At 68.5% G+C, this 57,671-nt stretch carries 43 protein-coding genes (2 of these 43 only partly in view); 21 read left to right on the forward strand and 22 right to left on the reverse strand.

Going from position 1 to position 57,671, the window contains the following annotated elements; translation table 11 throughout:
• Positions 1-140, forward strand: the 3' end of a protein-coding gene (locus tag Q5H91_RS08755; RefSeq protein WP_305173009.1) for a DsbA family protein. The gene continues 538 nt to the left of window position 1, outside the view; only the last 140 of its 678 coding nucleotides appear in the window; the start codon falls outside the window, past its left edge; its stop codon occupies positions 138-140.
• Positions 141-160: 20 nt separating this feature from the next.
• On the forward strand, positions 161-895 hold the full coding sequence (locus Q5H91_RS08760) for a DsbA family protein (RefSeq protein ID WP_305173010.1): 735 nt from the start codon (positions 161-163) through the stop codon (positions 893-895).
• Between the two features lie 57 nt (positions 896-952).
• Here the strand turns inward: Q5H91_RS08760 and Q5H91_RS08765 are convergent, their stop codons facing one another.
• Positions 953-1,714 (reverse strand): porin family protein, encoded by a 762-nt coding sequence (locus Q5H91_RS08765; protein WP_305173011.1) that lies wholly within the window; start codon positions 1,712-1,714, stop codon positions 953-955.
• A 95-nt stretch (positions 1,715-1,809) separates the two neighbouring features.
• On the opposite strand from Q5H91_RS08765, the gene Q5H91_RS08770 reads away from it, so the two are divergent.
• Both Q5H91_RS08770 and Q5H91_RS08775 read left to right on the forward strand, forming a co-directional pair.
• Complete coding sequence (locus Q5H91_RS08770; protein ID WP_305173012.1) at positions 1,810-3,057, forward strand: putative DNA modification/repair radical SAM protein; 1,248 nt, start codon at positions 1,810-1,812, stop codon at positions 3,055-3,057.
• Positions 3,058-3,160: 103 nt separating this feature from the next.
• Positions 3,161-4,561, forward strand: coding sequence for a UdgX family uracil-DNA binding protein (locus tag Q5H91_RS08775; RefSeq protein WP_305173013.1), 1,401 nt, complete (start codon positions 3,161-3,163; stop codon positions 4,559-4,561).
• 179 nt (positions 4,562-4,740) lie between these two features.
• On the opposite strand, the gene Q5H91_RS08780 is transcribed toward Q5H91_RS08775, so the two are convergent.
• The 3 genes from Q5H91_RS08780 to Q5H91_RS08790 all read right to left on the reverse strand — a co-directional run bounded on the left by Q5H91_RS08780 (position 4,741) and on the right by Q5H91_RS08790 (position 8,908).
• Positions 4,741-6,030, reverse strand: coding sequence for a chymotrypsin family serine protease (locus tag Q5H91_RS08780; protein WP_305173014.1), 1,290 nt, complete (start codon positions 6,028-6,030; stop codon positions 4,741-4,743).
• Positions 6,031-6,191: 161 nt separating this feature from the next.
• Complete coding sequence (locus tag Q5H91_RS08785; RefSeq protein WP_305173015.1) at positions 6,192-7,481, reverse strand: amidohydrolase family protein; 1,290 nt, start codon at positions 7,479-7,481, stop codon at positions 6,192-6,194.
• Positions 7,478-8,908: an amidohydrolase gene (locus Q5H91_RS08790; protein ID WP_370655249.1), complete on the reverse strand. Its 1,431-nt coding sequence runs from the start codon at positions 8,906-8,908 to the stop codon at positions 7,478-7,480. The genes Q5H91_RS08785 and Q5H91_RS08790 overlap by 4 nt, the downstream gene beginning before the upstream one ends.
• A 221-nt stretch (positions 8,909-9,129) precedes the next feature.
• Between Q5H91_RS08790 and Q5H91_RS08795 the strand changes: the two genes are divergently transcribed.
• Entirely contained in the window at positions 9,130-9,909 is a 780-nt protein-coding gene (locus Q5H91_RS08795; RefSeq protein ID WP_305173016.1) for a PEPxxWA-CTERM sorting domain-containing protein, read from the forward strand.
• A gap of 163 nt (positions 9,910-10,072) precedes the next feature.
• On the opposite strand, the gene Q5H91_RS08800 is transcribed toward Q5H91_RS08795, so the two are convergent.
• Positions 10,073-10,858 carry an enoyl-CoA hydratase-related protein gene (locus Q5H91_RS08800; RefSeq protein WP_305173017.1) on the reverse strand — a complete coding sequence of 262 codons (786 nt, stop codon included), beginning with the start codon at positions 10,856-10,858 and terminating at the stop codon, positions 10,073-10,075.
• A gap of 312 nt (positions 10,859-11,170) precedes the next feature.
• On the opposite strand from Q5H91_RS08800, the gene Q5H91_RS08805 reads away from it, so the two are divergent.
• Complete coding sequence (locus Q5H91_RS08805; RefSeq protein ID WP_305173018.1) at positions 11,171-11,605, forward strand: hypothetical protein; 435 nt, start codon at positions 11,171-11,173, stop codon at positions 11,603-11,605.
• An 86-nt stretch (positions 11,606-11,691) separates the two neighbouring features.
• Here Q5H91_RS08805 and Q5H91_RS08810 read toward each other — a convergent pair whose 3' ends face one another.
• From Q5H91_RS08810 to cyoA, 7 genes are read right to left on the reverse strand one after another with little or no spacing between them, the layout of a single operon-like run.
• On the reverse strand, positions 11,692-12,222 hold the full coding sequence (locus Q5H91_RS08810) for a response regulator transcription factor (protein ID WP_305173019.1): 531 nt from the start codon (positions 12,220-12,222) through the stop codon (positions 11,692-11,694).
• Positions 12,219-13,547 carry an ATP-binding protein gene (locus tag Q5H91_RS08815; RefSeq protein WP_305173020.1) on the reverse strand — a complete coding sequence of 443 codons (1,329 nt, stop codon included), beginning with the start codon at positions 13,545-13,547 and terminating at the stop codon, positions 12,219-12,221. The genes Q5H91_RS08810 and Q5H91_RS08815 overlap by 4 nt, the downstream gene beginning before the upstream one ends.
• The gene (locus Q5H91_RS08820) at positions 13,544-14,236 is read right to left on the reverse strand and encodes an SURF1 family protein (protein ID WP_305173021.1); all 693 of its coding nucleotides are present in this window, start codon (positions 14,234-14,236) and stop codon (positions 13,544-13,546) included. The genes Q5H91_RS08815 and Q5H91_RS08820 overlap by 4 nt, the downstream gene beginning before the upstream one ends.
• Positions 14,233-14,574 carry a cytochrome o ubiquinol oxidase subunit IV gene (cyoD, locus tag Q5H91_RS08825; RefSeq protein ID WP_305173022.1) on the reverse strand — a complete coding sequence of 114 codons (342 nt, stop codon included), beginning with the start codon at positions 14,572-14,574 and terminating at the stop codon, positions 14,233-14,235. The genes Q5H91_RS08820 and cyoD overlap by 4 nt, the downstream gene beginning before the upstream one ends.
• Positions 14,571-15,185 (reverse strand): cytochrome o ubiquinol oxidase subunit III, encoded by a 615-nt coding sequence (gene cyoC, locus Q5H91_RS08830; protein WP_305173023.1) that lies wholly within the window; start codon positions 15,183-15,185, stop codon positions 14,571-14,573. Before cyoC ends, cyoD begins: the two co-directional genes overlap by 4 nt.
• A gap of 1 nt (position 15,186) precedes the next feature.
• Entirely contained in the window at positions 15,187-17,178 is a 1,992-nt protein-coding gene (cyoB, locus tag Q5H91_RS08835; RefSeq protein WP_305173024.1) for a cytochrome o ubiquinol oxidase subunit I, read from the reverse strand.
• A 15-nt stretch (positions 17,179-17,193) separates the two neighbouring features.
• Positions 17,194-18,264, reverse strand: a complete 1,071-nt coding sequence (cyoA, locus tag Q5H91_RS08840; RefSeq protein ID WP_305173025.1) for a ubiquinol oxidase subunit II — start codon at positions 18,262-18,264, stop codon at positions 17,194-17,196.
• Between the two features lie 89 nt (positions 18,265-18,353).
• Between cyoA and Q5H91_RS08845 the strand changes: the two genes are divergently transcribed.
• Positions 18,354-19,688 (forward strand): MFS transporter, encoded by a 1,335-nt coding sequence (locus Q5H91_RS08845; RefSeq protein WP_305173026.1) that lies wholly within the window; start codon positions 18,354-18,356, stop codon positions 19,686-19,688.
• Position 19,689: 1 nt separating this feature from the next.
• Here the strand turns inward: Q5H91_RS08845 and Q5H91_RS08850 are convergent, their stop codons facing one another.
• Entirely contained in the window at positions 19,690-21,756 is a 2,067-nt protein-coding gene (locus Q5H91_RS08850; RefSeq protein ID WP_370655253.1) for a TonB-dependent receptor, read from the reverse strand.
• Positions 21,757-21,916: 160 nt separating this feature from the next.
• On the opposite strand from Q5H91_RS08850, the gene Q5H91_RS08855 reads away from it, so the two are divergent.
• Both Q5H91_RS08855 and Q5H91_RS08860 read left to right on the forward strand, forming a co-directional pair.
• Positions 21,917-23,023, forward strand: a complete 1,107-nt coding sequence (locus Q5H91_RS08855) for a Gfo/Idh/MocA family protein (protein ID WP_305173027.1) — start codon at positions 21,917-21,919, stop codon at positions 23,021-23,023.
• Positions 23,020-23,493 (forward strand): cupin domain-containing protein, encoded by a 474-nt coding sequence (locus Q5H91_RS08860; protein ID WP_305173028.1) that lies wholly within the window; start codon positions 23,020-23,022, stop codon positions 23,491-23,493. The genes Q5H91_RS08855 and Q5H91_RS08860 overlap by 4 nt, the downstream gene beginning before the upstream one ends.
• Positions 23,494-23,541: 48 nt before the next feature.
• On the opposite strand, the gene Q5H91_RS08865 is transcribed toward Q5H91_RS08860, so the two are convergent.
• From Q5H91_RS08865 to Q5H91_RS08875, 3 genes are all read right to left on the reverse strand, one after another.
• A complete protein-coding gene (locus tag Q5H91_RS08865; RefSeq protein ID WP_305173029.1) occupies positions 23,542-24,579 on the reverse strand; it encodes an SMP-30/gluconolactonase/LRE family protein in 1,038 nt (345 codons plus the stop codon).
• A gap of 15 nt (positions 24,580-24,594) precedes the next feature.
• Positions 24,595-26,865, reverse strand: a complete 2,271-nt coding sequence (locus Q5H91_RS08870; protein WP_370655250.1) for a glycoside hydrolase family 31 protein — start codon at positions 26,863-26,865, stop codon at positions 24,595-24,597.
• A gap of 129 nt (positions 26,866-26,994) precedes the next feature.
• The gene (locus tag Q5H91_RS08875) at positions 26,995-27,246 is read right to left on the reverse strand and encodes a response regulator transcription factor (protein ID WP_305173031.1); all 252 of its coding nucleotides are present in this window, start codon (positions 27,244-27,246) and stop codon (positions 26,995-26,997) included.
• 288 nt (positions 27,247-27,534) lie between these two features.
• On the opposite strand from Q5H91_RS08875, the gene Q5H91_RS08880 reads away from it, so the two are divergent.
• Both Q5H91_RS08880 and Q5H91_RS08885 read left to right on the forward strand, forming a co-directional pair.
• Positions 27,535-28,884 carry a GntT/GntP/DsdX family permease gene (locus Q5H91_RS08880; RefSeq protein ID WP_305173032.1) on the forward strand — a complete coding sequence of 450 codons (1,350 nt, stop codon included), beginning with the start codon at positions 27,535-27,537 and terminating at the stop codon, positions 28,882-28,884.
• Positions 28,885-28,922: 38 nt separating this feature from the next.
• A complete protein-coding gene (locus Q5H91_RS08885; RefSeq protein WP_305173033.1) occupies positions 28,923-29,600 on the forward strand; it encodes a FadR/GntR family transcriptional regulator in 678 nt (225 codons plus the stop codon).
• A gap of 3 nt (positions 29,601-29,603) precedes the next feature.
• Here Q5H91_RS08885 and Q5H91_RS08890 read toward each other — a convergent pair whose 3' ends face one another.
• Complete coding sequence (locus tag Q5H91_RS08890; protein ID WP_305173142.1) at positions 29,604-30,089, reverse strand: gluconokinase; 486 nt, start codon at positions 30,087-30,089, stop codon at positions 29,604-29,606.
• A gap of 219 nt (positions 30,090-30,308) precedes the next feature.
• On the opposite strand from Q5H91_RS08890, the gene Q5H91_RS08895 reads away from it, so the two are divergent.
• The 4 genes from Q5H91_RS08895 to Q5H91_RS08910 all read left to right on the forward strand — a co-directional run bounded on the left by Q5H91_RS08895 (position 30,309) and on the right by Q5H91_RS08910 (position 40,322).
• The gene (locus Q5H91_RS08895; protein WP_370655251.1) at positions 30,309-33,353 is read left to right on the forward strand and encodes a glycosyl hydrolase family 28-related protein; all 3,045 of its coding nucleotides are present in this window, start codon (positions 30,309-30,311) and stop codon (positions 33,351-33,353) included.
• A 104-nt stretch (positions 33,354-33,457) separates the two neighbouring features.
• The gene (locus tag Q5H91_RS08900; protein ID WP_305173144.1) at positions 33,458-36,403 is read left to right on the forward strand and encodes a TonB-dependent receptor plug domain-containing protein; all 2,946 of its coding nucleotides are present in this window, start codon (positions 33,458-33,460) and stop codon (positions 36,401-36,403) included.
• Positions 36,404-36,495: 92 nt separating this feature from the next.
• On the forward strand, positions 36,496-39,561 hold the full coding sequence (locus tag Q5H91_RS08905; RefSeq protein WP_305173034.1) for a glycosyl hydrolase family 28-related protein: 3,066 nt from the start codon (positions 36,496-36,498) through the stop codon (positions 39,559-39,561).
• Positions 39,558-40,322 (forward strand): ThuA domain-containing protein, encoded by a 765-nt coding sequence (locus Q5H91_RS08910; RefSeq protein WP_305173035.1) that lies wholly within the window; start codon positions 39,558-39,560, stop codon positions 40,320-40,322. Before Q5H91_RS08905 ends, Q5H91_RS08910 begins: the two co-directional genes overlap by 4 nt.
• A gap of 177 nt (positions 40,323-40,499) precedes the next feature.
• Here Q5H91_RS08910 and Q5H91_RS08915 read toward each other — a convergent pair whose 3' ends face one another.
• Entirely contained in the window at positions 40,500-42,947 is a 2,448-nt protein-coding gene (locus Q5H91_RS08915; RefSeq protein WP_305173036.1) for a TonB-dependent receptor plug domain-containing protein, read from the reverse strand.
• 110 nt (positions 42,948-43,057) lie between these two features.
• Entirely contained in the window at positions 43,058-44,782 is a 1,725-nt protein-coding gene (locus tag Q5H91_RS08920) for an alpha-glucosidase (RefSeq protein WP_305173037.1), read from the reverse strand.
• Between the two features lie 224 nt (positions 44,783-45,006).
• Between Q5H91_RS08920 and Q5H91_RS08925 the strand changes: the two genes are divergently transcribed.
• The 4 genes from Q5H91_RS08925 to Q5H91_RS08940 are packed head-to-tail and all read left to right on the forward strand — an operon-like array spanning position 45,007 to position 51,323.
• Positions 45,007-47,919: a TonB-dependent receptor gene (locus Q5H91_RS08925; RefSeq protein ID WP_305173038.1), complete on the forward strand. Its 2,913-nt coding sequence runs from the start codon at positions 45,007-45,009 to the stop codon at positions 47,917-47,919.
• A gap of 53 nt (positions 47,920-47,972) precedes the next feature.
• Positions 47,973-49,487 carry a tryptophan halogenase family protein gene (locus Q5H91_RS08930; RefSeq protein WP_305173039.1) on the forward strand — a complete coding sequence of 505 codons (1,515 nt, stop codon included), beginning with the start codon at positions 47,973-47,975 and terminating at the stop codon, positions 49,485-49,487.
• On the forward strand, positions 49,484-50,986 hold the full coding sequence (locus tag Q5H91_RS08935) for a tryptophan halogenase family protein (protein ID WP_305173040.1): 1,503 nt from the start codon (positions 49,484-49,486) through the stop codon (positions 50,984-50,986). Before Q5H91_RS08930 ends, Q5H91_RS08935 begins: the two co-directional genes overlap by 4 nt.
• Positions 50,976-51,323 carry a DUF1801 domain-containing protein gene (locus Q5H91_RS08940; protein ID WP_305173041.1) on the forward strand — a complete coding sequence of 116 codons (348 nt, stop codon included), beginning with the start codon at positions 50,976-50,978 and terminating at the stop codon, positions 51,321-51,323. The genes Q5H91_RS08935 and Q5H91_RS08940 overlap by 11 nt, the downstream gene beginning before the upstream one ends.
• Positions 51,324-51,470: 147 nt before the next feature.
• Here the strand turns inward: Q5H91_RS08940 and groL are convergent, their stop codons facing one another.
• From groL to Q5H91_RS08955, 3 genes are all read right to left on the reverse strand, one after another.
• Positions 51,471-53,114 carry a chaperonin GroEL gene (groL, locus tag Q5H91_RS08945; RefSeq protein WP_305173042.1) on the reverse strand — a complete coding sequence of 548 codons (1,644 nt, stop codon included), beginning with the start codon at positions 53,112-53,114 and terminating at the stop codon, positions 51,471-51,473.
• 69 nt (positions 53,115-53,183) lie between these two features.
• Positions 53,184-53,471: a co-chaperone GroES gene (gene groES, locus Q5H91_RS08950; protein WP_174191974.1), complete on the reverse strand. Its 288-nt coding sequence runs from the start codon at positions 53,469-53,471 to the stop codon at positions 53,184-53,186.
• 109 nt (positions 53,472-53,580) lie between these two features.
• Positions 53,581-54,987, reverse strand: a complete 1,407-nt coding sequence (locus Q5H91_RS08955) for an MATE family efflux transporter (protein ID WP_305173043.1) — start codon at positions 54,985-54,987, stop codon at positions 53,581-53,583.
• A 380-nt stretch (positions 54,988-55,367) separates the two neighbouring features.
• On the opposite strand from Q5H91_RS08955, the gene sppA reads away from it, so the two are divergent.
• Together sppA and Q5H91_RS08965 are read left to right on the forward strand one after the other, a co-directional pair.
• The gene (gene sppA, locus Q5H91_RS08960) at positions 55,368-57,329 is read left to right on the forward strand and encodes a signal peptide peptidase SppA (RefSeq protein WP_305173044.1); all 1,962 of its coding nucleotides are present in this window, start codon (positions 55,368-55,370) and stop codon (positions 57,327-57,329) included.
• Positions 57,326-57,671, forward strand: partial view of a GNAT family N-acetyltransferase gene (locus tag Q5H91_RS08965; protein ID WP_305173045.1) — the 5' portion only. 215 nt of this gene lie beyond the right edge of the window; only the first 346 of its 561 coding nucleotides appear in the window; the start codon lies at positions 57,326-57,328; the stop codon falls past the right edge of the window. Before sppA ends, Q5H91_RS08965 begins: the two co-directional genes overlap by 4 nt.

A 57,671-nucleotide genomic window follows, 5' to 3' on the forward strand; every position in this document is an offset into this window, starting at 1 on the left:
TCGACAAGCTGCTGGCGCTGAGCGCAACCGTACCGGCAGAGGTCACCGGCACTCCTACCTTCTTCCTCAACGGCAAGTTGCAGCCGCAGGGCACCTGGGCGCAGCTCCAGCCCGCGCTCGCCGCCGCCGGCGCCCGCTGATTCCCTCAGGAGCCATTCGCATGAAGCACGTCCTCCCCCTTTCCGCCGCGATCCTGCTCGCCGCCTGCTCGGGCAGCGGCGATGGCAACAGCAGCAGCCCCGCCGCCCCCGTCGCCGCGGTCCCCGCCCCGGCCGGCCAGAACTGGACCGAGACGGTGACGAAGACCGAAGAGGGCTATCGCATGGGCAACCCCAATGCCGCCATCAAGCTGGTCGAATATGGCTCGCGCACCTGCCCCGTCTGCGGCGCCTTCGCGCGCGAGGGGTTCCAGCCGCTGACCAGCAACTACGTCGCGTCCGGCAAGGTCAGCTTCGAATTCCGCGACTATATGGTCCACGGCGCCCCCGACATCGCGCTGGCGCTGCTCGGCACCTGCGGCGACAATCCCGCCACCTTCTTCCCGATCCTGGAACAGACCTACGCCGTCCAGTCGACCTTCCTCGACAAGCTCCAGGCCCTCGACCCCGCCACCCAGCAGGCGCTCCAGTCGCAGGCGCCGGCCCAGGCGGTGGCGACCCTTGCCGACAAGATCGGCGCGGTCGAGTTCATCAAGCAGCGCGGCATCCCGGAGGCGAAGGCGCGCGCCTGCCTGGCCGACGGCAAGAAGCTGGAGGCGATCACCAAGCCGACCGAAACCGCCACCGCCAATGGCACCGTGACCGGTACCCCCACCTTCATCATCAACGGCGATACCGCGCCCGGCGTCGTCACCTGGCCCCAGCTCGAGACCGCCCTGAAGCGCGCCGGGGCGTAAGCTCGCCTCGCCGCACCGACTTTCCGTTCGGGGGAAGCGGTGCGGCGAGGTCGCGCGTCAGAAGGCGAAGCGTACCCCGCCGACCGCGCTGTGGTTGCGCACGTCCAGGTTGACCCGGATGTCGCCGGTCGTCCCGCTGATGCTGCCGCGGTCGCCGCTCACCGTGCCGCCGATCCGTCCGGCCACCGCGTCGGCCGCCACGCTCGTATAGCGATACTCGCCGAACACCCCGATCGACCGCGTCAGCATCAGCTTGACGCCGCCGCCCACGCGCAGCCCCCAATCGCCGCTCATGTCGCTGTCGGTGATGAGGTAGGCCGGCCCCGCGAACGCATAGGGCTCCAGCCCGTCGCGCGGGATGCGTAGCATCGCCAGCGCCGACAGCGTCGCCGTGGTCGGCACCGTCACGCGCGGAATGTCCACCGATACCAGCCGCCCGGGATCGATCACCACCTCCTCGCCGAACACCCGTTCGTCGAACCGCAGGTTTGCGGTGGCGCGAATGGTCTGGCGCTTCACGTCCGGATCGAGGGTCGCTGCATCGAACGCGACGCCGAACGCGCCGAACCAGTGGCCGACGCGCGCGCCGTAGATGGTGGACCGGGTCGGCTCCAGCCGCTCGACATCGACCCGCAGCTGCGCGGGCACGATCGCCCCGTTCACGCGCGCCTCGTCGGCGATGATCGTCGCGGCGGTGCGCTCGGGAAAGGAGCGCCCGGCGAACAGGTCGACGAAGGTCTGCGCCTCCGCACCCGGCGCCGTCGTCATGCCGCCCGTCATCGCCATGGCGGCGAGTGCCGCCCCCATTCGTAAACCCATGATTTCACGTCCCCGTTGATCCAGGTCACAAGCATCGTCGCTGCCGGACGTTCCCGGCCTTGCTGGCGATGGCACGGGAACGTATATCGAACGGGATGGCGCAACTCGACACTCGCGAGAAGCTGGCGATCCTAGCGGACGCGGCGAAATACGACGCCTCATGCGCCTCGTCGGGCACGCAGAAGCGCAACTCGCGTGACGGCAAGGGGCTGGGCTCGACCGAGGGGATGGGCATCTGCCACGCCTATGCTCCCGACGGCCGCTGCATTTCGCTGCTGAAGATCCTGCTGACGAACAGCTGCATCTTCGATTGCCATTACTGCATCAATCGTAAGAGTTCGAACGTCCGCCGCGCCCGCTTTACCGCGCAGGAGGTGGTGAACCTCACCATCGCCTTCTACAAGCGCAACTATATCGAGGGGCTGTTCCTCTCCTCGGGTATTATCCGCTCGTCGGACTATACGATGGAACAGCTGGTCGAGGTCGCACGCTCCTTGCGCGAGGATCATCATTTCCGCGGCTATATTCACCTCAAGACCATCCCCGATGCCGATCCGGAACTGGTTCGCCTTGCCGGGCTCTACGCCGACCGGATCTCGATCAATGTCGAACTGCCCACCGCCGGCGGCCTGAAGCGCCTCGCCCCCGAAAAGGACGGTACCCGGATCGAGGGCGCCATGGCCGATGTGAAATCCTCGATCGCCGACAATCGCGACGCGACGAAGAAGTACAAGTCCGCCCCTCGCTTCGCTCCCGCAGGCCAGTCGACCCAGATGATCGTCGGCGCCGATGCTGCGACCGACGGCGACATCGTCCGCAAGGCGTCGACCCTCTACGATCGCTTCGGCCTGCGCCGCGTCTACTATTCCGCGTTCAGCCCCATTCCGGACGCCAGCGCCGTCCTGCCGCTGCAACGACCGCCACTGATGCGCGAGCACCGGCTCTACCAGTCGGACTGGCTGATGCGCTTCTACGACTTTCAGCCACACGAAGTCGTCGCCGCCGCCGACGAGGCAACGGGCATGCTGCCGCTCGACATCGATCCCAAGCTCGCCTGGGCGCTGAAGTTTCGTGACCGCTTCCCCGTCGACATCAACCGCGCCCCGCGCGAGATGTTGCTTCGCATTCCGGGACTGGGCGTCAAGGCGGTGGGCGCTATCCTCACCAGCCGCCGCTGGCGTCGCCTGCGCCTCGACGACGTCGCGCGCCTTACCGTGTCGATCGCGAAGCTGCGCCCCTTCATCGTCACCGATGACTGGCGCCCGGTCATGCTGACGGATCGCGCCGAACTGAAACCGCTGGTCGCGCCGAAGAAGGAACAGCTCGAACTGTTCGCGGCCTGACGTCCTGTCGGGCGGGCCCGCCTCGGCATGACGAAGGCGGATCGAACCTGCGGTCCGCCGCACGAAGAAACCAACCACGGTCCCAAACGCTGAAACCCGAGCCATGCGCGTCGTAACCATCCCCCAGCCCGACGATTTCGACGCGTGGCGCGCCGCCGCCCGCGATCTCGCCGCGGCCGAGGTGCCGCCCGAAGACGTGGTGTGGCAGGTCGGCCCCACCCCAACGGACCTGTTCGCCGGAGAGGACAACGCCCACGCGCCGCCGCCTGCCACCGCTGCCTTCTCCGTCCCCCGCGCCTTTATCGACCTCGCCCGCAGCGTCATCCTGTCGCACGAGCCGGAGCGGTTCGCGCTCCTCTACACCGCACTCCACCGCCTTCGTCGCGAGCCGCGGCTGATCGACGACCGGGCCGATCGCCTCGTCCGCCGGCTCGACGAGATGGCCAAACAGGTCCGCCGCGACATCCACAAGATGCGCGCCTTTCTCCGCTTCCGCGAGGTGGACGAGGGCGGCACCCCCCGCTTCGTCGCCTGGTTCGAGCCCGAGCACCACATCGTCCGCGCCAACGCCGCCTTCTTCGTCAACCGCTTCGCATCGATGCGCTGGTCGATCCTGACGCCGGAGGTGTCGCTCCACTGGGACGGGCAGATGCTGTCGGAAGGCCCCGGCGCCAAGAAGGCCGATGCGCCCGAGGGCGATCCCACCGAGGAAGTGTGGAAGACCTATTACGCCAGCATCTTCAACCCCGCCCGCGTCAAGATCGGCGCGATGCTGAAGGAGATGCCGCGCAAATACTGGAAAAACATGCCCGAAACCGCGTTGGTGCCGCAACTGATCGCCGGCGCACAGGCACGGGAGAGCGGCATGATCGAGCAGGCGCGCACCGCCCCCCATGACGGGATCGGCGGCAATATCGAGTTGGCATGGCAGGCCCTGCGCGAGGAGGCCGCCGGCTGCACCCGCTGCCCGCTCTACAAGCCCGCGACCCAGACCGTGTTCGGCGAGGGGCCGGTCGACGCAGCGATGATGTTCGTCGGCGAGCAACCCGGCGATCAGGAGGATCTGGCCGGGCATCCGTTCGTCGGCCCCGCCGGGCAGGTGTTCGATCGGGCCATGGCCGACGCCGCGATCGACCGGTCGCGCGTCTATGTCACCAATGCGGTCAAGCACTTCAAATACGAGCAGCGCGGCAAGCGCCGCATCCACGCCAAGCCGAACGGCGGCGAGATCGACGCCTGTCGCTGGTGGATAGAACAGGAACGGATGCTGGTCCGCCCGCAGGTGACGGTCGCACTGGGCGCCACCGCTGCCCGCTCGCTATTCGGCCGCGTCATGACGATCGGCCGCGAGCGCGGCCGCGCGATCCCGCTGCCCGAGGGCGGCGCGGCGTGGATCACCGTCCACCCCAGCTACCTCCTTCGCCTGCCCGACAAGGTACAGGCGGAGGAGGAATATGCCCGCTTCGTCGAGGACCTGAAACTGGCCCACGCTTCGCTGGGGTGATGCTCGCCACGCCCTATGGGTGTTCCCGCGAAGGCGGGGACCCAGTGCATTCGAGGAGCCACGACTCCAGCCAAAAAGAGCACTAGGCTCCCGCCTCTGCGGGAGCACGGGGGGAGGGAAGCACCGCCCTAATCCACTCTGTCATCCCGGCGAAAGCCGGGACCCATGGTCACGCAGAGCTACCGTACCGCGCCGACGCCAGCCTTACCGCGTCCCTGGGTGCCGGCGTCCGGCGGGATGCCGATAGAGCGCTTCTCCACGGGTACCCCCGTCAGCACCGACCACCCGACCGGCAGGTAATCCGCCGCCATGTAGAAATAGAACACGCAAGTTCCGTCCGCGCGGTAGCTGCCGCCCTTCACGATCCCCAGCGCCGTCGTCCCCAGGAACACCGGCGCGCCGCTGTCGCCCGCCTGACAGGTCGGCCCCGCCACCGTCACCCAACTGGGCGTACACGGCCCGCCGCACAGGTCGCCTGCCGGCGCGAAATCGACCAGCTCGACTGTCGCGCAGCTATATCCGGTCCGCTCCCCCCGGTGGCACACCACATCGCCTGCGCGCGTACTGTCGCGCCGTTCGACCGCCAGCACCGGCCGCGCCACCGTCTTGGCGGTGTCGGCATAGATCAGGGGCGCCACCGCCGCGGTGGTCGTGTGCAACTGCACGTCCTGATAACCCCAGCCCCACTGCCCCTCGAACGTCAGCGGCACATCCCCCGCCGCCGGATCGACATAGCGCAACTCGTCCGGGCAGTGCGCCGCCGTCACCACGCCGTTCCGCACTCCATCGGTCACCGCGAAGCCGGTGGTGCAGGCATATCGTTTCCCATCCGCCGGGCTGACCCCGATCACCCGCGCGCCGCCGATCACCTCGCCTGCCATGTTCTGCTCCGGCTCCAGGTCGGGCCGCCCGATCACGCGGATGCGTACCGGCACCCCGGCGATCGCCGCCATCCGGTCGGCCAGCGCCACCGCGTCCTCGGCGACAAGATCGGCGGGGGAGGCCATCACGACCAGCTGTCCGCTCCGCGGATCCACCCCGATGCCCGGCGGCCGACGCAGCGCCGCGCGGATCTCCGCCTGATGGGTGGCGATCGCCGCGACCAGCTGGGCGCGCGTGGCCAGCGCGCCGGTGCGAAAGATCACCGGCACCGTCATGCCGCCAGCCGGCACGATCCGCGGCGCCACCGGATCGATGCCGGTCAGGAGCACGACGATGCGGTACGGCTCCTGCTCGATCGCAATTCCCGCCAGCCGGTCGCGGAACTCTGCCGCGAGCGCATCGGTCGCCGCCACGCTCTCCTGCTGCGCACGCAGCCGCCGCAGCGCCTCGTCCAGCGGCAGCGAGCGCAGGGCGGCATAGGCGGCGGCATCCTGCGCCAGCGCATCCCCGGGCGTCTGGATCACGGGCGCCGCCGCGGCAGGCGCGGCGAACAGCAGCAGGGCGGCAAGCATCAGGCGGCGGAACACCGGCACCCTATCGCCCCGCTCGCGTATATGCGCGCTGAACGAGCCCTTCCACCCCCAACATCGTGCTCCCGCGAAGGCGGAGACCCAGTGCCTTTGCCCTAAGCGCACAAGGTCACTGGGTCCCCGCCTCCCCGGGGACACATACCAGGGGGTGGGTGGCGCTATCGGCTATACGCCTTGGGCAGCGCCCCCTCGTCCGGCGTCAGATACCGATCGCGCAGCCGGTTCTGGCGCGAGCGGGTCGGCTGCGGCTTGCCGTCGATCCACACCGCGACCGGCAGCGACGACAGTTCCAGCGGATCGCCGTCCCACAGCACCACGTCCGCGCGTCGCCCGGCGGTCAGCGAGCCGATCTCGCCATCCACGCCCATCACGCGCGCAGGCCCAGAGGTGATCGTCGCGAACGCCTGGCCCCAGCTCAGCCCCGCCGCACCCGGTATCTTGCCGATCGCCACCAGATTGCCGGCGAACTGGGCCAGCCCATGCTCGCCGCCGCTGCCGTCGAACAGCACGCCCACGGTCACGCCCGCGCGCTGGAGCCGCCCGACATTGCTCTCTGTCGCGGCCAGTTGCTCGAACGACGCCGGCAGGTCGGCGATCGCGGAGGCCATCACCGGCACCCGCGCCGCTGCGATCTCGGGCGCGACCATCCAGCCCTCGGCCGCGCCGGCCAGGATCAGCTTCAGCCTGGGGAAGCGTTTCGGCAGGGTCAGTACCTGGCGGATATCGCTCGCCCGCTCGACATGGACGACCAGCGGCATCCGCCCGTCCAGCACCGGCAGCAGCGCCTCCGCATCCGCCCGCTTCAGCAGCGCGTCGCGGCTGCGCCCGTCGAATCCCTTGGGATCCCGCCGGAAATCCTCCGCCTGCGCGAAGGCGTCGAACAGCATCGCATAGGCCGCCGGGCGGCTGCCCCCCGCCCGATCCGCCCCCGTCTCGCCCAGCTCGACGAACTGGAAGGCGCGCGGGCGGGTGACTGGATCGGCATCGTCGCCCAAGTCGATGATCGCCCCCTGCCCGGCGAAGATCGAGCCGCGCGCGTCGGCCGACACGATCGCGCGGGTCACCCCGCCCGCCCGCTCGTTGCCGATGATGACGCTGTTGGGGTTGATCGCGGTCGCGACGTCGAGCGCCGCCGAGAAGGGCGAGTTGCGCGCGCCCGAGTCGTTGCTCTCCTGCACGCCGCCGACATCGACCAGCCCCAGGCTGCCGATCCCCGCGACAATCCCGGGCGTCACCCACTTGCCCGTAGCATCGACCGTCTCGGCCCCCGCCGGCACCGCTACGCCGCGCCCGGCCGCGACCACGCGCCCGTCGCGGATCACCACCGTGCCGCCCGGGATCGGCGCCGACCCGTCGCCGATCGCGACCGTGCCGCCGGTGATCGCGATCGTCTGCGCCGCCACGGGTGCCGCCACCAGAGCGGCGGAGAGAAGCATGAGCGCCTTCACTTCACGTCTCCTTCGCCCGGCTGGCCCAGCTCGAAATCGCTCACCGGCCGTCGCCGCGGGTCGAGCGCGTCGTAGAGCATCGCGCCGTCCACCCACACCTTCTCGGGCCGCGAATAGACGCTCAGGGGGTTGCCGTTCCACAGCACCACGTCGGCCATCTTGCCCGGCTTCAGGCTGCCGGTCCGATCGGCGATCCCCAAGGCCCTGGCCGGATTGTACGACAGCCAGCGCCATGCCGCGGCATCCGACACGTCGACGCCCGCGCGCCGTCCGGAGGCGAGCGCCTTGGCCACCTCCTGGTTCAGCCGCTGGATGCCGTTGGCGTCGTCGGAATGGATCATCGCGCACGCCCCCGCCTTTTCCAGCAGGGCCAGGTTGGCGCTGATCCCGTCGTAACTTTCCATCTTGAACCCGTACCAGTCGGCCCAGACCGCGGCGCAGGTGTCGTTCTGCTTCAGCAGGTCGGCGATCTTGTACGCCTCGACCGCGTGGTGGAACGCGGTCACCTTGTACCCGAATTCCTTGGCCATATCCATGACGATGGCCATCTCGTCGGCGCGGTAGCAGTGGTTCTGCACGCGGATCTCGCCCGACAGCACGCCGCGCAGCGTATCCATCGCGATGTCGCGCTCGGGCGGATCGCCGCCCTCGTCCTCATACTTGTCCCATTTCCGCTTGTAGCTGGCGGCGCGTGCCCAGGTCGCGCGGTCGACCGCGACATTGCCCATCCGCGTCGCGGGCTTGCGCCCCTTGGATCCATAGACGCGCTTCGGATTCTCGCCGCAGGCCATCTTCAGCCCGTATGGCGCGCCCGGAAACTTCATCGCCTGCATCGTGCGGGCATAGACGTTCTTCAGCACCACCGATCGCCCGCCGAACAGGTTCGCGGAGCCGGGCAGGATCTGCAGCGTCGTGACGCCGCCATTGGCCAGCGCCCGGCCGAAGCCGGGATCCTGCGGCCACACGCTATGCTCGGCCCAGACATCTGCGGTGACCGGATCGGTCGCCTCGTTGCCATCAGAATTCGCCTCGACGCCGGGGCTGGGATAGTCGCCCAGATGGCTGTGGATGTCGATGATGCCGGGCGTCACCCACTTGCCCGTCCCGTCGATCACCGTCGCACCGGCCGGCGCCTCTAGCGTCTGCCCAACCGCGACGATCTTGCCATCGGCGAACAGCACCGACCCGCCCTCTATCCGGCCGCCCTCGCCGTCATAGACGGTGACGTTGGTCACCAGCGTCGGCACCCCTGGATAGGCGTGATAGGTCGAGGGGAAGGGATCATGCGCATAGCCCTTGTCGCGACCCAGCGCCGATGCCTTTTCGCCCTTCGACGAAGCCGATTTCGGCCGCTCGCCGCCGCCATCGGCCGCGCACCCCGCCAGCAGGGCGAGCACCGCTGCCGACATCCATAGCCTCACCCTCATGCCGCCCCCTGAAATCTGCTTCTGTCGCCAGCCTATATGCCCCGTTTCGGGGCGTCCACCGCCGCGCAACGATTGCAGGAAGTTAACAAAGACGAGCGTTAAGCATGTTGTGTATCGGCATGGGAAATGGATGAAAAATCTTTAATTGCGACAAATCTACGGTGAAAATAGAACAATTCTCGTCAGCAACGTTAGCCATACAACAATCGGGGACACCAGAAATGACCAGGATTTTCGCGATCACCGCCGCCGCTGCCGCCATTGCCGCCGCAGCACCGGCTTATGCCACCAGCTTTACCGTCAATACCATGAATGGCGGCACGACCACCTCGTCGAATACTTACGGCAACGTGCTTACCTATCAGGCGAAGACCGGTGCCGAGACGCTGGACGTCCGCGCCACCGGCTGGAACGTCGCCGACGGCAAGGTGAGCGCAGCCAAGCTCGTCAGCTACGGCGCCGCCGGCCTCGGCGTCACGTCGACCACCGACAGCGGCAACTACAACACGCACACCGTCGACAACCTGGGCGGGAACGACTTCATCCTGCTGCAGTTCAGCCAGACCGTGAACCTGGTCAGTGCGACGCTGAACTCCTATGCCGTCGGATCGAGCTATTTCGACTATTTCTTCAGCGACGCCGACAACGACTCGACGGTGAAGTGGGGCGCGCTGAACGGCGCCTGGAACCAGGCGCTGTCGCTCAACGGCATCAGCGAGGCGAGCCTTGGCAAAATGTTCGCCGGCACGCTGAACGTGTCGAGCAACGGCAACGCCGCGCAGACCTACACCATCAAGGGTGCGGGCAATCTCTGGATGATCGGCGCGTCGCAGGCCAATCCCGACTGGAACACCGACGGGTTCAAGCTGGCCGCGCTGACCGTGAACTCGGTCGCCGCCGTCCCCGAGCCCGCCACCTGGGCGATGATGCTGGTCGGCTTCGGCATGGTCGCCGCCACCGCCCGCTATCGCCGTCGCGACACCAAGGCAGCCATCGCCTGACACCAAATCGCTTTCCGAGACGCGCCGCCGGGTCCCAAGCCCGGCGGCGCACCCGCGTGGGGACGTTACGCAGACGGTGCTACCTACGTCATGCCGGGCTTGTCCCGGCGTGACAGCAGGGTGCGAAACAAACGTCGTGGCATCGTGCCAGCCCGGCGTTCCCTCACGCCCCCCTGAACACTGGCGCCCGTTTTTCCCCGAACGCCCGCACTGCCTCTGCAAAGTCCTGCGTCCACCCTGCCGCCCGCTGGTTCTCGCGCTCGATCACCAGCGTCTCGTCGAGCGACGCGGTCAGCGCGGCGGCGACCTGCTTGCGGATCAGCGCCACCGCCACCGATGGCCCCGCCGCCAGCCGCGCGGCGAGCGTCTGCGCCTCGGCCAGGCAGGCATCGTCCTCGGCGATGCGGGTTACCAGCCCTGCCGCCAGCGCCGCCTCCGCCGACAATCGCTCGCCGAGCAGCGCCATTTCCAGCGCCCGCGCCCGCCCGACCGCCTGCGCCACCAGCCAGGTCGATCCTGCGTCGGGCACCAGCCCGATATTGACGAAGGCGAGCAGCCCGTAGGCCGATCGCGCCATGACGATGATGTCGCCGAGCAGCGCCAGTCCCAGCCCCGCGCCCACTGCCGGACCGTTGATCGCCGTCACCACCGGAATGTCGAGCCCGGCGATCTTGCGCACGAAGGGGTTGTAGTCGCGGTCCAGCGACTCGCCCAGGTCACGGCCCGGCTGCGGTCCGCCGCCGTCGCCGATCAGGTCCGCGCCGGAGCAGAACGCGCGACCCGCCCCGGTCATGACCAGCGCCCGCGCGCCGTCGGCCACCGCCCGGTCGATCGCGGCGGTCGCCTCGGCGAACAGCGTGGAGGTCAACGCGTTCATCCGGTCGGGTCGGTCGAGCGTCAGCGTGGCGACGCGGTCGGCGATGTCGAGCCTGACGGTGGAATAGGTCACGGGGGCCACTCTCCTGCCGGCGGGTCGAATGCCGGCCGTCCGCGATCTTGTAGGGGGGCCTCTTCCGGCCGGCAACGGCGCTACTGCCATCGAATACGCAGCAGGGTTGCGACGCCATGATCGCGCCGATCGGGACGATGACGCCCGCCACAGCCTCGTATCCGGAACAATCCTTCCTTTATCGCGGGTTAATATAATGTGTCGTAATCGGACGATGCCGCCTTGGATCGTGACTGTCCATGGCGACCCGGCCGGTGCAGGGCACGCTGCCGCCGTCCGCCGCGGATCAGTGTCAAAGGAAACGCGTCCGTCATGCCTACCATCGCCGCTGCTTTCCGCGACCATCAGACGGCGATCCTCGACCGCCTCGAAGAGGCTGGATCGCTGCTGGAGGACAGTGGCAGGCCATCCGGCGACCGCCTCGACGCGAGCCGCAACGGGATCGGCGATGCGCTGACCGCCTATCAGCGGTTCAAGCATTGCGAGGTCTATGATCCGATCATCACTGCCGGCGGTGCCGATGCCCCCGCCGCCGCCGCGCTGAAGGCCGATTGCGAGGCGTTGGCGCGCGACTACCAGGCCTACTGCACCGGCGTCGAGGCGGGTGACGGTGTCCTTGCATCTTACCGCCGCGCAACGCTCGACATGGCGACCCGCGTCAAGCACGCCCTGATCCGCGAGTTCGAGCTGGTCCGCCAGCTCACCGTCTATCCCGACTATGCCACAAGGCCGGTCGGCGGGGCGTAAGCAACAGCTCCTTTCTCACGTCGCCCCGGTCTTGAGCCGGGCTGATGGTCAAGTGCCGCGGGTCGGTGAATGTCGGCCGCCCCCTCTTACTTCACCGGCCGCTTCTCCAGCTTGCGTGCCAGCGTCCGCCGATGCATCCCCAGCCGGCGGGCGGTTTCCGAAATGTTGAAGCCGGTCTCCGCCAGCATCTCGTTGATATGCTCCCATTCCAGCGTCTTGATCGACGTCGTGCGCCCGTCGATCGGCACCTGCGCGTCGCCCCCGGCGCGGCTGAAGGCGGCCTCGATATCGTCGGTGTTCGATGGCTTGGCCAGATAGTGGCACGCACCCAGCTTGATCGCCTCGACCGCAGTGCCGATGCTGGCGAAGCCGGTCAGCACCACGATCAGCATGTCCGGATCATGCGCATGCAGCCGCGCGACGCAGGTCAGGCCCGACGCCGTCCCCAGCTTCAGGTCGACTACGGCGAAGTTGGGCGCGAAGTCCGCCAGCAGCGCCTCCACCTCGCCCGGCCCGCTCGCTACCCGCACGACGTAGCCGCGCCGCTCGAACGAGCGTTGCAGCGTCCGCGCGAACGTCGCGTCGTCCTCGACGATCAGCAGCTGGCGCTCCGTCATCCCCGTTCTCCCCGCCCTGTGACCAGCGGCAGGATTAAGCTGACCGCCGCGCCGCTGCCGTCGCGGTTCGACGCCTCCAGCCGCCCGCCCAGCCGCCGCGCGACGTTGCTGGCCAGGAACAGCCCCAGCCCGTGCCCAGCGCCCTTGCTCGACTGATACGCCTTGCCAATCCCGGCCAGCTGCGCCTCGCCGAACCCGCGCCCGCGGTCGAGCACCGTGATCGCCAGCTCGCCATCCTGCCGCTCGGCGAGCAATTCCACCCAGCCCGGCGAGAACTCCGCCGCGTTGTCGAGCAGGTTCCAGATCGCCTGTCGCAGCGACGCGCCCGCCACCAGCGCCGCGCCGGCCAGATCGCGCGTATAGTCCAGCGGCACTGCCGGCTGCGTCGCCCGCCACTCGGCGACGATCGTGTCGAGGAACGGCCCTGCCGGCACGCTCTCCATCGCCTCGCCCCGCGGCTCGCCGGCGGAATGCAGGATGTCGGAGACGATGCGCTTGCACCGCTCGACCTCGCCCTGCATCTCCTGCACCTCGCCCGCCAGCTCGGGATCGCCGGCGATCCGCGGCATCCGTCGCCAGTCGCTCAGGATCACCGCCAGCGAGGCGAGCGGCGTGCCCAGCTCGTGCGCCGCGCCACTCGCGAACAGGCCCATGCGGACGATCCCGTCCTCCTCGGCGGCATGCTGGCGCAGGTCGGACAGGTAGCGGTCACGCGCGTGCAGGTTGCGCGTGATCCGCCCGATGAACATCACCAGCAGCGTCGCGATCAGCAGGAAGCTGATCCACGCGCCCAGCGTGTAGAGGTCGGCGGTATCGGCCAGCAGTCCGCGCGGATAGACCAGCGGCAGGCTCCTGACGGTCAGCCCGGCATAGCAGAGCCCGGTCGCCGCGATCAGCACCCAGGCGGACCACGGCCTGAGCAGGATCGCCCCCAGCACCACCTGCAACAGGTAGAGCGATACGAACGGGTTGGCCGCCCCGCCGCTCAGGTACAGCTGGACGGTCAGCACGCCCATGTCGACCAGCAGCGCCGCCATGATCTCGCCATTGGTCACCCGGTGGCGCGGCAGCAGCGCCAGGCTGGCCAGGTTCGCGACCGCCAGCGCTGCGACCGCGATCAGCATCGGCGCCAGCGGCAACGGCACGCCCAGCGCGAACCGCACGAGCAGGATCGTCACCAGCTGGCCACCGACCGCCAGCCAGCGCAGCTGCACCAGCTGGCGCATATTGTCCGCCGCCGTCGCCTCGGGCGAAGGACCGTCCGGCGAGGACACGCCGTGCCGGGTCAGGGGGCGGGTCAGCGCGAGCAGCGGCGCGTCCATCATTCCGCCTCTCCTCTCCGCCCGATCAGCATCCACGCCCCGAACAGCGACAGGGCCATCAGCCCGAACCAGGTAATCGCATAGACGAGATGGTTGTTATTGAAGCGGATGACGGTCAGTCCGCCAACCGGCAACCCGCCCGGGTTCGGCGTCGCATCGGCGTCGACGAAGAACGGCGCCACATCCTGCAATCCCCGCGCCCGCGCGATCGCCGCGACGTCGCGCGAGTACCAGCGATCCGCCGCCGGATCGTTCGACCGCAGGAACGCGCCGCCCGGCTCGCTCGTCCGGATAAGGCCGGTAACGGTCACCGGTCCCGCCGGCTGTCCGGCCGATCGCGTCGCCGGATCGCGGCGATCCGCAGGCACGAAGCCGCGGTTGACCAGCACGGTTGGTGACCCGTCGATGCCGCGCAACGGAGTCAGCACCCACCATCCCGGCCCCATCGCCGTGACCGCCTGGACCAGAGTCTCGCGGCCGCAGAATACGCCGGACATGCGAACTCGCCGATACGCAAGGTCGCTGCCCCAATCGCTCCGCGGCGGCAGCGCACCGGGCGCGGCATGGACCCGTGCCTCCACCCGGTCGATCAGCGCCAGCTTCCACGCCCGCCGCTCGACCTGCCAGACGCCGAGCGCGGCGAAACCGGCGGCGAGCAGCAGGCACAGGGCGGCGAACGGGCCTCGCTTCATTGCATGTCGGTCATCGGCATCATGTTGCTGTTCAGGTGGTACATGATCCACAGCGATCCGCTGACCACGATCGCCACGATCACGGCGGTGAAGATCAGCGTCAGCAGCACCCATCCCCCTTCCGACTTCGCGTTGACGTGCAGGAAGAATAGGGTGTGGACCATGATCTGGACGAAGGCGAGCGCGACGATCGCCGCCGCCGTCCCCTGCACGCTGCCCAGCACGCCGGTCATCACCAGCCAGAACGGCACCGCGGTCAGCACCACCGACAGCGCGAAACCGATCAGATAGCCTTTGCGCGAGGCATGGGGCGCGGCTCCGGAATGTCCGTCGCTCATCGCAGCACTCCCAGCAGATAGACAAAGGTGAACACGCCGATCCAGACGACGTCCAGGAGGTGCCAGAACATGCCCAGGCACATGATGCGGCGACGGTTGTCCAGCGTCAGCCCGCGCTGGCCGATCTGGACCAACGTCACGCCGATCCACACCAGCCCGCACAACACGTGCAGCCCGTGCGTGCCGACCAGCGCGAAGAAGCCGGACAGGAAGGCGCTGCGCTGCGGCGTCGCCCCCTCGGCGATCAGCGTGGCAAATTCGTACAGCTCGATCCCAACGAACGCCGCGCCGAACAGCGCCGTCACCGCCAGCCACCCTTGCGTCGCGCGCAGCCGTCCTGCCTCGGTCTCGATCGCCGCCATGCCGAAGGTGATCGACGACAGGAGCAGCATGCCCGTATTGATTGCGACCAGCGGCAGCTCGAAGATCTGGTGCGGCGCCGGTCCGCCGGCATAGCTGGTGCTCAGCACGCCGTACGTCGCGAACAGCGTCGCGAAGATCAGCGCGTCGCTCATCAGGTAGATCCAGAAGCCGAGCGCCGTGCTGGCCCCCGGCCCGTGGTGATGCTCCTCCTCGTCGATCAGGTAGAAGCTGGGTGCTTGGCTGGACATATCAGGCTCCCACCGCCGCGAGGCGCGCGCGCTCGGTGGCGGCGACCTCCTCGGACGGGATGTGGTAATCGCGGTCGTAGTTGAAGCTGTGGCCGATGATGACGACGATCATGCCGGCGAAACTGACCGCCGCCAGCCACCAGATGTACCACACCATCGCGAACCCCAGCGCCAGCGCCAGCCCCGACAGGATCACCCCCGCGCCGGTGTTGCGCGGCATGTGGATCGGCCGCCAGCCGCCCGCCGGATGCTCGTGCCCGCGCGCCTTCATGTCGTACCACGCATCCAGGTCGTGGATGACGGGCGTGAAGGCGAAGTTGTACGCCGGCGGAGGGCTGCTCGTCGCCCATTCCAGCGTGCGGCCGTGCCAGGGGTCGCCGGTGGTGTCGCGCAAGGCTTCGCGGTTGCGGATGCTCACCGCGATCTGGATCAGGAAGGCGGCGATGCCGATGGCGATGATGAGCACGCCGATCATCGCAACGATGAAGAAGGGTTGCAGGCTGGGATCGTCGAAGTGGCGCACGCGCCGGGTCGTCCCCATCAGCCCGACGATGTAGATCGGCGTCCACGCGACCCAGTAGCCGACCACCCAGCCCCAGAAGCTGACCTTCCCCCAGAACGGGTCGAGGCGGAAGCCGAACGCCTTGGGGAACCAGTAGGTCATGCCCGCGAACAGCCCGAACACCACGCCGCCGATGATGACGTTGTGGAAATGCGCGACCAGGAACAGCGAGTTGTGCAGCACGAAGTCGGCCGGCGGCACCGCCAGCAGCACGCCGGTCATCCCGCCCACGGTAAAGGTCAGCAGGAAGGCGACGACCCACATCATCGGCAGCTCGAACCGGATCTGACCGCGATACATCGTGAACAGCCAGTTGAAGATCTTGGCGCCGGTCGGGATCGAGATGACCATGGTCGCGATGCCGAAGAAGCTGTTGACGCTGGCACCCGATCCCATGGTGAAGAAATGGTGCAGCCATACCAGGAACGACAGGATGGTGATGACCACGGTCGCGTAGACCATCGACGAATAGCCGAACAGCCGCTTGCCCGAGAAGGTCGAGGTGATCTCCGAAAAGATGCCGAACACCGGCAGCACCAGCACATAGACTTCCGGATGGCCCCAGATCCATACCAGGTTCCAGTACATCATCGGGTTGCCGCCGAGATCGTTGGTGAAGAAGTTGGTGCCGACGTATCGGTCGAGCATCAGCAGCGCGAACGCCGCGGTCAGGATCGGGAAGATCGCGACCGCGAGCACGTTGCTGCACAGCGCCGTCCAGCAGAACACCGGCATCTTCATCATCGTCATACCGGGGGCGCGCATCTTGATGATGGTCGTCACCATGTTGATCGCCGACAGGGTCGTGCCGACACCCGCGATCTGGAGCGCCCACAGATAATAGTCGGGACCGGTATCGGGCGAATTCTGGAGGTTGGCGACCGGCACATAGTTCAGCCAGCCGGCGCGGCTGAACTCGCCGACGAACAGCGACACCATCACCAGCAGCGCACCCGCGACGGTCAGCCAGAAGCTGAGGTTGTTCAGATACGGAAACGCGACGTCGCGCGCGCCGATCTGGAGCGGCATGATATAGTTGATGAGGCCGACGACCAGCGGAATCGCCACGAAGAAGATCATGATCGTGCCGTGCGCGGTGAAGATCTGATCGTAGTGGTGCGCGTTCAGATATCCTTCGCTGCCGCCGAAGGCGATCGCCTGTTGCAGACGCATCATCACCGCATCGGCGAAGCCGCGCAGCAGCATGATGATCCCCAGGATCATGTACATGATCCCGATCTTCTTGTGGTCGACGGAGGTGAACCACTCGCGCCACAGCCAGCCCCACAGCCGGTACTTCGTCACCGCGCCGACGATGCCCAGGCCGAGCAGCACGACGACCGCGAAGGTGCCGAGCAGGATCGGCTCGTGGACGGGAAAGGACTCCAGGCTCAGCCGCCCGAAGAGGATCTTCAACAGATGGTCGGTCATGATCGCTCCGGCGGCTCAGGACATGTCGCGGTTGCGGGCGCTGTCGGGATCGGTCGATCCCGGTGCGCCGGGGCGGCGCGGCTTGGTGACGTTGGGCGCGGGCGCGATCTGGTCGCTGTCCTTGAACAGCGCGCCCTCCGGCCGCTCACCGGTCGGCGGCGGGGCGTCGCGGCCCTTGGGCATCATGCCGCGGTCGTGCATCATCGTGTCGCTCATGCACGGCGTGCCCGGCCGCACGCAGCGCTCGACGACCTTGTCGAACAGCCCCGGCTGGACCGCGGCGAAGCGCATCGGCGGCACCTTCTCGCTCGGCCGTTCCAGACGCAGGAACGTCTCGGTCGGCAGGGTGCGGCCGCTCGCCCTCGCCTGTCCGACCCAGCGGTCGAAGCCGGCGGCGTTGACGCCGCGCAGGCGGAACTTCATGTCGGAAAAGCCGGCGCCGCTATAGTTGGCCGACATCCCCTGATACTCGCCGGGCTTGTTCAGGACGGCATGCAGCGTGCTGCGCATGCCGGGCATCGCATAGACCATGCCGGCCAGGGTCGGCGCATAGAAGCTGTTCATCATGTTGGTCGAGGTGATGTCGAACCGCACCTGCCGGTCGACCGGCAGGACCAGTTCGTTGACCGTCGCGATGCCCAGATCGGGATAGATGAACAGCCATTTCCAGTCGAGCGCGACGACCTGCACCCGCATCGGCTTGTCCTTCGGGTCCAGCGGCTTGCCCGCCGCGACCCGGCCGAGCGGGCGGAACGGATCGAGCAGGTGGGTGCTCGACCAGGTCAGCGCGCCCAGCGCGATGATGATGAGCAGCGGCGCGGACCAGATCACGAGTTCCAGCGAGGTCGAATGATCGAAGTGCGGGTCGTAGGTCGCCTGTCTATTGCCCTTGCGATAGCGCCACGCGAACAGCACGATCAGCATCATGACGGGCACGATGATGAGCAGCATCAGTGCGGTCGACGCATAGATCAGGTTGCGTTGCTGCAACGCCACGTCGCCGGCGGGATTCAGGACGGCATGTTGACATCCCGCCAGCAAAGGCAGGAGCAGCAGGGCCATCGGGGCAAGCTTGGCTGTTCGCATGACGGCCGGATAGGCGCCGGGCGGCAGGCGCTACATTGGACATTTTGTCCAATCCTCTGATCCCCGTATCAGCGGCTAGAGGACAAGGCATGACGGACACGACCGCATCCCCCGCGAACTCCACCGCCCTCGAGCGCGACGCGCGTGTCGTCAACGCGCGCGAGCACCGCATCGCGCCGGGGGAGATCGCGATCGGCGTCATCGTCGGCCGCACCTCGGAATTCTTCGACTTCTTCGTCTATGCGATCGCGTCGGTGCTGGTGTTTCCGCGCGTCGTCTTCCCTTATGTCGACGCGGTTACCGGCACGCTCTATTCCTTTGCGGTATTCGCGCTCGCCTTCGTCGCGCGGCCGTTCGGGACGCTGTTGTTCATGGAGCTGGACCGCCGCTATGGCCGCGGCGTCAAGCTGACGCTGGCGCTGTTCCTGCTCGGCGGGTCGACCATGGCGATCTCGCTGCTGCCTGGCTACTCGCAGATCGGCGCGCTGTCGGCGGTGCTGCTCGGCCTCGCCCGCTTCGCGCAGGGGATGGCGCTCGGCGGCGCATGGGACGGGCTGCCCTCGCTCCTGTCGCTCAACGCGCCGAAGGACAAGCGCGGCTGGTACGCGATGATCCCGCAGCTGGGCGCGCCGCTCGGCCTGCTCGTGGCGCTGGCGCTGTTCACCTATCTGCTCGGGGTGCTGAGCCCGGCCGACTTCCTGTCCTGGGGCTGGCGTTATCCCTTCTTCGTGGTGCTGGCGATCAATGTCGTGGCGCTGTTCGCCCGCCTCCGCCTGGTCGCCACGCCGGAGTTCGCGCAGCTGTTCGAGAGCCGCGAGCTTCAGCCCTCGCCCGCTTTCGCCACCCTGTTCGTCGAGTGGCGGACGATCGTGCTGGGCGCCTTTGCCCCGCTCGCCAGCTTCGCGATGTTCCACCTCGTCACCGTCTTTCCGCTGTCGTGGGTGACGCTGTCGGCGAGCGAGGACCCGGCGCGCTTCCTGATGATCGAGGCGGTCGGCGCGGTCGTCGGCGTGCTCGCCATCCTCGCCTCCGGCCTGATCGCCGACCGGGTCGGGCGGCGCGCGGTGCTGGGCGTGTCGGCGGTGCTGATCGGCGCCTATTCGGGCTTCGCGCCGCAGCTGCTGGGCGCGGGCGGCTGGGGCGAGGCGGTGTACATGATCGGCGGCTTCGCGCTGCTCGGTCTGGCGTTCGGCCAGTCGTCGGGGCTGGTCAACGACCGCTTCCCCTCGCAGCATCGCTACACCGGCGCGGCGATCGTCGCCAATTCGGCGTGGCTGATCGGCGCCGGCTTCGCGCCGCTGGTCGCGCTGTTCCTGGCGACCGAATTCGGGCTGTGGGCGGTCGGCGCGTACCTGCTGTCGGGCGCCGCCTGCACGCTGGCGGCCTTGGGGCTGAACAAGGATTGGGGCCGCGGCGCGGCCTGAGTCAGCGCAGGCGCAGTCCAATCCACAGCGTGCGCGGCGTCGCCCGCTCGACGACATCGGCGCCGCTGATCCCCGCCTCGACCCGGGTGTCGAAGACATTTTCCGCCCGGAACTCCACGGCTACCCGCCGGGTCACGGGCAACGCGACATAGCCGTCGAGTGTCGTCGCGGGCGCTAGGCTGCGGCTATTCTGGTCGTCCTCGAACTGGCGCGCGCCGTGGCGCAGCGTCGTCGACACCGCCGCCCCGCGCCGGCGCCAGCCGATCGTGGCCGAGACCAGGTCGCGCGGCGTCTGCGCCGGGCGCAGGCCGTCGAGCGCCGCCGCCGCGCCGCTCGCCTCGACCCGCGGATCGGTGTGGCTCCACGATGCCTGGGCGAATAGCGGCCCGTGCGCCCAGCGCGCGTCCAGTTCCAGCCCGGTCGAGCGGATCGCGTCGAGGTTCTGCCGCACCCGGTACACGCCCGCCGCGCCGACGAAGCCGACGCCCGCGAACGTGCCCGGGCCGCGCCCGGCGGTGACGTTGGCGATGGCGTCCGCCAGCCGGTTCCAGAACAGCGTCGCCGCCAGCGTGACGCCCCGCACGGGGGTCAGGGTGACGCCGCCGTCGACCCCGCTCAGTCGCTCGGGCGACAGCGCGGCATTGGCGGCGGTCGCGTCGGCGCCGACGCGGAACGGGCGGTACAGCTCGTTCAGAGTCGGCAGGCGCCAGCCGCGATAGGCGGCGGCGCGCAGCGTCACCGGCGTGACGGGGGACCAGGCGGCGCCGGCGCGGCCGGTCCACTCGGTGCCGGTCCGGTCGGCATAGGCGGTGTCGGTCAGGCTCGCACCGGTCGCCAGCACCCGCTCGCGCAGGCTGCCCTCGTAGAGGCGCCAGCGGTCGACCCGCCCACCCAGGGTCAGCGTAACGTCGCCGGCCTCGACACTGGCATCGGCGAACAGCCCCGCGGTCAGCGCCGCGCCGCCCGCCACCCGCCGCCGCGTCGGCAGGCCGGCGACGTAAGTGTATAGCTCCTGCGTGCGCCCCTCGACCCGGCGGAGATCGGCGCCGATGCGCAGGTCGCGGCCCGTGCCGACCGGCGGCACCAGCTCGATCCGCGCGCCGAGGCCGGTTGCGGGAGTATTGTACTGGTCGAGCGTGCGGGTCGCGGCAGTACGGCCCGCATCGACGCTGGCGAACTGCGAGGCGAAGGCCCGCGTCTGGAGATAGGCGAGCGCCGAATAGCCCCAGCTGCCCCGCCCGACGAGGCGGACGCTGGCGTCGGCACCCTCGCTGCGGTTGGCGGTGAAGGCGGTGCCCCGCTCCCGCGCGTCGGTGAAGGCGGAGACATTGGCCTGCAACTCGGTATCGACGCCGATCGGCACCACCCCGCGCACCGCGGCGGACGCCTGCTCATAGGGCGCGGGCCGGTCGGCGGCTCCACGCGAAGCGGCGACGGTCGGCACGAAGCCGTCGCCGCGCGCATAGGCGGCGGACACCGTCGCGAAACCGCGCCCGCTCTCCAGCATCCCCGATGCCTGCGCGTCGACCGAGTTCCGGCTGCCATAGGCGATGTCGGCGGCAAGGACAGGCTGGCCGGCGGGGCCGGCGCTCTCGATCTCGACGGTGCCAGCCAGTGCGCCGGGTCCGAAATAGCCGCTGCCCCCGCCGCGGGTCACGCGGATCAGCCCGATCCGGTCGGTCGCATAGGCGGGAAACGGCACCCAGCCGCCGAACGGGTCCGCCTGCGGCACACCGTCGAGCACCAGCAGCGCGCGGCTCGACGCGTTGCCGCCGATGCCGCGCAGCGAGATGCCCTGGCTGGTCGGGTTGGCGGAGCGGCTGTCGGAGCGGCGGAACTGCTGTAGCCCGGCGACGTCGGCCAGCACGCTCTCCAGCCGGTTGCTCGCATTCTCGGCGATGCGCGCCGGGTCGATCGCGACCACGTCGAACGCCTTGTCCCCCGGCCGGACGGCGAGGCCGCTGCCCACCACCACGATATCCGGCGCGTCCGGCGCGGTCTGGGCGAAGGCGGGCATGGCGGTGGTGCCTGCCAGGAGCAGGAGCGTGGCGGAACGGCGGGACGGCATCCCCTGCCCAGAGCCGAAATAGCCACCGAACGCCAGATGCTTGTGGTGCATGTCGTACGAAAGCCCGACGCCGATGTAGGACCATGAGGCGATTGTATTCGCCCGATCCCCGCCTGTACGATCCGACCGAAACTCAGTGCGAAGGACGAGGACGAGGGCGATGGAGATCGAACGACGCGACCTGCTGCTGTCGGCCGCGGCGCTGACGGTGGGCATGGCCGCGCCCACGCTGGCCGCGTCGCCGCGCAAGCTGGGCTATGCGATCATCGGGCTTGGTTACTACGGCCTCGGCGTCATCATTCCGCAGTTCCGCAACTGCGCCCACAGCCGGCTGGCCGCGGTGGTGAGCGGCGATCCCGCCAAGGCGAAGCGGGTAGCGGCGGAGCATGGCCTGCCCGCGCGCTCGGTCTATTCCTACGCCGATTTCGACCGCATCCGCGACAATCCGGACGTCGACATCGTCTATGTCTGCCTGCCCAATGCGATGCACGCCGAGTACACGATCCGCGCCGCGAAGGCGGGCAAGCATGTGCTGTGCGAGAAGCCGATGGCGGTGTCGGTCGCCGAGTGCGAGGCGATGATCGCGGCGTGCAAGACGGCGAACCGCAAGCTGATGATCGGCTATCGCTGCCATTTCGAGCCGTATAACCTCGAGGCGATGCGGCTGGCGCGCACCGGAGCGGCCGGCAAGATCCGCTATGTCCGCAGCGAACATGGCTTCGTCCAGCGCAGCCCCGACGCGTGGCGACTGAAGCGCGCGCTGGCAGGTGGCGGGTCACTGATGGACATGGGCGTCTACAGCCTGCAGGCGGCGCGCTACATGACCGGCGAGGAACCGGTGGCGGTGACTGCGCGCGAATCCACCGACCGCCGCGACCCGCGCTTCACCGAGGTGGAGGACATGATCGACTGGACGCTGGAATTTCCCTCCGGCGCGCTCGGCGGGTGCCAGTCGATGTACAGCGCCAACCAGAACCGCATCCTGCTGATGGGCGACAAGGGCCGGATCGAGCTGGAGCCGGCGACCCGCTATAACGGCAACCGGATGTGGGTCGGCGAGGACGGCCGCGAGAAGGCGATCACCCCGCCCCGCGCATCCGCGCGCAACCAGTTCGTCGGCCAGCTCGACCACATGGCACGCTGCGCTGCCACCGGACACGAGCCGATCGTGTCGGGCGAGGAGGGATTGCGCGACATGCGGATCGTCGAGGCGATCTACCGTTCCGCGCGCGAGGGGCGGACGATCCGCCTGGACGGGCGGGCATGATGCGCCGGCTTGCCCCGCTGCTTGCTGTGCTGGCCGCTCCGGTCGCCGCCGCGCCGACCGCCCCCGCCGACATGGCGAGCGGCACCGAGGTCCGCCGGATCGTCGCCGAGATGGCGGAGACGATGCGCGACGGTCGCGGCTTCCTCTATCGCCCGCTGGTCAGGGACGGCGAGACGGTCGCCGCGCTGGAATACTGGAAAGCCCCCGGTCGCCCCGCCGTCCATCCCGACGAGGCGGAATATGCGATCGTGATCGAGGGCGCGGGAACGCTGGTGTCCGGCGGCACGATGGCGGATGCGAAGACCACCCAGCCCGGCCTGGTCGAGGGCAGCCGCATCGACGGCGGCACGACGCGCACGCTGGGGCCGGGCGACGTGCTGCTGGTGCCCGCCGGCGTGCCGCACTGGTTCGGCATTACCGGCGGCAAGCTGGTGCTGCTGGGCATGAAGCTGCCCCGGCGGGGCGGGTGACCGATCCCTCTCCCTCCCGTCACGAGGAGGGGCTATGACCGCTCTACCCTACCCCTGCCAACCCGCCCGCAGCGGCACGCGCAGGACGCGGTCGGAGGCCGCAATGAAGAGCGAACGCCCGCCCTGGCCAAAGGCGCAGTTGGCCATGGCCTGCCCGTTCTCGATCATGCCCAGCGTCTCGCCCTCGGGCGACAGGAACAGGATGCCACCGGGCGCGGAGCAGACCAGCGTCCCATCGCGCGCCACCTTCATCCCGTCGGGCAGGCCGGGCGCCCCCGCGGCGTGCGACGATGCGGCATCGAGCAGCACCCGCGAGTCCGTCGGCATACCCCTGGCGTCCAGGTCATAGACCATGATCCGCGGCGCCTTGTCGTCCGATACGGACACATAGAGCCGCCGCTCGTCGGGGGAGAGCGCAACGCCGTTGGGGCGGGTCAGCGTGCCGTCGATCAGCACCGGCTCCGTCCCCTGGCGCCAGCGATAGACGCCGTTGTGCGGCTGCTTCTTCAGCGGCGAGCGGTCGTCGTCGACCAGGCCGTACGGCGGATCGGTGAACCAGATCGTGCCATCGCGCGCGACGTGGAGGTCGTTGGGGCTGTTGAACGGCTGTCCGCGATAGCGGTCAACCAGCACCGTGCGCCTGCCCGTGACCAAGTCGACCCGGTCGATGCTGCGTCCGCCGCTGTTGGCGATCAGCAGCGCGCCGTCTCGCGCCAGCGCCAGGCCGTTCGCTCCCGCCTCGCGCACCAGCTTCGGATCGGGATCGGGCAGGCCGGAGGGGGACAGGAAGACACTCGCCGCGCCCCGGCCCGGCTGCCAGCGGCGGATGACGTTGGCGGGCGGATCGGTGAACAGCAGATAGCCGCCCCGCTCCACCCATAACGGCCCTTCCGCCCAGCGGATGCCGGTCGCCACCGTCTCGATCGCCGCGTCGGGCGCGACCATGCGGTCGAGCTTAGGCGACAGCCGCCGGACCCGCGCGACCGGCGCCTCCGCGGCCCAGGCGGGAGTGGCGAGCAGCGCCAGCCCCGCCCCGATCACCCGCCGCCGGTCGGGCGCGAAGCCTGTCATCTGCCGCGGGTCCATCGTCGTCTCCGTAACTCAGCCGCCGATCACCCGGATCAGCGGCGCCAGGGCCTGGCCGGTCGGCAGCTTGCCGTCAGCGGTCAGCTTGCGCGAACGCTCGTCCCACTTCAGCGTGACGCCGCCCGTCGCCTTCTTGTAGGCCTGTGTGCGGCCGTCGTCATCATAGAGCGTGGCGGTGCCGTCGCGGCCCGGAAAGACGCGGACCTCTTCGAGCAGCTGGCGGGTCGCGGTGCTCGGCACCTGTCGGCCGAGCGGCACGATCGATCCGGCGCGGACGAACAGCGGCATGTGCGCGATCGGCGCGGCGGCGTCGATCCAGGTCCCGCCCGCGTGCCTGGCGTTCGTCCACCAGTCGTACCAATCCGTGCCGGCGGGCAGATAGACACGGCGGCTGGTGGCGCCCTGCTCGGTCACCGGCGCGACCAGGAAGGCCGGGCCGAACATATATTCGTCGCCGATCGTCGCCGTCGCCGGATCGTTGGCGAAGTCCATCCACAGCGCCCGCATATAGGGCGCGCCGCTGTCGTAGGTCTGCCGCGCCAGCGGGTAGATGTACGGGATCAGCGCGTAGCGCAGCCGCAGCCAGTCGGCGAGGATCGGCTCGGCCGCCTTGCCATATTCCCAGATCGCCGTCGCCGGGCGCTGGCCGTGGATGCGCAGCGTCGGGGTGAAGGCGTTGTACTGGAACCAACGAACGAACAGCTCGGGATAGTCCGGATAACCGGCGCCCATCGCGGTCGCGCCGGCCGGGTCGACCAGCGGCGCATGGGCCGCCTTGGGACCGTTTGGCCACTGCCAGCCGCCGGTATCGCTGGACCAGTTGGCGATGCCCGATGCGGTCATGTTGAGCCCGGTCGGCACCTGCCGGCGCAGCGCCTCCCATGTCGACTCGACGTCGGAGGACCAGAACAGCGCGCCGTTCGCCTGCGCCCCGGTATAGGCGGCGCGGGCGAGGATCAGGTTGCGCCGGTCGGGCCGATCGCGCGCGGCGCCGTCCGCCACCCCTTGCGTGTGCAGCAGCGGGAAGAGGTTGTGATAGCGGTCGCCAGAGCCGATCGAGTAGAAATAGCCATCCGGCACCAGATCGGGCTCGGTTTCGTCGAGCCACAGATAATCGAAGCCCTGGCTCAGGATATTGTCGCTGATCGTCCGCCAGAACCAGGCGCGGGCATCGGGATTGGTCGAATCGATCAGCGCACCGGCACGATCGGAACGCACGGCCAGGCCGTCGACGGGCTTGCCGTCCTTGTCCTTCAGCAGCCAGCCCTTGTTCGCCAGATAATTGAAGTAGCGGCTTTCCTTCTCGAAGCGCGGCCAGACCGAGATGATCGATTCCATCCCCTGCGCGTGCAGCCGGTCGTTCATCGCCTTGGGATCGGGGAAATAGGTGCGGTCGATGTCGATCTGCCCCATTCGCGTCCAGTAGAACCAGTCGAGTACCATCATGTCGATGGGATAGTTGCGGCTGCGATAGCCGTCGGCGATGCCGGTCAGCTCCTGCTGGCTCTCGTACCGCGCCTTGGACTGGATCAGCCCGAACGCGGCCTTGGGCGGCAGCGGGGTGCGCCCGGTCAGGCGGGCATAGCCGGCGTAGAGGTCGTCCGCCTTGTCGGCAACGACGACGAAGAAGGACACCCGCTCGCCCACTTCCGACTGGAAGTGGGTCTTGCCGTGCAGGCCGGGTGAGACGGTGAGCGCGGACGGGTTGTCCCACAGGATCGCGTACCGCTTGCTGCTGACCAGATAGGGAACGCAGACCTGCTCGCCGGCGGGCGCGTCGTACCAGTGGCGACAGTCGATGGTCCGCCCCTTCAGGTCCAGTATCCCCTCCTGATTCTGGCCGAGGCCGTAGAAATGCTCGTCCTCGTCAGCAGCGAAGGTGGCGCCGGCGCGGAACGTGTGCTCGCCCGCGACGTCGTGCGGCGCCATCTCCCACCCGTTCATCGCTACTTCGCGTCCGTCGGCAGTACGGATGGTCACGGCGACTGGCGGCAGCGAGGGCGCGAAATAGCGCTGCATCTGGGTGGGGGCCTTGGGCCAGGGCTGTGCCGCGACGGTCAGCGTCATCGCCGAAGAGGCGAACACGTCGCCTGTGGCGTCGGTGGTATGGCGCCACCCCGCCGCGTCTGCCTTGGCGGTAACGCCCAACCCCGGCGCACCCGCCGCGTCGTCCTGGTCGAGCGCGATGGTGACGCGAACGATGTTTGGGGCATAGGGCTCTACCGACACCCTGCTGCCGTGCCGGTCCATCGTCGCCATCGGATCCGCAGCGGCGACAAGCGGCATGGCCGACGTTAACGCTAACAAAATTTGCCAAGACTTCATCATTCGCCTCCCCTGTCCGGCGCGACGATCACGACGCTCCGGCTGCTCTTGTTCGTGATCGCCAATGCTATGGAAACTATGGGCGTGCCGTCAACCGGCGAGACGGCGACCATAGCCCATCGACTGCGCCGCGACCGCTACCTGCGTGCGATTGCTGACGTTCAGCTTGCGCATCAGCGCGGTCATGTGCGCCTTCACCGTCTTTTCGGCGATGCCCAGGTCATAGGCGATCTGCTTGTTGAGCAGGCCGGAATGGACTCCCTCCATTACCTTCAGCTGGGTAGGCGTCAGCCGCGCCGCCGCGATCGCCTGTCGTTCACTGTCCTGATGCCCTGTCATCATGCCGCTCCGCCTCCCAACACAGTGCCCAATCGTCTAGGTGGCGTCGCTGCCCCGTCCGGACGTTGAGTCGTTGGTACGAGGCTAGTGGAATTAGTTGGACAGGTTCAAGCGTATTTTTGCTAGTTCTGTCGTGAAACCACGATTTACAGTTGGCACATCGCCGAGGCTGTCATACAGATTTTGCATCAACACGTGGTGCAGTCCCGCTGGATCGGGATGGTTCGACATCATGGGAGGGACAGCGATGACGGCGCAGCGGATCGGGACGACGTGCGTGGACCGGCGCCGATGAGCGCGGCCGATACCCAGCTGATCCTCGCCGCGGTAATTGGTGTAGCGCTGTCGGTCGGCCTGATCGTCAAGGCTCGCTTCCATCCCTTTATCGGGCTGCTCTGCGGAGCTTTCGCCGTCGGGCTGCTCGCCGGACTGCCGACGCTGGAGACGGCAAAGGCGGTGCAGAAGGGCGCCGGCGACATATTGGGCGGCACCGGACTGGTCGTGGCGCTCGGCCTGGCGCTCGGCGCGATGCTACAATTGTCGGACGGGGCGGCAGCGCTGGCGCGCTCCGCGCTGCGGCTGTGCGGACCGGCGGGGGCGCCATGGGCCAGCCTGTTCGTCGCCCTCGTCATCGGCCTGCCGCTGTTCTTCGAGACGGGACTGGTGCTGCTGCTGCCGATCGTCGCCACCGCCGCAGCCGCCCTGCCGGTGCTGACCGGCAGCCGCGACGCCGCCCGGCTGCGGCTGATGCTGTCGGCGGTTGCCGGCTTGTCGGTGGTCCACGCGCTGGTGCCGCCGCATCCCGGTCCGCTGCTGGCGGTCGAGGCGCTCGGCGCCGACCTTGGCCGTACCATCGTCTATGGCCTGATCCTGGCGGTGCCGACCGCGATCGTCGCCGGGCCGCTGCTCGCCCGCTTCACCGCGCGCGGCGTCGTGCTGGGCGAGCCCGCGCTGCCGACCCCGCCGATTGCGCTACCGACCCCGCCGATCTGGCGCGCGGCGCTGGTCGTGATCCTGCCCGTCGCGCTGATCGCCACGGGCCAGGTCGAAGCGCTGCTCCCCGCCGGGATCGCACCGCGCTTCGCCTGGCTGTCGGCGGCGAGCAACCCGGTGCTGGCGCTGCTGATCGCCTGCCTCGCCGCACTGCCGCTGCTGTTCGGGCGCGCCGCGCTTCGCCCGGCCGTCCAGACCGCGATCTGGACCGAGACGATGATTCCCGCCGGCGCGATCCTGCTGGCGATCGGGGCCGGCGGCGCGCTGAAGCAGGTATTGGTTACGGTCGGCCTGTCCGACCTGCTGGTCCGGGCCTCGGCCAGTGCGGCGCTGTCGCCGCTGGTGCTCGCCTGGGGGATCGCGGTGTGCATCCGGCTTGCGACCGGATCGGCGACGGTGGCGACGATCACCACGGCGGGAGTGATGCCGGCGGTGGTGACCGCGACCGGTGCGTCGCCGGAATGGACGGTTCTGGCGATCGGTGCCGGATCGGTCTTCTTCAGCCACGTCAACGATCCCGGATTCTGGTTGGTAAAATCCTATCTCGGCACCGACACGCCCGGCACGTTCCGCACCTGGTCGGTGCTGGAAACGGTCATATCGGTGATGGGTCTGGTATTGGTCTTGCTGGCCAGTCGCATATTCTGACATTGGGCATACCAAACCGCCGTTCGAAGGGAGAAGCTATGGCGCAGGAACGGCTGGCAGACCGGGCGTATACGGGTATAGTCGACATGATAAACGGCGACGACATGGCCGTCGGCGACCGCCTGCCTTCCGAATCACGGCTGGCGGTGCGGTTCGGCATGTCCCGCACCATCGTGCGCGAGGCGCTGGCGCGGCTGGCGTCCGATGGCATTACCGAGGCGCGGCGCGGCGCGGGATCGTTCGTGAAGAGCCGGCCATCCGACCGGATGCTCGCCTACATGCCGACCGCCGGCCTGTCGGCGACGCTCGGCACCTACGAGGTGCGCTTCGTGCTGGAATCGGAGACGGCCCGGCTCGCTGCGCAGCGCCGGTCGTCGGACGAGATGGCGCAGATCGAGGAGGCGCTGGTGATGCTGCGCACCGCGCTCCTCTCCAGCGCGCCCGCACATGACGAGGACATGCTGCTCCACCGCCGCATCGTGCTGGCCACCGCCAATCCCGCCTTCCTGGCCGCGTTCGAAGCGCTGTTCCCCGAGGTCGAGCGGATCATGCGCGCCGGCGTCGACATCTCGCGCTCGCGCCCGCCCGAGGTGATCGGGGCGATGATGCGCGAGCACGAGATGGTGGTCGATGCGATCCGCGCGCAGGACGGCGACGCCGCCGCGCTGGCAATGCGCTGGCACCTGTCGGAGGGCCGCAAGCGCCTGATGCCTTAGGGTTCAGTCGTTCGCCAGCCAGGTCACGGCGGCGTTGCACAGCCAGTCGGGCGGCGCATTGGAATCGAGGATCAGCGCCGGCTCGTCGGCGCCGGGGCGCTCCAGTGTCGCCAGCTGGCTATCGAGGAGGCTGGCCGGCATATAATGGTCCGGCCGATCGGCGAGCCGGCGCGCCAGCACGTCGCGATCGTTGTCAAGCAAGACGAAGCGCGTCGCCCCGCCCACCGCCGCCTCCAGCCGCTCGCGATAGACGCGTCGCAGCGCCGAGCAGGCGGCAACCGCGCGACCGTGCTCCGCCGCCGCTGCGGCCAGCGCGTGACCCAGCCGGTCGAGCCATGGCCAGCGATCCTCGTCGGTCAGCGGGTGACCCGCGCGCATCTTGTCGACCGCCGCGACGGCGTGGAAGTCGTCGCCCTCCAGGAACGGGCAGTCATAGGCATGGGCCAGCCGCGCACCCAGCGTCGACTTGCCGCTGCCGCTGACCCCCATGACGATGATCGCCATCGGGATGGCCGGCCACTCTGCCACTGATCGGTTCACGCCGGCATTCCGCTCGTTCCTAGAGTCTTCACTTCCCACTAGATTTCCTGTCGCCTTGCCGACACCGGGACCATGGTCGCGGATGCTCGTCCTCTTGTTAGCGCCTACAACGCTGCCGAGAGGGCGACGCAGCGCCACGGCCATGAAGACCATGAGGAAGGGACTGGCATGCGCGCAGGCGCTCTGATGGCCGCGACGATGTTGGCGACACCCCTGCTGGCCGCGATGCCGGCAGCGGCGGCGATCCAGCGCGGCTCGGTCCTGACCGTGCGACCGAACGACCCTGCCGCGGTCGTCGTGCAGGGCGCCGGCGACGGCCGTACCGACGACACCGCCGCGATCCAGCACGCGCTCGACACCGCCAAGGATCATGCTGGCGGCAAAGGAGACGGACACGGCATCGTCTTCCTGCCATCCGGCCGCTATCGCCTGACCCGTACGATCGTCGTGCCGATCGGCGTGCGCGTGTTCGGCACCGGGCGCACCCGCCCGGTGCTGGTGCTGGGCGACGATACGCCGGGGTTCCAGCAGGGCGTGTCGACGCTGATCGTCTTTTCCGGCGGCGACCAGTACAATGTCGGCGACGTACCCGTGCCGGTGCCGGCCGTGGTGCCGCGCGACAAGGTGGTGCGCGACGCCAACTCGGCGACCTTCTACTCGTCGATGAGCAATGTCGATGTCGAGATCGGGCGCGGCAACCCCGCCGCCGCCGCGGTCCGCTTTCGCGTCGCCCAGCACGGCTTCCTCAGCCACATGAACTTCCGCCTGGGTTCCGCCTTTGCCGGCATCTACCAGGCCGGCAACGTCATGGAGGACGTGCATTTCCAGGGCGGCCGCTACGGCATCGTCACCGAGAAGACCTCGCCCGCCTGGCAGTTCACCATCGTCGATTCCACCTTCGACGGCCAGCGCGACGCCGCGATCCGCGAGCATGAGGTCGGGCTGACCATGGTCAACGTCGCAATCCGCAACACGCCGGTCGCGGTGCAGATCGACGAGGGGTATGGCGACTCCTTCTGGGCCAAGGGGCTGCGGCTGGAGAACATCTCCAAAGCCGCGCTGTCGATCGGCAACGAGAAGAGCGTCTTCACCCAGGTCGGACTGGACGACGCGGTGGCGCAGGACGTGCCGACGCTGGTCCGCTTCGCCGAGAGCGGCCGGACGATCGCCGGCAAGGGCCGTGCCTATCGCGTCGCGTCCTTCTCACACGGGATCAAGGTCGACGGACTGAACAGCGTCGGCGCGACCGCGACCGACGTCGCGATTACGCCGCTGTCGCGCCTGCCCGCCGTCCCCGCCCCGGCGATCCGCGCACTGCCGCCGGTCGCGCAGTGGGTCGACGTGAAGACGCTGGGCGTGAAGGGGGATGGCCGCACCGACGACACCGCTGCGATCCAGCGCGCGATCGACAGCCGGCGGGTGCTCTATTTCCCGACCGGCTTCTACCTGGTCACCGATACGTTGAAACTGCGGGCCGACACGGTGCTGCTCGGGCTGCACCCGGCGATGACCCAGTTCGTCATCCCCGACAACAATGCCCGCCACGCCGGCATCGGCACGGTGGTGCCGATCGTCGAGACGCCGCTGAAGGGTCGCAACATCGTGTCCGGCCTGGGGCTGTTCACCGGCCGGATCAATCCGCGCGCCGCGGCCCTGCTATGGCGCAGCGGCGCCGACAGCCTGCTGAACGACGTCAAGATCATGGGCGGCGGCGGCACCCCCACGGTCGACGGCCAGCCGCTCGGCGCGAAGCGCGGCGGCAGCGGCGATCCCGTGGCCGACAATCGCTGGGACGCGCAATATCCCAGCATCTGGGTCGACGGCGGCGGCGGTACCTTCTTCGATATCTGGAGCCCCAACACCTTTGCCAGCGCGGGCTTCACCGTCACCAACACGCGCGTGCCGGGCCGCATCTACGAGATGTCGGTCGAGCATCACGTCCGCAACGAGTTCGTGTTCGACAATGTCGAGAATTGGGAGCTGCTGGCCCCGCAGACCGAGCAGGAGGTCGGCGAGGGGATGGACGCGGTGTCGCTGGAGATCCGCAACTCGCGGAACCTGCTGTTCGCCAACTATCACGCCTATCGCGTCACCCGCACCTTCCACCCCGCCAAAAGCGCGGTGCGAATGTTCAACAGCTCCGACATTCGCTTCCGCAACGTCCATGTGAACGCCGAGAGCGGCTTTGCCACCTGCGACGACAATGGCTGCGGCACCTTCCTGCGCGCGAGCAAATTCCCCTTCGACGATGCGATCACCGACGAGACGCACGGGCTGGCGGTGCGCGAACGCGAGTTCGCGACGCTCGATGTGCCGGCCAGGCCGGTCGCCCCGCCGGTGTCGCGCCTGGGCGGCGAGGTGCGCAAGCTGTCGGACGGCTTCTGGTCGATCGGCGGCGGCGCGGTCGACCCGAGCGGCGCGCTCTATTTCGTCGAGCGGCGTTTCCAGCGCATCCTGCGCTGGACCGCGGCCAGGGGGCTGGAGGTGGTGCGCGACCATGTGTCCGACCCGGTCAACCTGGCGGTCGACGAATCCGGCAAGCTGCTGGTGCTGTCATCCTATGGCGCCGCGGGCACCGTCTTCCAGTTCGATCCGGAGGGACCGGCGACCAACCTGACGCCGCTCGCCGCCGGCCCGGTCGCGCCGCGCGCCGATGCGCGGGTGCTGGTGCCGGTCAACTGGTGGAACAACGGCGAATTCCGCGACCAGTACGACCCCGCCCGCGACCATTTCACCACCCTGTCCGAGATGTTCGTGCGCGACGCCGGCACCGCCAAGACGCGTGAATATGTCTCGACCGACGGCAGCCTGGTTCTACCCGCCTTCCGCACCTTTCAGCAGGGCACGCCCGACCATATCGGCTGGCGCTGGTCCGACGCGCTGAACGCGCACGGCTTCGTGTCGGGCAAGGTCGGCGAGCGGGTGTTCGTGACCAACGCGTCGGAGAACCGCACCTATCGCGGCACGATCGCGACCGGTGGCGCGCTGACCGACCTCACCCCCTTTGCCGAGCGCGGCGGAGAGAGCGTGGCGACCGATGCGCAGGGCCGCGTGTTCGTCGCGAACGGGCAGGTGTTCGTCTATGCGCCCGATGGCAGGGAGCTGGGCCGGATCGACGTGCCCGAGCGCCCCCTCCAGCTGCTGATCGGCGGAGAGGGTGGCCGCACCCTGTTCATCCTCACCCACCACGCGCTCTACGCCGCGCAATTGTAACCATCGTTAGAACAAAAACGTCAGGGAGAGAAAACGCCGTGTCCACCACGCCCCGTCACCCGTCCGCACGCGCCGCACTGCTGCGTGCCAGCCTCGCCCCGCTGATGGCGGCGGCGCTCGCCCTGCCCGGCGTCGCCGCGGCACAGGAGACGCCGCCCGCGACCGAGGCGACGCAGGCGCCCGCAATCGGTGCCGAGATTGCCGAAGCCCAGGAACAGGGCACCGCCGGCAGCGACATCGTCGTCACCGGATCGCGCATCGTGTCGAACGGCTTCAGCGCGCCAACGCCGACGACGGTGATCGGGGCCGAGCAGCTGCAGCTGAACGCCCAGCCCAACGTGTTCAACACCATCGCCCAGTTGCCCTCGCTGCAGGGATCGACCGGCGTCACCACCGGAACCAACAGCACGTCGAGCGGTACGCAGGGGCTCAGCTCCTTCTCGCTGCGCGGGCTCGGCACGATCCGCACGCTGACCCTGCTCGACGGGCAGCGCGTGGTCGGCGCCAACGTGACCGGCGTGCCCGATATCAGCCAGTTTCCGCAGCTGCTGATCGAGCGGGTCGACGTGGTGACCGGCGGCGCATCCGCCTCCTATGGCTCCGACGCGGTCGGCGGTGTCGTCAACTTCATCACCAACAAGCGGTTCAAGGGGATCAAGGGCAACATTCAGGGCGGCATCAGCGATTACGGCGACGACGAGCAGATCCTGGCCCAGCTGGCGGTCGGCACCTCGTTTCTGGACGATCGGCTGCACCTGATCGTCAGCGGCGAATATGCCAATGAGGGCGGCATCGGCCCCGGCGGCTTCGGCGAGGAAGGGCCGGGCGGTCGCGACTGGTACACCACCGCGACGCTGGTCAATCGCGGCATCACCAACGACGGCGCACCGCAGTTCAACTATCGCGAGCACGCGCAGGCGTATCAGTACACCAAATTCGGCCTCATCAACGCCGGCCCGCTCCAGGGCATCGCCTTCGACGCCAGCGGCCAGCCCTTCCAGTTCAACTATGGTTCGAACGGCGTGCCGCGGCGCAACGCCAATGGCGACGTCGCGGGCTGCTACGTCGGGTTCTGCATCGGCGGCGACCTGTCGGGCAATGTCGGCATCGGCACCACGCTGAAGTCGAAGCTGGAGCGGTACAATGGCTATGGCCGGCTGGGCTTCGACATCGACGCCGACAACGAGATCTACGCGACCGTCAACATCTCGCAGGTCGATACCAGCAACCAGCCCAATCCCGGCGCCGCGCAGACCAGCCTGACGATCAGCTGCGCCAACGCCTTCCTGCCCGCATCGGTCGCGGCGCAGTGCGCGCCGAACGGCATCACCAGCTTCCGCTACGGCGTCAGCAACGCGATCCTGCCCAACATCCAGGTCTATCCCTCGCGCAAGCAGTATCGCTTCGTCGGCGGCGCGACCGGCAAGGTCCAGGCATTCGGCAGCGACTGGCGCTACGATGCCTATTACGAGCATGGCGAGAACATCACGGACATCCATGTCCGCAACATGCTGATCCCGCGCCGGTACCTTCAGGCAATCGACGCGGTGACCGAGAATGGCACGATCGTCTGCCGCAGCGCGGTGGCGCGCGCCAATGGCTGCCAGCCGATCAACATCTTCGGCGGGGCGACGCCGTCTGCCGCGGCACTCGCCTATCTCCAGCCGGTCAACGGGCCGTTCCAGCACACCCGCCAGACGCAGGACGTGGCGAGCGCCAACATCTCCGGCGACCCCTTCGCGACCGGGGCGGGCCGCGTATCGGTGGCGGCAGGCGTCGAGTGGCGGCGCGAATTCTACCGCGTCACCTCCGACCCCTATGGCAACGGCATCCTGACCGGCGACACGTCATACAATGCCGATTACCCGGCCGACCCGGTGTTCGATAACGGTGGAGGCAACTGGTATGCGGGCAATTACCGCGCGGGCCGCGGCGCCTTTTCCGTGCTGGAAAGCTATCTCGAGCTGAACGTGCCGCTGCTCAACGACCCCGACGGGCTGGGATCGGCGAACATCAACGCCGCCGGCCGCGCCACCCGCTACAGCACCTCGGGCACCGTCTATACGTGGAAGGTCGGCGGCACCTGGGACACGCCGCTCGACGGGGTGCGTATCCGCGCCGTCACCTCGCGCGACGTGCGGGCGCCCAACCTGTCGGAGCTGTTCGCCGCGCCGATCTCGGTCAACGTGCCGAACTTCACCAACCCCTTCACCAATCCGCCCTCGTCGATCGCCATCTCGCAGAATACGATCGGCAACCGCGACCTGGTGCCGGAATCGGCGCGCAACACCGAGGCGGGGATCGTCCTGTCGCGGCCCAGCTGGCTGCCCGGACTCAGCGTCTCGGTCGATTACTACAACATCAAGATCAAGGACGTGATCTCGGCCCTCGGCGCACAGCAGCTGGTAAATTACTGCCAGCAGGGGGTGACCCAGCTGTGCGGCGCCTTCTTCCTCGACGGGCCAGGCGGGCTTGGCAATTTCGTCAACGTCCAGCCGTTTAACCTCGCCTCGATCAAGACCGAGGGCTTCGATTTCGAGGCGAGCTATCAGTATCGTCAGCCACTGGGCCTGCCCGGCACCTTCACGCTGCGTGGCCTGGCGACCCATGTCCGCGAGTTCGTGACCGACCTGGGCCTGCCGCGCACCGTGCCGATCGACAGCGCTGGCGCCAATTCGGGCAACGTGCCGTCGTGGAAGTGGCTGCTGACCCAGACCTACAGCCAGGACCGGTTCTCGCTGCTGGTGCAGGAGCGCTGGTTCTCCGACGGAGTTTTCGGCAACCAGTATGTCGTCTGCCAGACCGCCTGCCCGACCTCGACCGCCGACGCGCCGACGATCGACTACAACACGATGAAGGGTGCCTTCTATGTCGACATCGGCGGCACCTATAACTTCGGCAAGAGCGTCAGCGCCTATTTCAAGGTCGACAACCTCCTGAACCGCGACCCGACCCCGTCGCCGCAGACCAACACCGGTGTCGACGTGAACCCGTTCCTCTACGACATCATTGGCCGCGTGTACCGCGTCGGCGTGCGGTTCAACTTCTGATACCTGGCCCCCGGCAACGGGGGCCTCACCCTCCCCCCTCTGTCCCGGCCCCCGCGCCGGGACCTTTTTACCACTTCCGGAGACCCGCCGTCATGCTGTCACGCCTCGCGCTCGCCGCCGCCCTGATCGCGACCGGCGGCACCGCGGCGGCGCAGGGCGCGCCCTCTGCCCTCATCGTCGCGCCGAAGGACGCGCGCGCCACCACCGTGCGCGGCAAGGGGGACGGGCGCGCCGACGACGGCGCCGCGATCCAGCGCGCGATCGACGCGGCGGCCGATCAAGGGGGCGGCGGCATCGTCTTCCTGCCCGCCGGCACCTATCGCATCACCCGCACCCTGTTCCTGTGGCCGGGCGTGCGCCTGTTCGGGACCGGCGCCACCCGCCCGCGCATCGTGCTGGGCGACCGCACGCCCGGCTTCCAGCGCGGGCTGGCCAACATGATCGTCTTCGCCGGCGCGCGCCGCAGCGGAGAGGGCGTGCGCAGCGACGACGGTCGCGCCGCGACCCGCGCGAAGGTACCCTTTCCGGTCCAGGGCAGCGTGCCGTTCGACCCCGCCATCGCCGATGCCAATCCCGGCACCTTCTATTCCGCGATCAGCAACGTCGACATCGTGATCGGCGCGGGCAATCCGGCCGCCGCGGCGATCCGGTTCCACGCGGCGCAGCACGCGTTCGTCAGCCACATGGATTTCGACATCGGCTCCGGGCTCGCCGGGCTCTACCAGGTCGGCAATATCGGGCAGGACCTGCATTTCCGCGGCGGGCGGTACGGCATCCTGACCGAGAAGCCCTCCCCCGCCTGGCCCTTCGCGCTGATCGACGCGACGTTCGAGGGCCAGCGCGAGGCGGCGATCCGCGAGCACGAGGCGGGGCTGACCATGGTCAACGTCGCGATCCGCGACACGCCGGTTGGGATCGACATCGACAAGGGTTATGGCGACTGGCTGTTCGGGAAGGACGTGCGGTTCGAGAACGTGTCACGCGCCGGCATCGTCATCTCGAACGAGAACAACGCCTATACCCAGATCGCGTTCGAGAATGCGGTGGCGGCCAACACGCCGGTCTTTGCCCATTTCCGCGACAGCGGCCGGACCAGCCGGGGTCTGGCCGGCGCATACCGCGTTGCGAGCTTCAACTACGGGCTTGCCGTACCCGGCCTCGGCCGGATGGGCGACTATGCGACGGTGATGAAGGCGCAGCCGCTCGCTGCCCTGCCCGCGCGGCGCGCGCCGGCGCTGCGCGCGCTGCCGGCGGCGGACAGCTGGTTCAACGTCCGCGACGGCGGCGCCAAAGGCGACGACCGCACCGACGACACCGCCGCGATCCAGCGCGCGATCGACACGCACCGAACCGTCTACCTGCCTGCCGGCCGCTACATCGTCACCGATACCCTGCGGCTGAAGCCCGACAGCGTGCTGGTCGCGCTCCACCCCAACCTGACCCAGATCATCCTGCCCGACCGCACCCCAGGCTTTCAGGGCGTCGGCGCGCCTCGGGCGCTGGTCGAGACGGCGGCGGGCGGCGATGCGATCGTGGCGGGCGTCGGCCTGTTCACCGGCGGCATCAACCCGCGCGCCACCGCCCTGCTGTGGAAGGCAGGCGCGGACTCGCTGGTCGACGACGTGAAGTTCCAGGGCGGCCATGGCACCGACCTGGCCGGGGGCGAGCGCTTCATCCCCTACAACGCCAACGCGACCGGCGACGCCGATCCGGCCAAACGCTGGGACGCGCAATATCCCAGCCTGTGGGTGACCGCGGGCGGCGGCGGCACGTTCAACAATATCTGGACGCCCAATACCTATGCGCAGGCCGGGCTCTATGTCTCCGACACCGACACGCCGGGCCATGTCTACCAGATGTCCGCCGAGCATCATGGCCGGGTCGAGATCGCGCTGAACCGCGTCGCCAACTGGGAGCTGATCGCTCCCCAGACCGAAGAAGAGGGCGGCGAGAGCCGCGACGCCGTGGCGCTGGAGATCCGCGATTCGCGCGACATCCTGGTCGCCAACCTCCACGCCTACCGCGTGACCCGCACCGCCAAGGCGAAGCCCGCCGCGGTCACCCTCTACAATGCGTCGGGCATCCGCTTCCGCAACGTCCATGTGAATGCCGAGAGCGGCCTTGGCACCTGCGACGAGAATGGCTGCGCCACCTTCCTGCGCGCCAACAAATTCCCGTACGAGAATGCGATCGTCGACATGAGCCGCGGTGGCGAGGTCCGCGAGCGCGAGTTCGCGACGCTCGACATCCCCATGGGCCGCGCACCCGACGCCCCCTCGCCCGCGACGCTCGGCACCGCGCGGGTCGAGAAGCTGGCGGACGGGTTCGACGCGGCGGGCGGTGGCGCGGTAACGCCGGACGGCACGCTCTACCTCGTCGACCGGACGCAGCAGCGCATCTATCGCTGGGCGGAGGCCGCCGGGCTAGGGATTGAGCGCGACACCACGCTCGATCCCGTCAACCTGGCCGCCGATGCCGCGGGCAACCTGATGGTCCTGTCGTCGGCCGGGCGTGACGGCACCGTCTACAGCTTCCGGCCCGGTACGCCCGAGCTGGCGCTGACCGTCATTCCGGCCACGCCCGCCGTGCCGCATCCCGGCGCCTCCACTGCACTCCCCGGCAATTGGTGGAACAATGGCGAGTTCCGCGACCAGCTCGACCTCGGCACCTATCGCTTCACGACCTTGGCCGAGATGTTCGCGCGCGATGTCGCGGTGCCACGCGGCCTTGAATATGTGTCGCCGGACGGCAGCGTGGTGCTGCCCGCCTATCGCACCTTCCAGCAGGGACCGGCGGACTTTCGCGGGCGGCGCTTCTCCGACGCGCTCGACACCTATGGCTTCGTGCAGGCGCGGCCGGGCACGCGCGTCCAGGTCAGCAACGCGTCGGAGGGAAAGACCTATAGCGCGCTGGTCGGATCCGGCGGGGCGCTGACCGACCTGAAGCCGTTCGCGGATCGCGCCGGCGAGAGCGTGGCGACCGACGCGAAGGGCCGGGTGTTCATCGCCAACGGCCAGATCTTCGTCCACGACGCCGCCGGCCGCGCGCTTGGCCGGATCGACGTGCCGGAACGGCCGCTGCAGCTGCTGTTCGGCGGCAAGGACGGGCGCACGCTGTTCGTCATCACCCACCACGCGCTCTACCGGGTACGGCCATGAACCGATCGCTCCTGCCGCTCGCCGTCATCGCGCTGGCCCTGCCCGCCGCCGCGCAGGCGCAGGCCCAGTACAAGCTGCTCGTCCTCGCCCGGCCCAGCACCTACCACTACGAATATATTCCGATCGCGCGCGACAGCCTGGAGCGGCTGGCCAAGCTGCACGCGTTCGAACTGGTTTTCACCAACAAGACGAATGTGTTCGAGGGTGATCTGAGCCAGTACGCGGCGATCATGTTCCTGAACACCGCCGGCAGCGAGCTGAACGCGGCGCAGCGCCGCCGGTTCGAGGCGTATATGCGCGCCGGCGGCAACGCGATGATCGTCCACCGTGCCGCGATCATGCCGGCGAACGACTGGCCCTGGTACGAGAAGCTGGTCGGGCGCACCGTCGGGGTCCACCCGATGCTTCAGACCGGGGTGGTGACCATCGTCGATCGCGGCTTCCCCGCGACCTATGGCCTGCCCGAGCGCTGGCTGTGGAGCGACGAGTTCTACGTCACCAGCAACCCTTACCGTATCACCATCGACCCGGTGCTGAACGTCGACGAGAGCAGCTACGACCCGCGCAAGATCTGGCCGGGCCAGATGTCGCACCCGATGGGCCGCGATCATCCGATCGCCTGGCACCACCGATTCGAGCAGGGTCGCGTCTTCGTCACCACGCTGGGCCACAACGGCGAGATGTACCGCGACCCGCAGTACCTCGCGCATCTGATGGGCGGCATCCACTGGACCGCCACCGGGCGCGGCCAGCGTCCGTGACGGCCATCGCCGCCACGGACGTGCGGCCTTGGTTGAAAACGTGCCGAGGGCACGTTTGCGGTACCGGCCCGCTCCCCCACCCGACCGCCCACAGAGTATCCTTGATGGGAGGTCGGGTGGGGGAGCGGGCCGGTACCGCCTCAAAACTCGCTCTTCCGCGAGGTTTCGAATGGACTCTTACCAGCTGAGGTTCAGGCGCCCGTAGATCTGCCGGCCGTTGAACCCGAACGGCGAGTAATAGGGGAACGCCGTCACGCCGTTGTTGTTGAGCGCGGCCGGCGTCGTCATGGGGTAGACGTCGAAGAGATTATCCGCCCCGATCGCCAGCGCGACGCTGTCGTTGAAGCGATAGCGCGCCTCCAGGTCGACCAGCGTGTGGCGACCGGTGTTCACGTCGTTGGCCGCCACGGTGCCGGGCTGGAGCACGTTGCCGTAGTGCACCGCGCGCAGCGTCGCACCGAACCCGTCCAGCTTCCAGTCGATCGAGCCGACCAGCTTGGTAGCAGGCGTGCCGTCCTCGATCGTCAGGATGCGGTTGCGGCCGAACAGGCTGGGCGCCGGGTTCAGCGTCGCGGTGGAAGTTGGGATGCGGTTGACCTTGATGTCGTTCAGGTTCGCCGCCGCCGACAGGTTGAAGCTGCCGAGCGTGTCGGTGCGCAGCGTATAGGCGGCGACCACATCCAGACCCTTGGTCGTGGTGGTGATGCCGTTGACGAAGAAGCGCGCCGCCTGGACGCGGAACGGTGCGAGCAGCGCCGCCACCGCCGGGCTGGCACTGGACTGGATATTCTCCGACAGGGCGATCTGGTCGCGGATGCGGATGCGATAGGCGTCGACCGTCAGGCTGAACCCGCCCGCCCGGATCACCGTGCCGAGCGAGTAGTTGCGCGACTTTTCCGGATCGAGCGGCAACGCGCCGAGCGCGCGGGCGATGTCGCTCGACACGGGATAGAGGCCGGTTTCGAGGATCTGGCCGCCGGTCACCAGCGACTGGGTCGAGGTATAATATTGCTGCTGGAGCGACGGCGCGCGGAAGCCGGTCGAGATCGACCCGCGGAACGCCAGCCAGCGTGCCACGTCGTAGCGCGCCGAGACCTTGCCGGTCGCCGTCTCGCCGAAGTCGGAATAGCTCTCGCCCCGCGCCGCGACGCCGATGGTCAGCCGGTCCCACAGCTTCGCCTCGACATCGGCATAGAGGCTGCCATTGTCGCGGTGGACATCGACCTGATTGGCCGGCTGGAAGCCCAGGAAACCTTGCGCGCCCGAACCCAAATTGTTCGCCGCGCCGGTCGCGCGGTTGTAGCTTTCGGGCTGGCCGGCGCCGATCTTGAACCCCTCGCGCCGATATTCGGCACCGGCGGCGACGTTCACCACCGCCGCGCCGAAGCTGTACTCGCGCGCCACGTCCAGCCCGGTGACCAGCTGGTCATAGGTCAGGCGACCGGAATCGAAGTCGGTCAGCGAGGCATTGCCATAGGTCGCGTTGGCCGAGTTGCGCGTCGCGAAGTCGATCGTGTTGCGGCCATAGCTGACGGTCAGGTCGGCGTTCCACCCAGCCAGCTCGCCGCGGATGCCGCCGGTCGCGTTATAGTCGCGCGAGCGGGTGCCGATCAGCGGCAGGAAGCCGTCCGGATAGAGGCCGGTCAGCGCGTTGGCATTGGCGTTCGCGGCCGACCCGGTGGCGTTCGGCACGCGCGGGAAGGCCGCGCTCTCGCTGTCGCGCTGCTGGAACCCGCCATTGGCATAGGCGGTCCAGCCATTGTCGCCGAGCGGTACGGCGGCGTTGACGTAGACGGTGCCCTGCTCGACCTCCGGATCGCCGAAGCGGGCGCGGATGCGCAGCGGCGTAATGCCGCGCGGGTCGAGATCGGCACGGTTGGTCGGCTGGCGCGTCACATATTCGCCCGACACGGTCAGGAAACCGTCGGCGCCCAGGCCGAAGCCCTGCCAGCCGCTGACCGTCAGCGCCTCTCCGTCGCGTGCCGAGCGCGAGGTGCGCGCCGCGTCATATTCGGTGACGTACCGGCCGAAGGTGACCGCCGCGCCGCCGCCCGAGCGCGCCTCGCGCAGGCGGAGGTTGACGACGCCGGCGATCGCGTCCGAGCCGTATTGCGCCGAGGCGCCGTCGCGCAGCACCTCGACCCGGTCGAGCGCGACGGTGGGGATGGTGTTCAGGTCGACCGCCGCCGCGCCGCGCCCGACCGAGCCGTTGATGTTGAGCAGCGCCGAGGCATGGGCGCGGGTGCCGTTGATGAGGACCAGCGTCTGGTCGGGCGACAGACCACGCAGCGTCGCCGGACGGATCGCGTCGGTGCCGTCAACCGCCGCCTGGCGCGGGAAGTCGATCGAGGGGGCGACGGTGGCGAGCGCGTCGGCCAGCTCGGTGGTGCCCTGCGCGCGCAGCGCGTCGCCGCCGAGCACGTCGACCGGCGACACGCTGTCGAGCCGGCTGCGCCCCGGCGCACGGGTGCCGGTAACGACGATGTCGTCGGCCGGAGCCGGGTCGGTGGCCGGCTCCGCATCGGCGGCTGCGGGTGCGGGTGCGCTCTGGGCACTCACCGGCGCGGCGAGGCCGGCGACCAGCAGCGAGGCGCCCGCGAGGAGCGGATATCGGGCGAAGATCACGGCAAAACCCCCTGAAGGAATGGCAAGCTTGTCAGATGCTTCCATTCTCCAGCATTTCACAGGGGTTTTGGCGCAATCCTTCCTTGCCGGCGCCTAAGCGGAGCTTCCCGCTATCCTGCCTTATGATAGCGGATGATGCAGGTGTCGTACGGCGCCACGGTCATGCCCGTACCCGCCTGCCCCGATGCGCAGGTCCGCGTTCCGAACACTGGCGTCGCGCCGACCCAGCCGGTGGGTGCAGCCACCCGCGCGGTCGCACCCGTATTGGCAAGCACCAGCGCGCCCGTTCCGTCCGCAGCGACGCGCCCGAAGGCGAAGATCGCCGAATCGCCGCTCTCCAGCGGAACATAGGCGCCGTCGCGGAACGCCGGGTCGGTCCGGCGCAGCTTTACCAGAGCGCGATACCAATTGAGCAGCGATGCGGGGTTGACGTTCTCGGCGGCGACGTTGCGGGTCCGGTAGTTCGGGTCGAGCGGCAGCCAAGGCGTGCCGGTGGTGAAGCCCGCGCGTGCCGCGTCGCTCCACTGCATCGGCGTGCGTGCGCGGTCGCGCTCGTCGGCGCGCGGCCGGTTGGGGCCGAGCGGCGTGGTGGCGAGCACCGCCTTGTCGACGTCGCCCATGCCGATCTCCTCGCCGTAATACAGGAGCGCGGTGCCGGGATTGAGCAGTGTCAGCGCCGCCGACATCTTGCCGATCAGGTCGTTGTGCACGCCGTCGCCGAACTCGCTCCACTGGCGCGACTGGTCGTGGTTGCTGAAGAATTCGACCGGGGTCAGTCCGTCGAGTTTCGTCGCCGCCTCGTCGTAGCGGCGCTTGAACTCGGCGGCGTCCAGCTTGGTGATGTTGCCGACCAGGAAGTTCATCGGCAGGTGGATCTCGTCCTTGTTCTTGCCGTACACCGCCCGCAGCTGATCGATCGAGCGGGTCGAGGATTCGCCGAGCAGCACCGGGTTGCCGGGATAGCCATCGACGACCTTGCGCATCTCGCGCAGCACCTGGTTGGTGCCCGGCAGCTGCGAGTTATAGGGCTTCAGCCAGACCGGATCAGCGTCGGGGTTCGGGTCTTGCGGCCAGTTCGTATCCTCGAACAGGTAGGGCGTGGCATCCAGGCGGAAGCCGGCAGCGCCATGATCGAGCCAGAAGCGGACGACGTCGAACATCGCCTTGCGCAGGCCGGGGCTCGCCCAGTTCAGGTCCGGCTGCTGTGGCAGAAAGATGTGGTAATACCACTGCTTGCGGGTCTTGTCCCAGGTCCAGGTCGGGCCGCCGAAGATCGACTTCCAGTTGGTCGGCGGGGTGTCGGGCGTACCGTCGTGCCAGACGTACCAGTCCGCCTTGGGATTGGTGCGCGAACTGCGCGATTCCTTGAACCACGCATTCTCGGACGAACTGTGGTTGACGACCAGATCGACCATCACGCGGATGCCGCGCTTCTTGGCCTCGGCGACCAGCGTGTCCCAGTCGGCCATGGTGCCGTATTGCGGATCGATCGCGGTATAGTCGGACACGTCATAGCCGAAATCGGCGTTTGGCGACTTGAAGAAGGGCGTGATCCAGATCGCATCGAGCCCCAGCGACTGGAGATAGTCGAGCCGCGAGGTGATGCCGCGTAAATCGCCGACGCCGTCGCCGTTGCTGTCCTGGAAGCTGCGCGGATAGATCTCGTAGATCACCGCGTGCTGCCACCACGGCTTGGACGTCGCGGGAACGACGGCGATGCCGCGGTCGACGGTCGGAGGTGTGGCCGCGGTGCCGTTCGCCTGCGCGACAGCCGCACCGGCCGGCAGCATCGCCGCAGCGGCCATCAGCGCGGCCTTGTTCAAGATCTTGCGCATGGGTTTGTCCCTCTCCTCTTTATCGCGGCATAGTCGATGCAATCGTTTGTCGCAAGCGTGGGACGCCTGCTGATGCAGATCGGCCACAGTCGCCAAACAGAATGGCGGCGGACATCGGCAAGGCGATTGCAAACGATTGCTTGCAGCCATAGACCATGATGACAGGATGAATCGGCGGGGTTCAGGGCCCGCCCAACAACAATCCTTCAGGAGGGGATTCGTCGATGAACACGAAGATCAAGCTGGCTTGTTCGACCGCGGTGCTGACGCTGCTGTGCGCGGCGCCGGCCTTCGCCCAGACCGCCGATCCGGCGGCCGATCAGGGCGCCACCAACACGGTCGTGCCGCCGGTCGATCCCGCTGCCGACGCCACGCCGACCGCGCCCACCGACACGACCGCGACCGCCGCCGATCCCGCGGCCGATCAGGACATCGTCGTCACCGGTCTGCGCGCCAGCCTGGAGCGTGCACAGGCGCTGAAGCGCAACAACAGCTCGGTCATCGAAGCGGTTTCGGCCGAGGACATCGGCAAGCTGCCCCAGTCGAGCGTCGCCGACTCGCTCGGCCGCCTGGCGGGTCTGGCCGGCGAGCGTCGCTCGGGCCGGATCAGCGGCATCTCGGTCCGCGGCTTCCGCGAGGATTTCGTCGGCACCACGCTGAACGGGCGCGAGCTGATCGGCATCGGCGACAATCGCGGCGTCGAGTATGATCTCTACCCGGCCGAGATCGTCGGGGCCGCCGTCGTCTACAAGACGCCTGACGCCGGCCTGACCGCGATGGGCGTCGGCGGCACCGTCGACATCCGCACCGTGCGTCCGCTGGAGCGCAAGCCCGCGCTGATCGCCAATGCGACGTTCGAGCAGAACGGGATGAAGTCGAAGAACCCCGACTTCAAGGACAATGGCCACCGCTTCGCCCTGTCCTATACCGACAAGCTCGCCGACGACACGATCGGCATCGCGCTGACCGCCGCGACCACCTCGTCGCCCGTGCAGGACAATTATTTCAGCGTCTGGGGTTACGACAAGAACGCGATCACCTCGGGTCCGAACGCCGGTAAGTATGTGCCGACCGGTATCGACATCTCGTCGCGGTCGCGCGTGCTGAAGCGCGACACGCTGGCCGGCGTGTTGCAGTACCAGCCGACCGACCAGTTCACCGCGACCTTCGATGCGCTCTACATCAAGTTCAAGGACCAGGGCATCTCGCGCGGGTTCATCGAGGCGCTGCCGGTCGCGGCCAACGGCAGCACCGTCATCAGCTCGAACGACACCACCGTCACCTCGGCGCGCACCACCGGCTTCAACTCGGTGATCCGTTCCGACCCCCTCGACAAGCGCGGCGACCTGAAGGTCTTCGGCGGCAACATCGTCTACAAGGCGACGTCGAACCTCGACCTGACGCTCGACGTGTCGCGGTCGGAGAGCAACAAGCGCGACACCCGCGCCGAGAGCTATGCCGGCCTCGGCCGCGCCGGCCTGGCGAGCCAGGGTCCGAACAATCTGCGCACCTGGACCTATTCCCCGGACGGCCTGATGTTCTCGAACAACAGCCAGACCTTCGACGATTACTCGATGGTCAAGCTGGCGGGTCCGCAGTCCTGGGGCGGCAGCTTGGCGCCGATCACCCAGCTGAACACCGCGGCGGCACGCGCCGCCGGCATCGGCTTCGCACAGGCGCAGGACGGCTTCGTCAACACCGCCCGGTTCGACGAGTATCTGAATGCGGTCCGGCTGGAGGCGAACTACCGGTTCGACGACAGCTTCCTGAAGTCGGTCAGCCTTGCCGTCCGCTATTCGAACCACAAGAAGTCCAAGGAGAACGAGGGCTTCTTCCTGACGGCCAACACCTATCCGTCCGACGGCCCGGTGCCTGAAGACGCACGCCGCGGGGTCGCCGACCTCGGCTGGGTCGGGCTGGGCGACGTCGTCGCCTATGACGCGCTCGGCCTCATCAACAGCAACTTCTACCAGCGCTGGGACGCGGGCGCGCTGGAGCCGGACCGGCTGGGCGACACCTATTCGATCCACGAGAAGGTGTGGCAGCCGTCGATCAAGGCGGACTTCGAATCGAACCTGGGCAGCATCCGCATGTTCGGCAATGTCGGCGTGCAGGGCCTGTTCACCGATCAGCGCGCCAGCGGCTTCAACGCTCTGGTCGTCTCGACGCTGCGCGTGCAGGCGACACCGATCACCGACGGCGCCAAGTACACGCGCGTCCTGCCAAGCCTGAACATGAACTTCGACCTGGGCGGCGGCCACACGGTTCGCTTCGCGCTGGCCAAGGTCGTCAGCCGGCCGCGCATCGATTACCTGAACCCGGGCTCGTCGGTGAAGTTCTCGAACAACGTCTCGAACGTCACCAACTCCAATCCCGAGCTGGGCCCGTGGACGTCGCGGTCGGGCAATGCCCGCCTGCGTCCGTACGAGGCGAACCAGGCCGACCTGTCGTACGAATATTACTTCGCCAGCGACGGCTTCGTCTCCGCCTCGGCCTTCTACAAGGACCTGCGCAACTGGAACGTGCAGACCACGACGCTGCGGGACTTCACCCAGTTCTACATCCCCGGCTATCACCAGGCGGTCAGCAGCGACGGCACGACGATCTACACGCCCGCGACGTTCCAGGGCGTCAACACCACCTTCACCGGCGGGTTGAAGGGCCGGGTGAAGGGTATCGAGCTGCAGGGATCGCTGCCCTTCCGCCGCTTCATCGGTGCACTCGACGGCTTCGGCGTGACCGGTGGCGCAGCGTTCACCGACGGCAAGCTGGACGACGGATCGCGCATCCCCGGCCTGTCGTCGCGCGTGTTCCAGGGCACGGCCTATTTCGAGAAATACGGCTTCTCGGCCCGCATCTCGGCCAATAACCGGTCGAAGTGGGTGTCGGAGGATCGCGGCGGCAGCAACAGCATCGCCAACGTCAACCGCTCGGGCCAGACGCTGGTCGACGCCCAGATCGGCTATGACTTCGCCGGAATCGGCGTGAACTATCTCGACCGGCTGCGCGTCTCGATCCAGGCGCAGAACCTGACCAACGAGAAGGACACCTACACCGACTCGGCGAGTGGCCTGACCACCCGTCAGGAGACGTTCGGCCGCAACTTCCTGCTCAACCTGACCTACGCCCTCTTCTGAGTATTGCCGGAAACACCCTCGCCGATCATGGTCGGCGGGGGTATCTGGCTTTGATGCAGAGAGAGGCAGCGGTGACGCCGGCAATCAGGAAGGTCGTCATCGTCGGCGGCGGCACGGCGGGCTGGATGGCCGCCGCGTTGATCGCCAAGGTCATCGGCGCCCAGGTATCGATCGAGCTGGTCGAGTCCGACGAGATCGGCATCATCGGCGTCGGCGAGGCGACGATCCCGCCGATCCAGCACGTCAACGCGGTGCTGGGGATCGATGAGGCAGAGTTCCTGCGTGAGACGCGGGCGACGATCAAGCTCGCGATCCGCTTCGAGAATTGGGGCCGGATCGGCGAGTCCTATTACCACAGCTTCGGCACGCCGGGGCGGAACCTGGCCTTCTGCTCGTTCCATCATTTCTGGAACCGCGCGCGACGGGCGGGGATGGATGTCGACTATTGGGACTTCGACCTCAACACGCTGTGCGCGCGCGAGGGCAAGTTCGCCAAGATCCAGGGCGGCGATCCCACTTGGGACCTGCCCTATGCCTATCACTTCGATTCCGGCCTCTATGGTCAGTATCTCCGCCGCTACAGCGAGGCGCGCGGCGTCGTCCGGACCGAGGGGCTGGTCGAGCAGGTGCGGCGCGACGGCGAGAGCGGCGCGGTCACCGCGCTGACCCTGCGCGACGGCACGGAGATCGCCGGCGACCTGTTCATCGACTGCTCGGGAGCGCGCGGGCTGCTGATCCAGCGGGAGCTGAACGTCGGGTACGAGGATTGGGGCCACTGGCTGCCCTGCGACCGCGCGATGGCGGTGCCCTCCGCCCGGTTCGCCGCGACCGCACCCTATACCCGTGCGATCGCGCACACGGCCGGGTGGCAGTGGCGCATTCCGCTGCAACACCGCAACGGCAACGGGCTGGTCTATAGTAGCCGCCACCTGAGCGACGACGCGGCGGCGGCGACGCTGCTGGGCAATCTCGACGGCGAGCCGCTGGACCAGCCGCGGATCATCCCCTTTCGTACCGGGCGGGCGCGGCGGCAATGGGACCGCAACGTCGTCGCGGTCGGCCTGTCGAGCGGGTTCCTGGAGCCGCTGGAATCGACCAGCATCTACCTGATCCAGTCGGCGATCGTGCGGCTGCTGCACCTGTTCCCGCACGCCGGCATCGATCCGCGCGCGGTGGCCGAATATAACCGCCAGTCGCAGATCGAATATGAGACGGTGCGCGACTTCATCATCCTCCACTATCACGCCACCGCGCGCGACGATTCCGGCTTCTGGCGCGACCTGCGCGGAATGGCCGTGCCCGAGCGGCTCGCCGCCAAGATCGCGCTGTTCCGCGCCAACGGCTATCTGTCGCAGGACCCGCTCGACATCTTCATGGAGCCGTCCTGGGTGCAGGTGCTGATGGGTCAGGGCATCGTGCCGGCCGACCATCACCCGCTCGCCGACGGCACGGTCGACGCCGAACTGGCGGCACAGCTGCGCGAACTGGCGGCGCTGAAGCGAGAACCGGTGCCCGGCATGCCGCTGCACGACGCATTCCTGAAGGCGTTCGGCGGGCTGGCCGCATGAAGCCGCCCGGCCGTGTCGTCATCCTGGGCGGTGGCTCCGCCGGCTGGATCGCGGCCAACCTGCTCGCCGTCGCCTGGGGCCGCCACGGCACGGCGGTCACGCTGGTCGAGGCGCCCGACATCGCCACGATCGGCGTCGGCGAGGGTTCGACCCCGTCGCTGAAGCGCTTCTTCGCCGACATTGGCATCGCCGAGCGCGACTGGATGCCGCGCTGCCAGGCGACGTGGAAGGTCGGCATCCGCTTCGCCGGATGGAGCCCGGCGGCGCCCTGGCCCGATTACAGCCACCCATTCACCACCCAGGTCGATGTGCATACCGAGGACGCGTTCATCCTCAACTGCCGCAATCGCCGGCTGGGCCATGACGTGCCGGTGCAGCCGGGCGACTTCCTGCTGAACGGCCGGCTGGCGGCCGACGGCAAGGCGCCGATGACGCCGCCCAATTTTCCGTTCCGCATGGAATATGGCTATCACTTCGACGCCGGGCTGCTCGGCGACTATCTGCGCGAGGTCGCGGTCGGGCGCGGGGTGATCCACCGGCAGGCGCGCGTGACCGCGGTGACGCGCGCCGACAATGGCGACATCGCCGCCCTCGCCACCGATCGTGGCGAGGCGATCGAGGGCGACGTCTTCGTCGATTGCAGCGGCTTTGCCGGGCTGCTGATCGAGCGGACGTTGGGCGTGCCGTTCCGCAGCTTCGGCGACAATCTGTTCAACGATGCCGCAGTGGTTATGCCGACGCCGATGGACCGCGCTCCGCCGGTCGAGACGGTGGCGACTGCGCTGTCGAACGGCTGGTGCTGGACGATCCCACTCCAGAACCGGTTCGGTAACGGCTATGTCTATAGCAGTGCCTTTACTGGCGCAGACGCGGCGGAGGCGGAGCTGCGCGGCGTGCTGGGCGTCGGCGACGACCAACCGGCGCGGCACCTGACGTTCAGGGTCGGGCAGCTGGCGCGGCACTGGGAGCGGAACTGCGTCGCGGTCGGCTTGTCGCAGGGGTTCATCGAGCCGCTGGAGGCGACCGCGCTCCATCTGGTGCTGAACACGGTCGAGCTGTTCGTCCGCCACTATGAGCAGGGTGAGTTCTCCGCCCGGCACCGTGATGCATTCAACGCGACGATCTCGGCGCGGATCGAGGGGGTGCGCGACTATATCGTGGCGCACTACAAGCTGAACACGCGGACCGACACGGATTACTGGCGCGCCAACGCCGCGAACATGGCGCTATCGGAGCCGTTGCGCCGCGTGCTCGACCTGTGGTTCCGCCGCGGCGACCTGGCCGAGGAGTTGCGCCGGCGCAGCGACCAGACCCAGTTCGGCAACGTCTCGTGGCACTGCCTGCTCGCCGGATATGGCGCCTTTCCACCGACCGGCGACGAGCGGCGGGACGATGTCGACTTCTTCGCCGATCGCGGCATCGCGGCGTTTCTGGACGGGTGCAGCCTGAACTTCCCGGCGCAGGCGGCGGCACTGGAGCGGCATCGCCATGGCCGCTGACAGCTGGCGCGACGAGACGCTGGCACGGATGCGCGCGCTGATCCTGGCGACCGACCATGCGATCGTCGAGGAGGTGAAGTGGCGCAAGCCCTCCAACCCCGCCGGCGTCCCCGTCTGGTCGCGCGGCGGCATCATCTGCACCGGCGAGACCTATCGCGACAAGGTGAAGCTGACCTTCGCGCGGGGCGCCGCGCTCGCCGATCCGGCGGGGCTGTTCAATGCAAGCCTGGACGGCAATGCACGCCGGGCGATCGACATCCGCCAGGGGGAGCAGGTCGATGCGGAGGCTTTCCGGGCATTGGTCCGGGCGGCGGTAGCGCTGAACCTCGCCGGCTGAGACCCCGCGATCGGCGAAAGAAAAGGGCCGGCGGAGCGATCCGCCGGCCCTTTGCCGTTTGTCTGACGTCAGGCCGGTCCGGCAGAGCCGGTCGGCTGGCCGTTCCGATCTCTGTCCGGGGCAGGCATCGCCTGCCCCGGTCGAAAATCAGAAGTCCATGCCGCCCATGCCGCCCATGCCGCCGCCGCCGGGCATGGCCGGAGCCTTGTCTTCCGGCAGCTCGGACACGGTGGCTTCCGTGGTGATGAGCAGGCCGGCGACCGACGCCGCGTTCTGCAGCGCGGTGCGGACGACCTTGGTCGGGTCGATCACGCCGGCCGAGACCAGGTTCTCGTAGGTGTCGGTCGAGGCGTTGAAGCCGAACGACGTGTCCGACTGGTCGAGCAGCTTGCCCGACACGACGGCGCCGTCATGGCCGGCATTCTGCGCGATCTGGCGAACCAGCGCAGTCAGCGACTTGCGGACGATATCGACGCCGCGGGTCTGGTCGTCGTTGGCGCCGTTGACGCCGTCGAGCGCCTTGGTCGCGTACAGCAGAGCCGTGCCGCCGCCCGGGACAATGCCCTCTTCGACGGCTGCGCGGGTCGCGTGCAGCGCGTCGTCGACGCGGTCCTTGCGCTCCTTCACCTCGACCTCGGTCGAGCCGCCGACCTTGATGACCGCGACGCCACCGGCGAGCTTCGCCAGACGCTCCTGGAGCTTCTCGCGATCATAGTCGCTGCTGGTGTTCTCGATCTGCGCACGGATCGCCTCGGTGCGGCCCTTGATCGAGTCGGCCTCACCCGCACCGTCGATGATGGTGGTGTTGTCCTTGTCGATCGTGACGCGCTTGGCGGTGCCGAGCATGCCGACGGTGACGTTCTCGAGCTTGATGCCCAGATCCTCGGAGATCATCTCGCCCTTGGTCAGGATCGCGATATCCTCGAGCATCGCCTTGCGACGATCGCCGAAGCCCGGAGCCTTGACGGCCGCGACCTTCAGGCCGCCGCGCAGCTTGTTGACGACGAGCGTGGCCAGAGCCTCGCCCTCGATGTCCTCGGCGATGATGAGCAGCGGACGGCCCGACTGGACGACGGCTTCCAGGATCGGGAGCATCGCCTGCAGGTTCGACAGCTTCTTCTCGTGGATCAGGATGTACGGATCGTTCAGCTCGACCGTCATCTTCTCCGGGTTGGTGATGAAGTAGGGCGACAGATAGCCGCGGTCGAACTGCATGCCCTCGACGACGTCCAGCTCGAACTCGAGGCCCTTGGCCTCCTCGACGGTGATGACGCCTTCCTTGCCGACCTTCTCCATCGCCTCGGCGATCTTCTCGCCGACCTCACGGTCGCCATTGGCCGAGATGATGCCAACCTGCGCGACTTCCTGCGAGCCCGAGACGGGCTTGGAGCGCGACTTGATGTCGTCGACCACCTTGGTCACGGCAATGTCGATGCCGCGCTTCAGGTCCATCGGGTTCATGCCGGCCGCAACCGACTTCATGCCCTCGCGGACGATCGCCTGCGCCAGCACGGTCGCGGTGGTGGTGCCGTCGCCGGCGATGTCGTTGGTCTTCGAGGCCACTTCGCGCACCATCTGCGCGCCCATGTTCTCGAACTTGTCCTTCAGCTCGATCTCCTTGGCGACGGTGACGCCGTCCTTGGTGATGCGCGGTGCGCCGAACGACTTGTCGATCACGACATTGCGGCCCTTCGGCCCCAGCGTGACCTTGACCGCGTCGGCGAGGATGTCGACGCCGCGCAGGATGCGCTCACGCGCGTCGCGGCCGAATTTTACGTCCTTGGCTGCCATGTTGGCTACCCTTTCAGTTGATTTGGAAAGTCACAGAAAGTCACACCCGCTTGGGGTGCGACGCAGAAGTCAGCCGACGATCCCGAGGATGTCGGATTCCTTCATGATGAGCAGGTCTTCGCCGTTCACCTTGACCTCGGTGCCCGACCACTTGCCGAACAGGATCTTGTCGCCGGCCTTGACGTCGAGCGGGGTGATCGTGCCGTTCTCGGCGCGCGCGCCGGTGCCGGCGGCGACGACCTCGCCCTCCTGCGGCTTTTCCTTGGCGGTGTCGGGGATGATGATCCCGCCGGCCGTCTTCTCTTCAGCCTCGACGCGGCGGACGAGAACGCGGTCGTGCAACGGACGAAAGTTCATTGCTGTGCCCTTTTCAAGGTGTGTGACAGATTTCTGGCACTCGAGCCTCCCGAGTGCCAACGCCCGCCATATGCGTAGCCGTCGATGCAGCGTCAACGGGCGGCGGGAACTATTTCAGGTGGGGCGTGCGCGTGGCGAGGCCGAGCCGCTCGCGCCCCGTCCAGCGGCGGACGAGGAGGATCGAGACGACCAGCAGCCCCGCCGCCAGTCCCCACCAGATGCCGGTCGCACCCAGCCCCATACCGAAGCCGAGCCAGACCGCGGTGCCGAAACCGATCGCCCAGTAACCGAACAGCGCCACCAGCATCGGCACGCGTGTGTCCTGCACGCCGCGCAGCACGCCCGCCGCCACCGCCTGCGCCCCGTCGACCAGCTGGAAGATCGCGGCGATGCCGAGCAGCCGGACGGCAAGCGTGGCAACGGGAAGATTGGCAGCCGAGGGATCGAGGTAGATGCCGACCAGCCGCGCCGGCACGCTCCAGATCACCGCCGCGGTCAGCGCCATCACGGCGATGCCGAGCCCCAGGGCGACGTTGCCGGCGCGGCCAATCCACGCATGGTCGCGCGCGCCATAGGCCAGGCCGACGCGGATCGTCGCCGCCTGGGCGATGCCGAACGGCAGTTGGAAGGCGATGGCGGCGATGTTGAGCGCGACCGCGTGCGCCGCAACCTCGGTCACGCCGATCAGGCCCATGAGCAGCCCGGCGCCGCCGAACAGCCCGCCCTCGAACATCCAGGTCAGCGCGATCGGCAGGCCGATGCGGAACACCGAGAGCAGGTGCCGCCGGTCGCTGCGCCACCAGCGGCCGAACAGGCGGAAGCGGCGTAGTCGCCGGTCGGTCATCAGGATGACGGCATACGCCAGCATCATCACCACGCTGGTGACCAGGCTGGCGATCGCCGCCCCTTCCAGCCCCAATGCGGGGAACCCTGCATTGCCGAAGACGAGGCACCAGTTGGCCAAGACCGCCACGCCCAGAGCCAGCACGGTGACCGCGAAGACATAGCCCGGCCGCCCCAGCGCCGCCGCCGTCAGCCGCATCAGCCCCGCAGCAGCCGCCGGTATTACCGCGAGGGCGAGGATGTCGAGAAACCCGCCGGCGCGGGCCGCCACCGCCGGATCCTGCCCGAACAGCCGCAGCAGCGCCTCGCCCTGCAGCAGCAGCGCCACCACCGGTATGGCGGCGAGAACGACGAGCCACAGTCCCGCGCGGAAAGTGCGCCGCACCTCGCGCACCGCGCCGATCCGCGCGCCCAGCGCGGCCGCGATGATCGGCTCCGCCGCACCGGTCAGGCCGATGATCGCGAAGGTCAGGAGGTTGAACAGGAACACGCCCAGCGTCGCGGCAGCGAAGGCGACCGCGCCCAGCCGCGCGACGAACACCACGTCGACCGCGAACACCGCCATCTGCAACAGGTTCGCCGCCACCAGCGGCCCCGCCAGCCGCAGCAGCGCAGCAAATTCCGCCCTGGCCGTTTCGGGCGGCCGGGCCAGGGACGGCGCGGGATGGGACATGAGCAGGTGTTTACTCTGACGCGTGGAGGTTGGGGAAGCGGAGATTGTTCGCGCGCGAAGGCGCCAAGACGCGAAGAGAAGAGGAAGTTTGGTTCACGCGGAGGCGCGGAGACGCGGAGAGTTGCGCTCACGCCGGATCCCGCCGCGTCAGCGGCCTTGATGTCTTTTGCGGCCGTTGGTGCAGCGTCTACCGATCGCGGACCGTCCTCGCGAAAGGCAACTCTCCGCGTCTCCGCGTCTCCGCGCGAACCCATTCTTCTCTTCGCGTCTTAGCGTTTTCGCGCGAAACCACCTCCGACGCCCGCCCGAAACCCGCCGCGTGTTGCCGCCCCCAGACACCCCGTTGCCAGCGCGACGGGCATGCTCTAGCCATCACGGCCATGACCGACACCGCCGCATCCTTTTCGGACCGCCCCGCCCCCTCGTTCACCGATGGCCGGCCGCAGAAATCGCGGAGCGGGTGGCGCATCGTGCGAGCGGTGTGGAAGCTGCTGGTCGCGATCAAGGATCTGCTGGCGCTGGTCCTGCTGCTCCTGTTCTTCGGCCTGTTGTTCGCGGCGCTGAACGCGCGGCCGGGAACGAAGGCGATCGGGGACGGCGCGCTGCTCCTCGACCTGAACGGCTCGATCGTCGAGCAGCCGGAGGAGCCGGCGGCGTTCGCGGCGCTGTCCGGCCAGCCGGTCGCGCAGCAGTTCCGCCTGCGCGATCTGGTCCGCGTAATCGACGCGTCGCGCACCGACGCGCGCGTGAAGGCGGTGGTGCTGGATCTCGACCGCTTCGGCGGCGCCTATCCGGCGGCGCTGGGCGAGGTCGCCGACGCGCTGATCCGGGTCCGCGCATCGGGCAAGCCGGTGCTCGCCTTCGCGACCGCCTATACCGACGGCGCGTACCGGCTGGCAGCGGCGGCGAGCGAGGTGTGGGTCGACCCGATGGGCGGCACGCTGTTCGGCGGGCCGGGCGGGACCCAGCTCTATTACAAGGGGCTGATCGACAAGCTGGGGGTCAACGCCCACGTCTATCGCGTCGGCCGCTACAAGTCGTTCGTCGAGCCCTATACCCGCGCCGACCAGAGCGACGATGCGCGCGCCGCGTCCCAGGCGCTCTACGGCACGCTGCTGGCGCAGTGGCGCGAGGGCGTGGCGCGGGCACGGCCCAAGGCGCAGGTGATGCCGTTCCTGACCGACCCGCAGGCCGCCGTGCTGGCGACGCAGGGTGACGTCGCCAAGGCGAACCTGGCTGCCGGGCTGGTCGACAAGCTGGGCAGCCGCGGCGCGTTCGAGCAGCGGGTGGCGCAGATCGCCGGCGCCGAGGCGGGCAAGCCGATCGGCAGCTTCCGCACGATCAGGTATGATCGCTACGTCGCAGCCAACCCGCTGCCGACCGGCGGCGACGCGATCGGCGTGCTGACCGTCGCGGGTGAGATCGTCGATGGCGAGGGTGGCTCCGGTACGGCAGCGGGCGACACCATCGCCAAGGCGATGCTGAAGGGTCTCGCCGAGAAGAATCTAAAGGCGGTGGTGGTGCGCGTCGACTCGCCGGGTGGGTCGGCGCTGGCATCCGAGCGCATCCGGCTGGCGGTGCTGGAGGCCAAGCAGCGCGGGCTGCCGGTGGTCGTCTCGATGGGCGGGCTGGCGGCGTCGGGCGGTTACTGGGTGTCGACCGCGGGCGACGCGATCTTTGCCGAGCCGGCGACGATCACCGGGTCGATCGGCATCTTCGGCATCCTGCCCACCTTCGAGAACGCACTCGCCAAGATCGGCGTGACCAGCGACGGGGTACGGACCACGCCGCTGACCGGCCAGCCCGACGTGTTCGGCGGAACGACGCCGGTTCTCGATACGATCCTGCAGGCCGGGATCGAGCATGGTTATCGCCAGTTCATCGGCCGCGTCGCCGCCGCCCGGCGGATGACGCCGCAGCGGGTCGACCAGATCGGCCAGGGTCGCGTGTGGGATGGCGGCACCGCGCGCCAGCTGGGGCTGGTCGACAATTTCGGCAACCTGGGCGATGCGGTGGCCGAGGCGGCACGCCGCGCCAAGCTGGACCCGGCCAAGGTCCATGCCGAGTATCTGGAAAAGGAGCCCGGCTGGGCGGCGAAGCTGGCCGCGAGCATCGCGCAGCGCGACGACGAAGACAGCGCCTCGCCGGCCGGCGATGCGTTCGCCCGGCTTGCCGCCGATCGGCGCGCGCTGGTCGGCCGGGCGCTGGGCGACGTGGCGCGACTGACCCGCGGCGGATCGATCCAGGCGCGCTGCCTGGAATGCGGCGGCCTGGGCCCCAACGCCGGTACCGCGTCGGACGCGCGGCTGCTCGACCTGCTGCTGGCACGGTTCGGGCTTTGATCGCGATCCGGGCCGCGGCGCCGCAGGATGCGGCGGCGATCGCCGCGATCTATGCGCCGCACGTCCTGGTCGGCACCGCCTCGTTCGAGGAGCAGGCGCCCGATGGCCGCGCGATGGCGCGGCGGATGGCGGCGAGCGAGGGGCTCTATCCCTGGCTGGTCGCGACGCAGGGGGAGGATGCGGGCGGCGTGATCGCCTATGCCTATGCCTCCGCCTTTCACGCGCGCACCGCCTATCGCTGGACGGTGGAGACGACGGTCTATGTCGCCGACGCCGCGCAGCGCCGGGGCGCAGGGCGGCTGGTATACAAGGCGCTGGTCGACACGCTGAGCACGCAAGGCT

The sequence above is a fragment of the Sphingomonas aurea genome, from assembly GCF_030678875.1.
GTDB lineage: Bacteria > Pseudomonadota > Alphaproteobacteria > Sphingomonadales > Sphingomonadaceae > Sphingomonas > Sphingomonas aurea.

Coding starts and splice junctions, on each gene's coding strand:
- Q5H91_RS08930 (WP_305173039.1), top strand. CDS start 47,973: ATGCAGAGAGAGGCAGCGGTGACGCCGGCAATCAGGAAGGTCGTCATC.
- Q5H91_RS08955 (WP_305173043.1), bottom strand. CDS start 54,987: ATGTCCCATCCCGCGCCGTCCCTGGCCCGGCCGCCCGAAACGGCCAGG.
- Q5H91_RS08885 (WP_305173033.1), top strand. CDS start 28,923: ATGGCGCAGGAACGGCTGGCAGACCGGGCGTATACGGGTATAGTCGAC.
- Q5H91_RS08805 (WP_305173018.1), top strand. CDS start 11,171: ATGCCTACCATCGCCGCTGCTTTCCGCGACCATCAGACGGCGATCCTC.
- Q5H91_RS08935 (WP_305173040.1), top strand. CDS start 49,484: ATGAAGCCGCCCGGCCGTGTCGTCATCCTGGGCGGTGGCTCCGCCGGC.
- Q5H91_RS08790 (WP_370655249.1), bottom strand. CDS start 8,908: ATGAGGGTGAGGCTATGGATGTCGGCAGCGGTGCTCGCCCTGCTGGCG.
- Q5H91_RS08880 (WP_305173032.1), top strand. CDS start 27,535: ATGAGCGCGGCCGATACCCAGCTGATCCTCGCCGCGGTAATTGGTGTA.
- Q5H91_RS08810 (WP_305173019.1), bottom strand. CDS start 12,222: ATGACGGAGCGCCAGCTGCTGATCGTCGAGGACGACGCGACGTTCGCG.
- Q5H91_RS08895 (WP_370655251.1), top strand. CDS start 30,309: ATGCGCGCAGGCGCTCTGATGGCCGCGACGATGTTGGCGACACCCCTG.
- Q5H91_RS08865 (WP_305173029.1), bottom strand. CDS start 24,579: ATGGACCCGCGGCAGATGACAGGCTTCGCGCCCGACCGGCGGCGGGTG.
- cyoD (WP_305173022.1), bottom strand. CDS start 14,574: ATGAGCGACGGACATTCCGGAGCCGCGCCCCATGCCTCGCGCAAAGGC.
- Q5H91_RS08860 (WP_305173028.1), top strand. CDS start 23,020: ATGATGCGCCGGCTTGCCCCGCTGCTTGCTGTGCTGGCCGCTCCGGTC.
- Q5H91_RS08775 (WP_305173013.1), top strand. CDS start 3,161: ATGCGCGTCGTAACCATCCCCCAGCCCGACGATTTCGACGCGTGGCGC.
- Q5H91_RS08770 (WP_305173012.1), top strand. CDS start 1,810: ATGGCGCAACTCGACACTCGCGAGAAGCTGGCGATCCTAGCGGACGCG.
- Q5H91_RS08815 (WP_305173020.1), bottom strand. CDS start 13,547: ATGATGGACGCGCCGCTGCTCGCGCTGACCCGCCCCCTGACCCGGCAC.
- Q5H91_RS08925 (WP_305173038.1), top strand. CDS start 45,007: ATGAACACGAAGATCAAGCTGGCTTGTTCGACCGCGGTGCTGACGCTG.
- Q5H91_RS08920 (WP_305173037.1), bottom strand. CDS start 44,782: ATGCGCAAGATCTTGAACAAGGCCGCGCTGATGGCCGCTGCGGCGATG.
- Q5H91_RS08890 (WP_305173142.1), bottom strand. CDS start 30,089: ATGGGGGTCAGCGGCAGCGGCAAGTCGACGCTGGGTGCGCGGCTGGCC.
- Q5H91_RS08870 (WP_370655250.1), bottom strand. CDS start 26,865: ATGCCGCTTGTCGCCGCTGCGGATCCGATGGCGACGATGGACCGGCAC.
- groL (WP_305173042.1), bottom strand. CDS start 53,114: ATGGCAGCCAAGGACGTAAAATTCGGCCGCGACGCGCGTGAGCGCATC.
- cyoC (WP_305173023.1), bottom strand. CDS start 15,185: ATGTCCAGCCAAGCACCCAGCTTCTACCTGATCGACGAGGAGGAGCAT.
- Q5H91_RS08795 (WP_305173016.1), top strand. CDS start 9,130: ATGACCAGGATTTTCGCGATCACCGCCGCCGCTGCCGCCATTGCCGCC.
- cyoA (WP_305173025.1), bottom strand. CDS start 18,264: ATGCGAACAGCCAAGCTTGCCCCGATGGCCCTGCTGCTCCTGCCTTTG.
- Q5H91_RS08910 (WP_305173035.1), top strand. CDS start 39,558: ATGAACCGATCGCTCCTGCCGCTCGCCGTCATCGCGCTGGCCCTGCCC.
- Q5H91_RS08850 (WP_370655253.1), bottom strand. CDS start 21,756: ATGCCGTCCCGCCGTTCCGCCACGCTCCTGCTCCTGGCAGGCACCACC.
- Q5H91_RS08765 (WP_305173011.1), bottom strand. CDS start 1,714: ATGGGTTTACGAATGGGGGCGGCACTCGCCGCCATGGCGATGACGGGC.
- Q5H91_RS08875 (WP_305173031.1), bottom strand. CDS start 27,246: ATGATGACAGGGCATCAGGACAGTGAACGACAGGCGATCGCGGCGGCG.
- groES (WP_174191974.1), bottom strand. CDS start 53,471: ATGAACTTTCGTCCGTTGCACGACCGCGTTCTCGTCCGCCGCGTCGAG.
- Q5H91_RS08905 (WP_305173034.1), top strand. CDS start 36,496: ATGCTGTCACGCCTCGCGCTCGCCGCCGCCCTGATCGCGACCGGCGGC.
- Q5H91_RS08900 (WP_305173144.1), top strand. CDS start 33,458: ATGGCGGCGGCGCTCGCCCTGCCCGGCGTCGCCGCGGCACAGGAGACG.
- Q5H91_RS08845 (WP_305173026.1), top strand. CDS start 18,354: ATGACGGACACGACCGCATCCCCCGCGAACTCCACCGCCCTCGAGCGC.
- cyoB (WP_305173024.1), bottom strand. CDS start 17,178: ATGACCGACCATCTGTTGAAGATCCTCTTCGGGCGGCTGAGCCTGGAG.
- sppA (WP_305173044.1), top strand. CDS start 55,368: ATGACCGACACCGCCGCATCCTTTTCGGACCGCCCCGCCCCCTCGTTC.
- Q5H91_RS08820 (WP_305173021.1), bottom strand. CDS start 14,236: ATGAAGCGAGGCCCGTTCGCCGCCCTGTGCCTGCTGCTCGCCGCCGGT.
- Q5H91_RS08855 (WP_305173027.1), top strand. CDS start 21,917: ATGGAGATCGAACGACGCGACCTGCTGCTGTCGGCCGCGGCGCTGACG.
- Q5H91_RS08760 (WP_305173010.1), top strand. CDS start 161: ATGAAGCACGTCCTCCCCCTTTCCGCCGCGATCCTGCTCGCCGCCTGC.
- Q5H91_RS08940 (WP_305173041.1), top strand. CDS start 50,976: ATGGCCGCTGACAGCTGGCGCGACGAGACGCTGGCACGGATGCGCGCG.